Origin of the sequence: Paraburkholderia sp. 40 (genome assembly GCF_050434105.1) — a bacterium.
Lineage (GTDB): Bacteria > Pseudomonadota > Gammaproteobacteria > Burkholderiales > Burkholderiaceae > Paraburkholderia > Paraburkholderia tuberum.
On the sequence record NZ_JBNPVY010000003.1, the window covers coordinates 1093636 to 1150930 of the forward strand.

Sequence of the window (57295 nt, forward strand, 5' to 3'; positions counted from 1 at the left end):
GGCTGGCAGAACGAGCAGCGTAGTTTCATGGGGATGGCGCCGATCGCCTGGTTCGACGCCGTGCTGGTGATCGTCGTGTCGCCGTTCAGCGCGGTGTTGCTGGTAGTCATCGGGCGATTGACGGCGCGCGGTGTCGCCGCAGTCAAGCGGGTCATCGAGGGCCACGTGCCCCCGATCGTTTCGGTGCCGGCAACATCGCTGCTCATCATCGTGATTGGCATGGCGCTCGGTCGCGGAGTGGCCTTTCCCGTCCTCACCACGGTCTCCAACTTCGTCCACGGGCGGGTGAACGAGAACACGACCGAGGGAATCGTGGCCCCCACGTCGCCGGCGGTGTCCGGCAGCAGCACGTCGTTCGTCGCATGGGACACCTTGGGCCGCATGGGGCGCGGCTTCGTGGCGACAGCGACAAACAAGCAAGAGCTCGCGAAGTTCCACGGGACTGATGCGAGACTGGTCGATCCGGTGAGGGTCTACGTGGGAGTGCGTTCCGCGGACTCCCTCGAGCAGCGTGCGCAGATTGCGGTCCGCGAGCTCGAGCGCGCCGGCGGGTTCGAGCGGAAAGTGCTGGTCGTGTGGATACCCACCGGCACGGGCTGGATAGTCCCCAAAGCCGCGGCTTCGCTGGAGCAACTGCACCGTGGCGACACGGCGATCGTGGCGATCCAATACTCTTTCCTGCCTAGCCGACTCGCCATTTTCATGGATGCTGGTCTCGCGAACGAGGCGGGTATCGCGCTCTTCAACGCGGTTCGCGCCCGATGGTCGATGCTCCCGCCGAAACGACGGCCAAAGCTCGTTCTGTTCGGCAAAAGTCTCGGCGCCGCAGGGGTGGAAGCGCCTTTCGTCGGGAAAGACGCCTCTGCCTCGGTGGCCAACATGATGGCCCGAACGGATGGCGTGCTGATCGTCGGCGCCAAACAAAGCAACCCGATCCATTCGCAACTCACTCACGAGCGCGATAGCGGGTCGCCCTTCTGGCAGCCGATCTTCAATGGGGGGCGTTCGGTACGGTTCTTGAACCGCGATCCGCATCAGGTGGCATTGCACGCCGACTGGCCGACCCCGCGAATCGTGTACCTTCAGCATCCGGCCGATCCGGCCGTGTTCTGGAGTGCCAGTGCGTTCTGGTGGCCGCCAGAATGGATGGCTCCGCCTCGCGGCTTCGACATGCCCCGCGCCATGCATTGGTTTCCCATCGTCTCGGGCGTGCAGGCGGTGGGCGATCTGATTCACCAGCTCGGCGTGCCGGCGGGTTTTGGTCACAACTACTCGTCGGAGGACTACGTCAACGGCTGGGCCAGCGTGGTGCCTCCCGAGGGCTGGACGCACGCCGATACCGAACGACTGGCCCGGTTCCTCGACCAGACTGCCGGCGATGAATCAGAGCCGTGACCGAGCTGAAGGCGAACGGATCGGGGCAGTGCCGTTGCAGCTTGCGGCGCGCACCGCAGAACATGGTCCCAGCTAACGCCAGGCTCGTGTGAACTCGCCGACCACGCGCGCCAGATGCGCCTGCATCGCCGTGCGCGCGGCGGTCGCATCTCGCGCCATGATGGCCGCAAAGATGCGCTGATGGTCATCCTGTGACGCCGCCCGCAATGCGGGAGTATGAAAGTGCTCCTCGATCTTTTTCCACAACGGGTCGGCACGGGAGTTGTCCCACATCGCTGTCACCACGAGCCGGAGCATTTCGTTTCCCGTCGCCCGCGCGATCGCCAGATGGAAATCACGGTCAGCGGCCTCGTTCGCAGCCTTGTCGTCCATGTTTTCGCGCATCGCGCGCAACGCGGCGAAGAGCCGGTCGAGGTCTGAATCTTTGCGCTCGGTAGCGGCTAAGGCCGCGATCCCGCTTTCGATCACCGCCCGCGCGCGCAGCGTCTCGATCGGGCCCAGTCCGCGCGGCAGTTTAAACATGGCGGAGCGCGCCTCCGGCGCTTCTGCCACATAGATGCCCGAGCCGACACGGACCTCGACCACGCCCTGCACTTCCAGCGCGATGATCGCTTCCCTCACCTGCGTGCGGCTCACGCCAAAACGCTCGGCCAGCGTGCGCTCGGAAGGCAGGCGCTCACGCGGCCCGACGTCGCCGGCGACGATCAGATCGTAGATCTGCTTCGCGAGCCCGACATAGGAACGGTCGGTCGCGTCCTCATCGGCGGCGCGGCCGGTTGGCGTGTGCGAAAGTTCGGCCATTCAGGATTCCAGAAAGCTTCGAAGCCGCCCAAGGATTGGCTCGAGTTCGCCAAAATGGTACACCAATTGCCGGCGTCAGCCTGCATCGGCCTGACGCCGCGCTTGCCGCCCATCGAACCAGTACAGCAGCAGTTTCAGACTACTCGAATCCGCCCGCGGCGCCGTGGTAAACCACTATCGCGCGCGGATTGGTATGCCAGTACTGTCAGACGTGACCGCGTTCGCGCCGGCCCTTCGTTTTGCTTCGAGGCGGCGCCGTTGAAGAGGTCATCGCGCTGCTTCGGCGAGTCCGAGTCAGCCCCGCTGCAGCATATTCCGCAAGATTCCCTGCTTCTCGCACAGAATTCGGCGGCGATCCATGGCCGCCATGTTCGCCGGCAATCGGCAAGTTCAATCCAACAAAAAGGAGACGACATGCTTTCAGGAATCCAGGTGCTTCGAGCGGCGGCGACCGCGGCATTCACGCTGTGTGCAAGCGCGGCTTTCGCGCAGGCATCGATCGTTTCAGGACCGTCCAGTGATCCAACCTGCATGGTCCCCTGGAAGAGCGACACGAAGTTCATCAAGTATCCGAAGAAGAACGGGCCCTACCGGATCGCACTCGTGAACGGCTATATCGCGAACACCTGGCGTATCCAGATGATCAAGACAGCCAAGGCCTACACGGCGCAGCCTGCCGTCGCCGCCAAGCTCAAGGAATTCAAGGTCGTCTCGACCGGCGAGGACGTGCCGGCGCAAATCTCGGCCGTCAACAACTTCATCGATGCCGGCTATGACGCGGTCATCGTGGACGCGCAAAATCCCGCCTCATTCGGCCCCGCGATCCGCCGCGCGAAGAAAGCCGGCGTCGTGCTGATCGCGTTCGACAACATCCTCGACAGCGAAGACGCGATCAACGTCAACGTCGACCAGTACGGGCTCGGCGTGCTGTGGGCCAAGTGGCTCGCGAGCCACCTGTCGAACGGAGGCAAGGTGCTCGAGGTTCGCGGGGTGGCGGGCACGTCGGTCGACACGGACCGGCACAATGGTTTCCTGAAAACGTTGGACGACACCGGCAAGAAGTGGAACGTCGTCCAGGTCTACGGCAAGTGGGACGACGGGGTCGCGCAAAAGGCCACCGCCGACGCGATTGCCGTGCAGGGCCATTTCGATGGAATTTCGGCGCAAGGCGGCGACACGGGAGTCGTGCGCGCGATGATCGATGCGAAACATCCGTTCGTGCCTTTCGGCGGCGAGACCGAGAACGGCTTTCGCAAATTCTGCGCGCAGTATGGGAGCGAGGGCCTGAAGTGTACGTCGGCTGGCACCGGTCCCGCGCAGGTGGCCGTGGCGATCAAGACGGCGCTCGCCGCGCTGGACGGCCAGACGATCCCGGTCTCGATCAAGCTGCCTCTCGACGTCACCGACGATTCGAAGCTGAAGGCGGGCGTCAACTATTTCCCGAACGACTCCGACAACTTTTTCGTCGGCAACTCGTTTCCGACTTGCGGCATCAATTTCTCTGCGCAGGAAATCATGAAGCAGAGCCAGGGCAACCAGTGATCGGATGATGGCCGGGATGTGACGGGAGACGAAGCATGCTGCAGGATGCAGAGCAGCCGTTCTTTCAGATGTCTGGCGTGTCGAAAAGCTACGGCGGCGCCGTCGCGCTGGATCACGCTGAGCTCACGGTGCGCCGGGGCCGCATTCACGCAATCCTCGGCGAGAACGGCGCGGGCAAGTCCACGTTGCTGAAGGTGATGTCCGGCGTCGTACAGCCGGACGAGGGCACGATGCACTTCGATGGCCGGCAGGTCTCGTTCGCGTCGCCGGCCGAGGCGAACGCGGCCGGCATCGTCTGCGTCTATCAGGAGCTGTCGCTAATCCCCGACTTGAGCGTGGCGGACAACATCTTCGCTTCGCACCCGCCGCGACGCTTCGGCATGATCGACCGCCGGGCCCAGCGCCGCCAGGCCGAGGAGGCGCTCGCCCGGGCGGGCGCCGCCGACATCAATCCGCTTGCGAAGGTCCGGGACCTGCCGCTGTCGCGCCAGCAGATGGTCGAGCTCGCGAAGGGGCTGGCACACGCGCCGCGCATTCTGATCCTCGACGAAGCCACCTCGGCGCTGACCGCGGCCGACGTCGCGCGCGTGATCGATGTGCTCAAGCGCCTGCGCGAAGAGGGGCTCGCGCTGCTGTTCATCTCGCACCGGATGCACGAGGTGAAGGCGCTCGCGGACGAATGCACGGTCTACCGGAACGGCCGTCATGTGACGAGCTTCGAGGCAGGCGCGCGCTCCGACAACGAGGTCGTCGAAATGATGATCGGCCGGAAGTACCAGCATGCGTTTCCGGCCAAACCCGCCCGCGACCGCAGTGCCGCTCCGGTTCTCGCCTGCCGGGATCTCGCGTGGAACGACACGCTGCAAGGCATCAGCTTTTCGTTGAAGCCCGGTGAAATTCTCGGACTGGGCGGCCTCGACGGACAAGGCCAGCGCGAACTGCTGCTGGCGCTGTTCGGCGTGTTGCGCGGGTGCGCCGGCAAGATCGAGATCGACGGCAAAGCCGTGTCGATCGGCAGTCCGTTGGCCGCGCGTGCCAACGGCATCGGTATGGCGCTGATACCGGAGGACCGCAAGACCGAAGGCTTGATGCTGCCGATGTCGGTACGCGAGAACCTGTCGTTTGCCGCGCTCGATCGCATGTCCACCGCCGGCGTAATCGATCGCGACCGCCAGCAGTCGCTCGTCGACCGGATGATGGAGCTGCTTGCGATCAAGTCGTTCAGCGTCGACGCGCCCGTGAGCTCGCTGTCGGGCGGCAACCAGCAGAAGGTGGTCATCGCGAAGTGGCTGATCCGGCAGCCGAGGATCCTGCTGCTCAGCGACCCGACGCGCGGTATCGACGTCGGCACCAAGCAGGAGCTCTATCAGTTGCTCAGGCGCCTCGCCGACGAAGGCGCCGCGATCGTGTTCTATTCGACCGACTACGACGAGCTGATCGGCTGCTGTGACCGCGTGCTCGTGCTGTACGAAGGCAGGATCAAGAAGGAACTCATCGGCTCGGCGATCACCGAGCAGAACCTGATTGCCAGTGCACTGGACCTGCCCGTCGGACAGATTTCGCCTTCCACCGGAGTCGCGCTATGAGCGGGCTGCGTTACTGGTATGCGGAGAATCGCGGGGCCGTGTTCGCGTTCGGCCTGTTCGTGCTGATGTTCGCGATCTACCTGGTCAACTATCCGTCGGCGTTGTCGGCCAACGTGTTTCAGACGGCAGCGAACAAGGCGGTGCTGCTCGCGCTCGTCTCGATGGGGCAGGCGCTCGTCGTGCTGACGGCCGGCATCGACCTGTCGATCGGCATGACACTGGTGCTGACCAATTGCATCGGCTCGTGGATCGTCACGGGTGACACGCTGCACAGCGCGCTCGGCATCGCCGGCGTGCTCGCGGCGGGCGCGCTGTGCGGCGCGCTGAATGCCGTGATCATCATTTTCGGCCGGCTGCAGCCGATCGTGACGACGATCGCGACGGGCGCCGTCTACTACGGCCTGGCGCTGCTGCTGCGCCCCGTGCCCGGCGGCTCGATCAACGAGGACCTCGCCGACGCAGTGACCGGCAAGGTCGCCGGCGTCCTGCCGGCGAGCTTGCTGATTCTGCTCGCGGCGACGCTGATCGTCTGGATTCCTTTCAAACGCTCGGCGGTTGGGCGCGCGGCGTACGCGACCGGTTCGTCCGAACCCGCGGCTTTTCTGTCCGGCATGCCGATCCGCCGCGCGAAGTTCGCCAGCTATACGCTGGCCGGCCTGCTCACTGCGATCGGCGGCCTATTCCTGACGTTCTTCACCGACACCGGCGAAGCGAGCCTCGGCAGCGCCAACTCGTACACGCTGTTTTCGATTGCCGCGGTGGTGATAGGCGGCGTGTCGCTGCTCGGCGGCAAGGGCAGCGCGATTGGCGCGATCTTCGGCGCATTCGCGTTCCGCTCGATCGGCGACCTGCTGTTCGTGTTCAACGTCGATGCGCTGTGGCAGCCGCTATTCCAGGGTGTGATTCTTCTGCTCGCTGTCGCGATCGGCGCATGCGGGCTGTTCAGGGTACGCAACCGTCTGGAGTGGTTTCAATGAGCCACGTTTCAGCAAACAGCCGGACCACGTTCGTGTCGAGGCTCGCGCGCGGAATCGACAAACCGATCGTGATCGCGTTCGCGTGCATCGTCGCGCTGCTGCTCGTCGGCGGGATGTATTCGCGCAACTTCACGTCGCCGGAGTACATCCTGCTGCAACTGAAGGTCGGCGCGTTCCTCGGCATCATCGCGACCGGCCTGATGATGGTGATCCTGCTCGGCCACATCGACCTGTCGCTGCCGTGGACCATCACCGTCGGCGCAATGATGGCGTGCGCGGTAGCGGGGCACGGCGAACTCGGACGGATCCTCGCGATACCGGTCGGGATTGCTTGCGGCGTGCTGATTGGCGTCGTCAACGGCATCCTCGTTGCGCTGCTGCGCATTCCGTCGATGATCGCCACGCTCGCGACCAATGCGGTCGCACAGGGCATCATGATCGTCTATACCGGCGGATCGTCGCCGCAGGATTCCGCGCCACAGGTGATGCGATGGCTCGCGGCGGGCTGGCTCGTACCGGGCGTGCCGAATGCCGTCGCGCTATGGCTCGTGATCGGCGGCGCCACGGTGTTCCTGTTGTCGCGTACGACCTTCGGCCGCACGCTGTACGCGATCGGCAATACCGAACGCGCGGCGTATCTGTCCGGCATCAATACGCGGCTCGTGACCGTGGCCGCATTCGCCGTGTGCAGCGCCTTCGCGGCGTTCGGCGGCGTATTGCTCGCCGGTTATGCGTCGAAGGCAGCGCAGTCGATGGGCGATGCCTACCTGTTGCCGGCGATCGCGGCAGTCGTGCTCGGCGGCACATCGATTCTGGGTGGACGAGGTTCATACCTCGGCACCGTGGCTGGCGCGATCCTCATCACGCTGCTGCAGTCGATCCTTTCAGTCGCGCAGATGCCCGAGGCGGGACGTCAGATCATCTACGGCGTGGTGATAGCGGCAATGTTGCTGCTGTATGGGCGCAGCAAGCGGGAAGTGTAGTTTGAGTCGATCCGCTGGCGCGTCCTCCCGGCCCACCAACGGCAACGGCTCCAAGCCTCTCGACTACCCTGCCAAGCGCAAGCTCATCCATGAGCATCCACCCACGCGCGCGCCCAGTCCAGGCCTGCATGGTGGGCTTCCTCCTCGCTATCGAATAGTCCCAGAATGCCTGATGCCTCGATCAGCTTTCCGCCTCGCGTAATGGTTCCGCTCGCCGCATAGCGCTCCGGTTGCAGGATGCCTTCGCCTTCCTGCTGAAGGATGGCATGCCCCCACAACGTGTACCCGTCGTAGTCGATCGTTTCCATTAGCGCACGACCCTGAAGGTTGTGGCGCGAGTCGTCACGCGAGGCATGCTCGCGGGTGCCTCTGGTGGATTCCAGACCTCAGCGTAGCCCGCTGCGTGCGCGCCCGTGCAAGGCGTCATGATCAGAACCGTGAATCCTGTCTTTTTCAAGATTTCTCCTTTCCAGCGGTTTTCTTCAGCGGCGGAAAAGACGCCTGGGCATTGAGACCTCACTTGCGAGGAGCTATCGCGGAGACTGGTCGTTCGCTCGCCGCGGTCGACGAGCGTTTCGCGCTGGCCGGCGCGGGTTGAGGATGTGACATTGTATCGTCAGCCTGAGGGAGTCCTGATAGTCGCCCCCGATAGCGTCACATCCGCTGAATATGTAAGCCGCGAAGCGAGTCGACGAAGGAACGTTTCGTGCGAGCGCTACAGCATCCCTGGTTTCCCGACGGTCAGGCGAATGCACTCTTCCCCCGACAGGGGCACCGCGCCCCGCGCCGCACAAGGTAGTACGCACGCTGCCTCGTCGCAGCCCGCCCGCTCGTGGGCCGCCGATCTCGGGCCGGGGCTGGCAAGTCTCGGCTGCGATAACGATCCCAGCGGTATCGCCACATATTCACTCGCGGGCGCGTGGTATGGCTATGACCTGCTGTGGACCTGCGTGCTGTCGTATCCGTCGATGGTCGCGTTGCAGCTGGTCTCGGCGCGTGTCGCTGCCGTCACTGGACATGGCCTGACCGCGAACATGCGCGCCCACTATTCGCCGGTGTTCTTCTATTTGGCGGTGGCGCGGTTCGTGATTGCGAACACGCTGAATATCGCCGTCAATGTGATGGCGATGGCCGCGGTCGTGCAACGCTTCACTCATGGGCCGCTTTGGTTGCTTGCCCTCGCATGCGGTTGCACGTCGATTGCGTTGCAGTGGTTCATTCCCTATGCGCGCTATGCGCAGGTGCTCAAATGGTTGATGCTGCCGATGCTCGCGTATGCCAGCGTGCTGCTGATCGTCGATGTGCCGTGGCACACGGTCGTGCTGCGCTCGTTCGTGCCGCACGTCGAGTGGAAAGAAGATTTCGTCACGATGCTGATGGCCGTGCTCGGTACGACGATGAGTCCCTATCTGCTTTTTTCGCAGGCCGAGCAGGAAGCACAGGAAGAGCATCGAAAGCACGAACAGCACGCGGCGCGGGGCGATCGACGTTCGTCAGAGCAGCTTCGCCGCTTGCGCATGCAGACCTTGACGCGCACCGCGCTATCGAGCGTGGCCGCATTGTGCATGATGATTGCGGCTGCGGCGACGCTACATGGTGCACAGACGCGGCCCGGCGAGCCCATGGAGCTTTCCAGGGTGCTCGAACCGCTAGTGGATGGCTACGCCGGCACACTGCTTGGGCTTGCACTGATCGGCTCAGCGCTGCTCGCACTACCTTCGCTTGCGGGTTCCGCTGCGCAAGCGGTCGCGAGTTCGTTCGACTGGCCCCACGGCCAACGGCGTGATCGGCGCATTGCTGTTCTGCTCGTTGCGCTCGCGGGGCTCGGGACGCTGCTTGGCGTTGCGCTCTGCCTATGGCACGTCGACCCTGTCAAGGCGCTGTACTGGAGCGCCATCGTCAACGGTATGACGATTACGCCCGTGCTGGTGCTTCTGGTGCTGCTGAGTGCGAAACGAGAAGCGGTCGGCGAAATCGTCGCGCACTGGTCGTTACGCGCGCTCTGCTGGCTCGCGACCCTGATCACCGGTGTGGTCGTGGTCGCGCACTTCGTGCTCGAAGTGGCGGAGCGCGTGTCCTGATGAACCCCTCACGCCCGATTTGCACCGCAGACGCGCAGGCTACCTCACGCTTTTGAGATGTTCAGCGAGGCGAGCGAACATCGCGTCACACCGGTTCAGTTGTTCGATCGTGATGAACTCATCCGGCTTGTGGCCCTGATCCATGCTGCCAGGTCCACAGACCACGGTCGGAATGCCCACCTGCGCGAACAGGCCGCCTTCGGTGCCAAAGGCGACCGTTTCGTATTGCTTCGATCCGCTCAACATCTCGACCAGGCGTGCCGCGTCGCTATCGGGTGAAGTCGCCAGCCCAGGATAGGCATTCAGCATCTGCACACTGACATCGGTATCGGGCTGCACCGCGCGCATCTTCGGCAGCAATTCGGCTGCTGCATAGCTTCGCAGTTGCTCCACCACCCGGTTGGGATCAAAGCCCGGCACGCCGCGCACTTCGAAATCGAACTCGCATTCGGCGGGAACGATATTCAGCGCGCGTCCGCCCTTGATGACGCCTGTCTGCACCGTCGAGAACGGTGGATCGAAACGCGCGTCGTGATGTTCCGGCCGCGCGAGTTCGTCGCCAATCTCTTCCAGTCGGTTGATCAGCCGCGCCGCGTATTGAATCGCATTGACACCGTGCGGCGCGTACGCGGAATGACATGGCGCGCCTTTCACGTGACAGCGCATCGCAAGCTTGCTCTTGTGTCCCAGCACAGGCTTCAACCCGGTCGGTTCGCCAATCAGACACATGCGCGGCTTATGCGCGCGCTTTTCGAGTTCGGCCAGCATCGGCCGCACGCCGAGACAGCCTACCTCCTCGTCATATGAAAACGCGAGATGCACCGGCACTTCGAGCTTCGGCTTCAGGAAAGCCGGCACTGCCGCCAACACGGACGCGATGTAGCCTTTCATATCGGCTGTGCCGCGTCCGTACAGTCGCCCTTCTTTTTCGGTGAGACGAAACGGGTCCACGGTCCAAGCCTGACCGTCGACGGGCACCACATCGGTATGCCCGGACAGCACGATGCCACCACGGTCTCGCGGACCGATCGTGGCGAACAGGTTAGCCTTGGTACGCTCGGCGTTATGGAACAGCTCGCTGTCCACACCGAGATCCGCGAGGTATTGCTGCACGAAGCCGATCAGTTCCAGATTGGAGTCGCGGCTGACAGTCGCAAAACCGATCAGCCGCTCGAGCAGTGCACGGCTCGACAACTCACTCATCGCCGGGCACTCCGTAGCTCGGCGCCGCGGTTGGATTCAACGCGCGTGCGATGTAGTCCCGCATCTGCGGCCGATACGCTTGCCAAAGCGCGGCAAGTTTGCCGATCGGATCGTCGTCGGCCCAATCGACCCGCAGATCGACGATCGGCCAGACGTGTGTATCGACGATCTTCAGAGCAGCCGAATGCACGGGCCCTGCTTCTCCGCCAGCTTCGGCGGCCGCATGCATCGCGTGTAGCAGACGATCGGCGAGCGCGCCTTGTGCACTCTCGAACGCTTTCACCATCGCGTCGATCACCGGCTTGCCGGCGAGCAGATTGCCCGCTGCCACACACTGATTTCCCGCGACGGCGTGATGCACGCCGAGTGCTTCCTTGCCGGTGAACATCGCGGTTCGCCCCTCACTGTCGACCACCGTCACCTGCCGGTATTCGCTCCATTCGCTCGCGCCTAGCGCCCGTTCGAGCGCCGTATCCGCCGCGATACGCCCGCTTTCCAGCAGATCGAGAATCTGCGGCCCGAGCGCGGGCTGCGTCACGTTCTGCGTCGCCACCGCACCGACGCCCGCGCGCGCCCACGTACACCTCGCCCCCACCGCAATGCTCGACGAACTGATCGCGATACCGAGCTGACCGGTCTTGCCACAACGTCCGACGATCGAGAATGTCATGGGTAGCTCCTCACGCCTGAGATGGCTTCCAGTTGTCCGGAATCACGGCGATCACGTCGATTTCCATCAGCCATTGCGGCTGGCCGAGCGCGCTGACGCACAGCCCCGTCGAAATCGGATACACGCCCTTCAGCCACTTGCCGACTTCCTGATACACCGGCTCGCGATAACGAGGATCAGTGATGTAAGTCGTCGTCTTGACGATATGCGACAGGTCGCTGCCCGCTTCCTCGAGAAGTTGCTTGACGTTCTTCAATGCCTGCTCGGCCTGCGCGCCCGGATCGCCGAGACCGACCAGCTTGCCGTCGAAATCCGTACCGACCTGGCCGCGCACATAGACCGTATTGCCCGCGCGAACCGCCTGGCAAAGATCGTTATCGAGCGACTGGTTCGGGTACGTATCCTTCGTATTGAACATGCGAATGCGGGTATGCGTAGGCATCAGTTCACTCCCACTTCTTTGGTCTTCGGCGCGTGCGATTCGTCGCACGCGGTATCGGTTGGATTCGCGCCGTGCACGCCGCGCGCGTCCTGCCGACGCTGCGACGCGTCGCGATACGCGAGGTATTTGCGCTGCGTGACGATGTGATCGGCGATGTGCTTTGCGTCGTGCCAGACGCCCCAGATAAACGACGACGCGCGCCGCGACAACCACGGCAAGCCGAGGAAATACACGCCCGGTTCCTTCGATACACCGCGCTGATGCTGCGGCTTGCCCTTATCGTCGAATGCGTTCACGTGCAGCCAGTTGAAATCGACGGCATAGCCGGTGGCCCAAATGATCGTGCTCACCCCCGCCTTCTTCAGATCCAGTTCCGGGAGCGGATGCGTCACGCACTCCGGGTCTGGTGGAATCAGGCGTGCGTCGGGGTCTTCCGGCAGGTCCACGCCGTTGCGCTCGACGTAGTCGTCGGCCGCGTCCAGTAGCGACATCAGGTTTTCGTCGCCACGCTTCAGATTGGCGGCGAGGTCCTGTTCGAAGGTCGCGACGCCATTCGCGAACGATTTCGTCGTGCCGACCAGCGTCATGCCCTGATGAGCGAGCCTGCGAAAATCGATGGTCTGGCCGCCGTACGCGCCGCTGACGGCAATGGTCACATGCTCGCGTCCCGGCACGGCGACTTCCTTGTCCCATTCGCCGAGTACACCCAGCCACCAGCAGAAATCGCGACCGCGATAGGCGCGCGGCGGACGGTCATGCGCACCGACGGACAGATAAACCTTGCGGCCCGCGCGTTGCAGTTCGTCCGCGATCTGCACGCCGGACGACCCCGCGCCAACCACGAGCACCGCGCCTTCGGGCAGCTGCGCCGGGTTCCGATAGTGGGCCGAATGAAGCTGCGTGAGCTCGACGTCCTGTGGCGCGATGGGGGGAATGACGGGACGCTGGAACGGCCCCGTCGCAACGACCACGCGACGGGCTTCGATCGTGCCATCGGACGTTGCGACCGTAAATCCTGCCCGGCCCTTCAGACGCTCGACGCTCGTGACTTCGACGCCCGTGCGGATCGGCGCATCGAACTTGCGCGCATAGGCCTCGAAGTAATCGGCGACCTGATCCTTGGCGGCGAACCCATCAGGATCGAGTCCTTCGAACTCCATATTGGGGAAGCGGTCGTGCCAGGCGGGACCATTGGCGACCAGTGAATCCCAGCGGCAGGTACGCCAGCGTTCGGCAATGCGGTCGCGCTCCAGCACGAGATGGGGTACGCCGAGTTTGCTCAGGTGTTCGCTCATTGCCACGCCAGCCTGACCCGCGCCTATGACCAGCGTGTCGATCGACAATTTTTCAGCCGACATGGCCTTCTCCTTCTGAAAAGCGCTCTGGATTCAGGTCACTCTCTCTCTTCGGTCGGACAGAATGTACGCCGCGTGGCGGGCAACAAAAACTATATTTTAAAAATGCTTTGCATCGTTTTTCGCTATGCAATCGACAATTGGCGAGCGACAATCGGTTCGACCGAACACGGAGCAACTGATGGACGGCAACTCGATACGCTACTCGTTGCGTCAGCTCAGGTATTTTGTCGTCACGGCCGAGACGCTTTCGTTCACCGCCGCGGCAAAGCGTCTGCACATTTCGCAGCCGTCTATCTCGACGTCGCTCGCGGATCTGGAGGAATCGTTCGGCGTCCAACTGTTCATCCGCCATCACGCCAGCGGGCTGTCGCTCACGCAACCGGGCCGCGATCTGCTCGGCCACGCTCGCAATCTGCTTCAGAACGCCGAAGAATTGCAGCTGACCGCGAAGGAAATCGACGGCGGCATGTCGGGCTCCATCTCGCTGGGCTGCATGGTGTCGCTGGCCCCGCCGCTGATGCCAGGCATCATCAGCCGCTTCGTGCAGGACTATCCGGCGGTCACCTTCCGTACGACGGAAGCGCATCAGGACACGCTTTTGAGCGGCCTGCGCGACGGCTCGCTCGATATCGCGCTGACCTACAGCCTCGATATCACCGATGGAATCGCGTTTACCCCACTGCTTTCGCTGCCACCGTATGTCATCCTGCCTAAAACACACAGGCTTGCACGGGCCCGCAAAGTGTCGCTGGCCGATCTGCTGCCCGAGCCCTATGTGATGCTGGACCTTCCGCATAGCCGCGAGTACTTCTCCGCGCTGTTCGACGCAGTCGGCAGCCGCCCTACCGCGGCTTTCCGGTCGTCACAGCCTGAAGTGGTGCGTGGCATGGTCGCCAACGGCCTAGGTTACAGCATACTCAACTTCCCGCTGAAGTCGACCCGAACAGTGGACGGCGAAGACTTCGTGATTAAACATTTCAAGGAAAGCGTCAATGCGACGACGCTTGGCATCGCACTATCGGGCGCCGTCAAGCCGCGCGAGGTTGTGAAGCGCTTCTCGGCATTCTGTGAAACGTACATTCGGCGCCTCCACATCGGTTAGCGGCCCGGAAAGCCTCTCGGCATAGGCATGAGCTATGCACTGCATGCAAAAACAATATTTTACCTAGCAATTTGGATTGTTAGATTGGTGCTCATCGGATGCACACACTGATGGGGGGCCCCCTATGTCAGCCATTCTTCAGTCGACGGACACTGAGCTCGACATCGTTCGCGCCCTGCGCGAGAACTGCGAGCGTCCGTTCGGGGATGCACACGCAATGCCGCCGGCCGTCTACACGTCGGAGGCGTTTCTCGCGCTCGAACGGCGCGACGTGTTTCGCAACGAGTGGTTGTGCGTGGGCCGCGCGAGCGCGCTCGCACAGAGCGGCGACTATCTGACCGCGCAAATCGACGACCAGCCGGTGTTCGTGCTGCGCGATGCGAGCGGTGCGTTGCGCGCATTCTCGAATGTTTGCCTGCACCGGATGTCGGTATTGCTTGAAGGGCGCGGCAACGTGCGCCGGATCGTGTGCCCCTATCACGCATGGAACTACACGCTCGATGGTTCGCTCGCGGGCGCGCCGTTGATGGATCGGCAGCCGGGCTTTTGCAAGGAACAATACAAGCTGCCTGCCGTGCGCTGCGAGACGTGGCAAGGCTGGATCTACGTAACGCTCAACGCGCACGCGCCTTCGGTGGAATCACATTTGTCCGGGCTGACGAAGCTGATCGAGCCGTACGGCATGAGCAACTACGTCGAGACCTTCCACGAAGAGCACGTGTGGGACACCAACTGGAAGATCCTCGCGGAAAATTTCATGGAGAGCTACCATTTGCCGATGCTGCATCGCGCAACGGTCGGGCCGCACTCGAAGCTCGAAGAAATGGAATGTCCGCCGGGCTGGCCTGCGTTCAACTATCACTGGATCACCAAGGAAGCGTCGCTGCCGATCGGCAACGCGCATCCCAGCAATACACGTCTGCAAGGGCACTGGCGCCGTACCACCGCGCTGCTGGCGATCTACCCGACACACCTGATCACGCTGACGCCCGGCTACTTCTGGTATCTGATCCTGCAGCCGCGGGGCGTCGGCCGCGTGCATATCCGCTTCGGCGGCGGCCTCGCACCGGATTTCGTCGACGATCCGCGAGCCGCCGATTACATGGCTACGCTGAAGACGCTGCTCGACGAAGTCAACGCCGAGGACCGGCGCGGCGTCGAGGCCGTGTTTCGCGGCGTGCACGCGCCACTCGCGAAGCCTGGCCATCTGAGCCCTCTGGAACGGCCGAATTACGACTTCGCCCGCTATCTGGCGGGACGCCTGGGCGCGAAGTGATTTGCCGCCCCACGTGGACCGCCAACACTCTGCCGAGTTACCCATGTCAAGCCAACCATTTATTTCGTTCGACGGCGTCAGCAAGTCATACGACGGCGTGCATAGCGTCGTCGAGGGACTCGATCTCGATGTCGCGCACGGTGAATTCGTTTCGCTGCTCGGTCCGTCCGGTTCCGGCAAGACCACGACACTGATGATGCTCGCGGGATTCGAAGCGCCGACGCGCGGCGAGATCCGCCTCGCCGGCAAGCGTCTGGACGACAAGCCGCCGCATCGGCGCGATATCGGCATGGTGTTTCAGAACTATGCGCTGTTCCCGCACATGACGATTGCCGAAAACGTCGCGTTTCCGCTGTCGGTGCGCAAGATAAGCCGTAGCGAACAGAAAACGCGCGTGACGCGCGTGCTGGACATGGTGGAGTTATCGCATCTGGCGGCACGGCGTCCGTCGCAACTGTCCGGTGGCCAGCAGCAGCGCGTTGCGCTTGCCCGCGCGCTGGTTTTCGAGCCGAGCGTAGTGCTGATGGACGAGCCGCTTGGCGCGCTCGACAAACGCCTGCGTGAAACCATGCAATACGAAATCATGCGGCTGCATCGCGAACTGTCGCTGACGATCGTCTACGTGACCCACGACCAGAACGAAGCGTTGACGATGTCGGACCGCGTCGCCGTGTTTTCCGATGGACGCATCCAGCAGGCCGCCGCACCGACCGAACTCTACGAAAACGCGGCGAATGCGTTCGTTGCCAATTTCGTCGGCGAGAACAATGGACTGACCGGTCGCGTCAATTCCGACGGCGGAGAATGGGCTGCGATGCAGCTGGCCGATGGCAGCACTGTGCGCGGACGCCCAGGCGCGGGGCTCGCGTCGGGCGACACGGCGGTGCTGGCGCTGCGTCCCGAGCGCGCGCACATCGCGGCGACGCCGGACGCCGTGCAGGAAGCGACACGGCAGAACATGAACGTCGTGCACGCGCTCGTCGAGGAACTCGTCTACTGCGGCGATCATCATCGCGTGCATTTGAAGCTCGGTCATGGCGAAAGCATGGTGGTCAAGGTGCCGAACACACAGCACCATGATCTGCCCGCACTGGGCCGTCAGACCGCCGTGACCTGGCGGCGTGACGACTGCAAGGTGCTGCCCGTCATGGCGCCCGCGCCGCATTCCGCCGCCGCGTCCGGCGGCGCCGACTATTCCACTGTTGCCGTTCCCTCGTCCGCCTCGCCACTTATCGCAGGAGCCAACTAGAAATGAAGACCAAGTTCTCGTCATTCCGGACCACCCTCACGGCTTGCGCACTCGGGGTGTTTGCCACCGCCACGGTTCACGCGGCCGATACGATTTCCGTCGTCACCTTTGGCGGTGCGTACGAAGCCGCCGCCAAAAAAGCATGGTTCGAACCGTTCACCGCGAAAACCGGCGACCAGTTCTCCACCGAGTCCTACGATGGCGGCCTTGCCAAGCTGCAAGCGATGGAACAGTCGAAGAACCCGACCTGGGATCTGATCGACCTCGAAACCAACGACGCGATCACCGCATGCGACGAAGGCCTCATCGCCAAGTTCGACAAAAAGGCGCTCGGCAACACCAGCGATTTCCTGCCCGGGTCGATCAGTGACTGCGCCGTCAGCGCGATGGTGTGGTCCACCGTCTATGCGTATGACACCAGCAAACTGAAATCCGCGCCTACTACCATCAACGACTTCTTCGACCTCAACAAGTACCCGGGCAAGCGCGGCATGCGCAAATCGCCGAAGGTCGCGATGGAATGGGCGTTGATAGCCGATGGCGTGGCGCCCAAGGACGTCTACAAGACGCTCTCCACGCCGGCTGGCGTCGATCGCGCGTTCAAGAAGCTCGACACCATCAAGCCGAGCATCGTGTGGTGGGAGGCGGGTGCGCAGGCGCCGCAACTGCTCGCCGACGGCGCGGTCGTGATGACGCAGGCGTACAACGGCCGCATCGACGACGCCGTGCACAAGGACAAGAAGCCCTTCAAGATCGTCTGGGATGCACAGGTGTACGACTACGAATGGTGGGCCGTGGTCAACGGCGCGAAGCATGCCGACGCGGCACGGAAGTTCATCGTCGCATCCTCGACACCGCAGGCCTATGCGGACCTGTCGAAGTACATCGCGTACGCGCCGCCGCGCAAGGACGCCATTCCGCTGATCGACAAGGCGCGTCTGAACGATCTGCCGACAGCGCCGGAGAACTTCAAACGCCCGCTGCAAATCAACGCGACGTTCTGGGCCGACAACGCGGATGCGATCAACAAGCGGTTCCAGAACTGGCTGACGCAGTAGCGCCAGATCGAACGAACGTCACCCGAGAGATCGAGCACGATGAACACGCAGCTGCCATCCACCGCCCCTTTTGGCCGCGGCCCGCAGGCCGCGAACCGCGAGTCGTTTCGCGCCGCGCGCCGCAAGGCCGCGATGCGCGCGTTGCTGCTGGCTTTGCCGTTGCTCATCTTTCTGCTGGTGACGTTCGTCGCGCCGATCGCGAGCCTGCTCGCGCGCAGCGTGCGAAACCCTGAAGTGCGCGCCGGCATGCCGCAATTGAGCACGGCGCTGGCCGGATGGGACGGTGCGGGCGTACCCGGCGAACCGGCCTTTGCCGCACTCGCGCACGACCTGAAGGACGCCAGCGAATCCGGCCAGCTCGGCAATATCGCGCGACGCATGAACTTCTATCGACCAGAGTTCCGCAGCCTGCTGTTCAAGACGGCGCGTGCCACACGTTCGCAAACGCCCGCGCAATGGAAGCCCGCCCTGATCGATCTGGATGAACGCTGGAACACACCGGAAACCTGGCGGCTCCTCAAGCGTGCGTCGATCTCGCCCACGCCCGACTATTTGCTGAACGCCGTCGACGCGCAAGTCGCGCCCGATGGCTCGGTGACGTCCGTCGCGGCGGACAGCGCCATCTTCCGCGCGGCCTTCGGACGCACGGTCACGATCAGTGCGACGGTCACGCTGCTGTGCCTGGTGCTGGGTTATCCCGTGGCGTATCTGCTCGCGACATTGCCGGAGAACCAGAGCAACCGGCTGATCCTCTTCGTGATCGTACCGTTCTGGACATCGCTGCTGGTGCGGACCACCGCGTGGTATGTGCTGCTGCAACCGGGTGGTGTGATCAACAGCGCGTTGCTCCGCTTTGGGCTCATCAATCATCCGTTGCCGCTGATTTTCAATCGCACGGGTGTGTTGATCGGCATGACGCACATCCTGCTGCCATACATGATCCTCGCGATCTTTTCGGTGATGAAAGGTGTCCCGCCCGTGTACATGCGCGCGGCGAAATCCCTCGGCGCGCATCCGGCTGTGGCCTTCGTGCGAGTGTATATTCCGCAAACGCTGCCGGGTGTCGGCGCGGGATGTTTTCTCGTGTTCGTGCTCGCGCTCGGTTATTACATCACCCCCGCCCTGCTAGGCGGCGCCGGCGACGAAATGATCAGCCAGCTGATCGCGTCGCAGACCAACGATCGGCTCAACTGGGGACTCGCGGGTGCGTTGTCGTGCTATCTGATCGCATTCACGGCGGTGTTCTATTTCATCTTCAACCGGCTGGTCGGTATCGACCGCTTGCGCTTCGGCTAACGCGCCGCGCAATCGACGCTAATGGGTTGTCGCTCCTTCGTATGGTTGATCAACAGGCAGACTCAGATGAAAGACGGACGAACCCGGCTACTCTCGGAACGCATCGCGGGCGCGGGACTACGTGTGCATTGCGCGCTCATTTTCTTTTTCCTCGTCGCGCCGATCCTCGCGATCGTGCCGCTGTCGTTCAACTCCGGCTCATTCTTCTCGTACCCGATGCAGGGCTTCTCGCTGCGCTGGTACGCGCAGGCGCTGAGTTCGCCGGACTGGCAACGCGCGTTGGCGAACAGCATCGGCATCGGCGCGGCGTCGACGCTGATCGCGACGGTGCTCGGCACGCTCGCCGCGCTCGGCTTGAGCCGCACGCAGTTTCCTTACCGCTCGATCATCATGCCGATCATCGTGTCGCCGATGATCGTGCCTATCGTTGTCGTCGCGGCAGGGTTTTATCTGGTCTTTTCGCCGCTCGGCCTGGTCAATTCGTATATCGGCGTCGTGCTTGCGCATGCCGCGCTCGGTACGCCCTTCGTGGTGATCACCGTGACGGCTTCGCTGCTGTCGTTCGATCAAAGCCTGCTTCGCGCTGCGTCGGGGCTGGGCGCGCAGCCGTGGGTCGCGTTTCGTCGCGTCACGCTCCCGCTGATCACGCCCGCCGTCGCAACGGGCAGTGTGTTCGCATTCGCGACGTCGTTCGACGAAGTGATCGTCATTCTGTTCATTGGCGGCCCCGAGCAGCGCACCGTGCCGCGGCAGATGTGGAGTGGCATCCGTGACCAGATCGACCCGTCGATCCTTGCCGTGGCCACACTGCTGATGGCGTTCGCCATCGCCCTGTTCGCCTGCATGAACTGGTTGCGCAAGCGCGCAGCGGCGGCCAGCCGCTCGTTTGCCTGAGCCGACTGTTGTGCCAGCGTGATGCCGTGGACATGCGACTTGATAGCCTCCCTGTAATGGTCGACCGTTGCCAGCCTCGTTGCGGCAAAGCCGGAACCCTTGGCGCGGCCCGTCCTTGGCTGTTAGTTGCGCTTTTAAAAAGAAAAATATTGAGCACCTGAGTGTGTGGCGATATGCTTCGCATCGCCGCTAAACCACATGCAACGACCGAGGGTCGCGAAGGAAACGACAAAATGCGATTGCGACGCATCACCGCACGACGCTCACCAGTGCATGGCATGGGACTGTTCGCCCTGCAGCCGATCGCCCCGGGCGAACGGGTGATCGAGTACAAGGGGGAAGTGACCAGTTGGCGGCGCGCCGCCGCCCGTCAGCGAGCCGACGCGGGCCACACGTTCGTGTTTGGGCTGTCCAGCGGACGAGTGATCGACGGCAGCCGCGGCGGCAACAGCGCCGCGCTTTCTGAACCATGCGTGCGCCCCCAACTGCGAGGCCATCGAGACCGGCGACCGGGTGTTCATTCATGCGCTCGCCACGATCGCACCCGGGGAGGAGCTTTTCATCAATTACGGTCTGTCAGTGGACGGCCCGGTCACCGACGACATTCGCGCCCAGTACACGTGTCATTGCGGCGCGCCGGCATGTCGTCGAACCATGCTGGGAAATGACGGACAGTTGTCGTAGTCCTGCCGCCGCGCAGACGCTTCGATGAGCGATTCCTGCGGCGGTTCATCCGACGCGCCTGCCGCGTCTGTGGTGCGCGTCGATGTCTGGAACATGGCCTCGGCGTCGATCGCCGCATGGTCGCCCCGACGCGCTGCGTCGCGTTTCAAGGTACAACGTCACAGCGCAAACAGCCGCCCAAGATGAGCCTCGCAATCTCCCACGCCGGCGAGCCGCAACGCGTGCCACGCCATCGCGTAGTTGCTCGATATCACCGGCTTACCGATCGCCGCCTCTAGCTCCGGAATCAAGCCGGCGATGCGCAAGCTCGTGCACGATACGAAAATCGCCTCCACGTCACGATTGCGCGCAAGTCGCTCAACACCAGTTCGCAACGACGCCGCATCGATCCGCGCCACTTCGTTATCGTTCGCATGCTCGAACGACGCCATGCGCGTAATGCCGTGACCACGCGACTCGATATAGTCGCGCATGTATTCGTTGATCGAACGCACATAGGGAGTAAGCAGGGCCGTACGTTGGACGCCTAGTGCGTGAAGCGCCGCCAGCGCCGCGGTGATCGGCGTAGTGCACGCGGCGTCCGCACGCGCTTCGCGAATCCGCGCGAACACCTTTTCCTCCCCAATCACCATCGACGCGGACGTGCAGCCAAACGCCACCACATCGATACGCTCTGCCGGACGGATCAGCGCGACCGCCGGTGCAATACGGTCCTCCATTTCCGCTAGCCGTTCGGGCGTGATGTCCGCCGAGTTATACACACGGCTTTCGTAGAACGCCACGCCGTCCTGCGTCAGCAAGCCCCGCCACTCATGCTCGATCGTATGATCGGTGGCGAGCACCACGAGCCCAATCGCGGCACGACGGCCGATGCCGTCGTCCAGCGTGAAATCGAGCTTCGTGTACACGTCGTCATGCTGTGCAATCGCACTCATTTCGGAGTCGTCCTGTCATGTCGCGTTCGGGCTCGCGAGTCTCTGTCGTCACTGCCTCTTAAAGGTAGAGGATTGCCGGCGCCTTTGTGTAATGGTTTATACGCAAATACCCTATACCGTCCCAACGCACACCGGCTTCTATCATGAAAGAAGCGCTTTAGTGTCAGCGCTCCGGTGAAACCAGCAGTCACGCCGTTGACCTGGTGGGTATGAATCACACGCAATCGCCCCATTTCCTTCCGCTTTCCGATGTCACAGGTATACCCGTGTGGCGGATCGTCCGATCCCTCTCACAATAAGGAGCCGCTAACATGTTTGCTCAGACGATTGGCTGGTCCGGTGCGAAGCGGGGCTCGCGGCAAACGGCCTTTGCGGGCATGGCGGCCGCCGTGGCCCTGCTTGTCGGCATGGCTCCCGGTTCGGCGCTAAGCCAGGGCGCCACCATCAAGATCGGCGTGCCCGTTCCGCTGTCGGGCAGCAGTGCCAATGCCGGCACGGATATTGTCAATGGCGCGAAGCTCGCCGCCGCCAGAGTCAACGCGGCCGGTGGCGTGCTCGGCAAGCAGATCGAGCTGGTGCCCGAGGACGACGCCTGTGATGCGCAGACCGCGGTGCAGGCGGCACAGAAACTCGTCGATGCGGGCGTTGTCGCGGTAGCGGGCGGATATTGCTCAAGCGCGGCGCTGCCGGAATCGACAACCTTTCATCGCGCCGGGATTCCCTACGTGCTGGATGCGTCGACGAATCCGCAACTGACCGAGATGGGGTACGACAACGTGTTCCGCACGATCGGCCGTGACGACCAGCAGGGCCCATTCGCGGCAAACTTCATGAAAGACGTTCTGCACGCGAAGCACGTGGCGGTGATCGACGACAACACGACCTACTCCAAGGGCCTCGCCCAGAACACCGTGCAAGCCCTGAAGAAGGACGGTGTCGATGTCGTGTACGCCAATTCGATCACGCCCGGACAGATGGACTATTCACCGACGCTCACGCGGGTCTCCTCACTGAAGCCTGACGTGATCTACTACACAGGCTATTTCTCCGAAGCCGGCCTGCTGGTCAAGGAGGCGCGGCAACTGGGTCTGAAAATGACCTTCATGGGCGGCGACGCCACCAATGACCCCACCCTGATGAAGACGGCCGGTCCCGCCGCCGACGGCATGATCATCACGACGGCACCGCTCGCGCAGTTCCTGAGCGGCGCGCACGCCTACGTCGATGACTATACGAAGGCTTACGGGCAAGGGCCGGGACCGTACTCGGTCTATGAATACGATGCTGTGGGGGTCACGGCGAAAGCCATCGCGGACGCGAAATCGGCACAGCCTGCCGCGATCACGGCTGCTCTGCACAAGATCTCGAACTACCCGGGCGCGACCGGAACGATTGCCTTCAATCCGAAGGGGGACCGCAGCAAAGCCGTGTACATCACCATCATCGTGCACAACGACAACTTCGAGCCCTACCAGAGGCAGGATGCGAGCGGACATTGGGCGGCGATGAAGTAGGCGCAATTGCGCGCCCCGCGCCGTCATGAGCGACTTCTTCCAGTTCGTCATCGAAGGGCTGACGACCGGCTCGTTCTACGCGCTCGTCGCCCTCGGCTACACGATGGTCTACGGAATCATCCGGCTGATCAACTTCGCTCATGGCGACCTGTTCATGGTCGGCGCGTTCATCGGCTGGACCGGTCTGATGGTTCTTGCATCCGCGCATCTGCCGCTCGCCCTGGCGCTGCTGATCGCCCTTGTGGCCGCCATGACGGTCACAGGCGCGCTCGGCCTGCTGATCGAGCGGCTCGCGTATCAGCCGTTGCTGCGCGCGCCGCGGCTGTCGATTCTGATTACGGCGCTGGGCGTCTCGCTGGCGCTGCAAAATGGGGTGCTGCTGATCTACGGCGCGGGCTTTCGCACCTATCCGCACGTGCTGAGCCAGGCCGGCTTCGAACTCCACGGCGTGCAGATCACCTTCGCGCAGATCGGCATCATCGTGACGAGCCTGGCCCTGATGCTGGCACTGTATTTCTTCGTTCACCACACTTTCCTTGGCACCGCGATGCGCGCGCTGGCAATCGATCAGGACGCCGCGCGTCTGATGGGCATCGACGTCGAACGCCTGATCCAGCTCACCTTTCTGCTGGGGTCGGTGCTGGCCGCCGTGGCGGGCGTCATGGAGGGTCTTTACTACACGCAGATCAATTTCTTCATGGGCTTCGTGCTAGGCCTGCGCGCGTTCACCGCCGCCGTGCTCGGCGGCATCGGCAACATCCCGGGCGCGATGGCGGGCGGCATCCTGATTGGCCTGCTCGAAGCCTTCGGCGCGGGCTATGTCTCTTCGCAATGGACCGACGTGTTCGTCTTCGGCGTGCTGATCGCCGTGCTCGTGATCAAGCCGACCGGGCTGTTCGGCGAACGCGTTGTCGAGAGAATGTAGTCCATGAGCGCCAGTCAGGCTTCCGCGCGTTGGGCCAGGCCTGTCGGCGGTGCGCTGCTGGCCGCCGCCGTGGCGCTGCCCGCTTTCGTCAGCAACTATGTCGTCGATGTCGGCCTGACCATCGTCACCTATTCGATCCTGGGTCTTGGGCTGAACATCGTAGTCGGTTATGCCGGATTGCTCGATCTGGGCTACGCGGCCTTCTTCGCGATCGGCGCGTACACGACGGCGTTGCTGGAAACCCTGCTGCACTTCTCGTTCTGGGAGACGCTGCCGTTCAGTCTGGCGTTCGCCGGGGTATCGGGCATAGTCATCGGCTATCCCACCCTGCGCCTGCGCAGCGACTATCTGGCGATCGTCACGCTGGGCTTCGGCGAAATCACGCGTATCGTCGCCACCAATCTCGACATCACGGGCGGCCCGAACGGCATCTTCGGCATCGCGAGCCCGAGCCTGTTCGGTTTCGAGATCAGTTCGCCGCTAGCGCTCTACGAACTGGGCATGGCGTTCCTCGTGCTGGTGCTGGTGTTCGCCATCCGGCTCGGCCAGTCGCGGCTGGGCCGCGCCTGGACCAGCATCCGCGAGGACGAGGCAGCTGCCGAGGCCGTCGGCGTGCCGACGCTGCGCGTCAAGCTGCTCGCCTATGTGATGGGCGCGCTGATCGGTGGGCTGGGCGGCAGCCTGTTCGCCGCCCGCTTCGGCACCATCGATCCGACCGGCTTCACCTATCTGCAGTCCGTCACGATCCTGATTGTCGTCGTGCTCGGCGGCCGGGGCAGCATTCCCGGTGTGCTCCTCGGCGCCATCATCGTCGCCGGCCTGCCGGAGATTCTGCGTTTTCTCAACCTCTGGCGCATCTTCGCTTTCGCGATCGGGCTCGTGATCCTGATGCTGTTAAGGCCGCAGGGGTTGTGGCCAGCGCCGTTGCGCCGCGTCGCGCCGGCGCGCAAGGGCGCTGACGCCGATCGCGTCGCTGTGCCCGATCACGCCGTCACCGATGAGATCCTGCTGGAGGTGCGCGACATGCAGCGCCGCTTCGGTGGCGTGCTGGCGGTCGGCGGTGTCAGCTTCATGGTGCGAAGCGGGGAGATCGTGAGCCTGATCGGTCCGAACGGCGCCGGCAAGACCACCGTGTTCAACTGCCTGACCGGCGTCATCCGCCCGACTGGCGGCCAGATCGTCTGGTGCGGGGAACGGCTTGCCGGCGGCGCGCCTCATCGCATCGTCCATCAAGGCATGGCGCGCACCTTCCAGGGCATCCGCCTGTTCGGCCACATGACGGCCTTCGAAAACGTCCTGACCGGCATGGACCATCGGCTTCGGACACCGCTCGCAGCCGAGCTTCTGGCGTTGCCGTCCGCGCGCGCCGAGGCGGCGGACCATTCCACCGAAGGCCTGCGCTGGCTCGCCTTCGTCGGACTTGCCGGCAGGGCGGGCGAGCGCGCCGCCGATCTGCCCTACGGCGACCAACGCAGGCTGGAGATCGCCCGTGCGCTCGCCAGCAGCCCTCGCCTGCTGCTGCTCGATGAGCCGGCTGCAGGCATGAACCCGACCGAGAAACGCGCGCTGATGGAACTGATCCGGCGCATCCGGGATCATGGCGTGACGGTGCTGCTGATCGAGCACGACATGATGCTGGTGATGGGCGTGTCGGACCGGATCATCGTGATGGACCACGGCGTCATCATCGCCGAGGGCCAGCCCGCCGCGATCCAGGCGGACCCGCGGGTGATCGATGCCTATCTCGGCACAGCCGAAAAGGACGAGGCGAGCGACGATACTGCCGGGGAGAAATCGCTGTGGGACTCCTAGAAATCCGCGATCTGCGCGTGAGCTATGGGACTGTCGAAGTGCTGCACGGCATCTCGCTGGACGTCGCGGAAGGCGAGATCGTCGCGTTGCTCGGCAGCAATGGCGCGGGAAAAACGACCACGCTGCGGGCGATTTCCGGATTGATCCGGCCGCGCGCGGGCGACATTGCGATGGCTGGCCAGCGCCTGACGGGCTTGCGCGCACATCAGATCGTGGCGCTGGGTCTGGGTCACGTGCCAGAGGGGCGGCGCATTTTCGGCGCGCTGACGGTGGAGGAAAATCTGCATCTCGGCGGCTATCTGATCCGGCGCGACAGTGCGGCATTGCAACAGCGAAGGGATCAGCTCTATGCGACTTTCCCCCGGCTCAGCGAGCGACGCAGCCAGCTGGCTGGCACGCTCAGCGGTGGCGAACAGCAGATGCTGGCGATTGCCCGAGCCCTGATGCTGCGCCCGCGTATCGTGGTGCTGGACGAACCGTCGATGGGACTCGCGCCGAAGCTGGTCCGCGCGATCTTCGGCATGATCGCCGACATCTGCCGCGAAGGCACCTCGATTCTCCTCGTCGAGCAGAACGCCCGCCAGGCGCTGCGGATCGCTCATCGGGCTTACGTGCTGGAAAGTGGGCACATTGCGCTCGCGGGGTCCGCCCGCGAGCTGGCTCAGGATAGCCGGGTCCGCGCTGCCTATCTGGGCGGCAGTGCCATCTCGGCAGAGTAACCCGCCAACCGGGCAATCGACCTTGGCTGAAACGGGTCAGACGTAATGGACGCAAAACATGTCAGAGATCGATCAGGAAAAAGTCGTTGCGGTGCTGCGTCGCCCGAGCGATGACGACGCCGCCTCGTCGCGGCATGGCGCCGGCCTGAGTTCGACGGAGGATGCATCATGCTGAATTATCCTGCTGCCTATCAGTCCACCAAAGGCTCAGCGCTCGACGTCGACAAGACGTTCTATCAGCGCATCGCCTCACAGCACGACACCCGCACGCTGGTCGAATCGATCGTCGTGCCGATCCGCTCGGGGCAAGCGTGGACCGTGCCGGCCGGCCACGTGTTTCGCATTGTCACGATCGAAGGCCCGCAGGTTGCCGACCTGAACATGTGGAACCGGCACAACCCGCGCGAGCGCATGTGGGCATCGCGCACGCGCCAGTTGCAGCAGGCGCACGTGAGCACGTTCGACCGTCTGTGGTCGACGCTGCCATTCCTGCGTCCGATGGTGACCATCACGGACGACAGTCTCGCAGGCTACGGTGTCGACGAGCACGGCGGGCGTGTCCACGATTTGCTCGGCACGCGCTGCGACCCCTACGTGAACCGCATGCTGACCGGCGAGGATTTTCATTTTCACTGCCACTCCAACCTGACGCGTGCCATCGCCCCGTATGGATTGACTGAGTACGACGTCCACGACGTGCTCAACGTGTTCCAGTGCACCGGCCTGAATCTCGAAGACAAATACTTCATGAAGGCGTGTCCGGCAAAGAAAGGCGATTACCTCGAATTCTTCGCGGAGATCGACTTGCTGTGCGCGCTGTCGACCTGTCCGGGCGGCGATCTGTCAGTGCCGATGTGGGGACCCGACGCGCGCGATCCACTGGAAGTCTGCCGGCCGCTTGGCATCGAGGTCTGGCAACTCGCGCCACAGATGCTGGATGGGTGGACGCCGCCGGCTGTGGCTGCCTACAAAGGGCAGCACGGAATGGTGCTGAATCAGCCGCAATGGAAGTGAGACTGGTGCCTCCTGTCCAGCAGGAATCGATGGTGGCGCAGCACAAAAGCCGGAGCGAGACCGCGCTGCCTTGAATGCCCGCCGGCCCCCTTGTATCTGAGGACATCATGAAAGTTGTCGTGCTCGGTGGCGGGGTAGTCGGTGTGACAACCGCGTACCAGTTGCAGAAGGATGGCCATGAGGTCGTGATCGTCGAGCGGCAGCCTTTAGTCGCATCGGAAACCAGTTGGGGTAACGCGGGCATGATCGCGCCCGGGCATTCCTTTGTCTGGTCCTCGCCCAAAGCGCCGATGATTCTGCTCAAATCGCTGGTGCTGAAAGATCAGGCGTTGCGCTTCAAGTTCTCGGCGGATCCCAGGCTTTACAGCTGGTCGTGGCGTTTCCTGATGGAATGCACATCAGAGAAGGCACGCCGCAATACCCTGCTCAAGCATCGGCTTGCCGCGTACTCGCAACGCGTACTACAGAATGTGATCGCTGAGGACGCCATTGAATACGATCGAAATGACCGCGGAATTCTGTATTTTCATCGGACGCAGGAAGCGCAGGATCGCGGAGTCGAACACATGAAGCTGCTGGAATCCGATGGGCAGGTCATCATGGTTCTCAGCCGCGATCAGGTCGTCGCACTCGACCCGTCGCTGGCTTCGGCAAAAGACAGGATAGCGGGTGCCATTTACTGCCCGACCGATGAGACCGGAGACCCTGCGAAGTTCACCCGCGCCCTTGCGGAAAAGATTGTCGCGCGTGGCGGTATGCTTCTGACGGACACCACCATCGACGGCTTCGAAACCGCTGGGCAGGACGTGGTGGGCATAAGAACGAGTCGCGGCCTTGTAAAAGCCGACGCGTATGTGCTCGCCCTTGGTCCCTATAGTCCGGTTCTTGGCCGACAGATCGGCATCGATCTTCCCATCTATCCGATCAAGGGATACTCCCTCACGATTCCGATCGATGGCCGGCCCTTGCCACCCTCGGTCGCAGTGGTCGACGAGCACAACCTGGTCGCAATCTCGCGCTTCGGCGACCGGATCCGGGTCACCGCGACGGCGGAGTTTGCTGGCTACGACACGAGCCATAAGCCTTCTGATTTTGCGTTTATGAAGAGCGTGACACAAGAACTCTACCCGGCCGGCGCCAACTACGATCGCGCCGAAATGTGGGCCGGTCTCAGGCCGATGACGCCGACGAACTTGCCGTTTCTTGGGCGCAAGAAGTATCGCAATCTTTATCTGAATACCGGTCACGGTCATATCGGCTGGACCATGTCGCACGGATCGGCTCGAATCACGGCCGACCTGATCGCGGGACGAACCCCGGCGATTCCGATGGTGGGGCTGCTTTGCGACTGATGGCGACGCGTTTTGCAGCCAAAACATGGGGCCCCAGCCGAACGATGCCAGCAAACTATTGCATCGACCGGTCGAATCCGCCGCGCATGGCCCGTCGGTACACGTCGCGCTCAAAGAATTGCGACTTCGAGACGCGCTATCGCGCGTCACGCGCAGCTTTTCGCCGTCAGATCCACTGGAACACTGGCGACGGTTGCGCGGCTTGTGTCAGGGTTGCTACGATCCACGCCCAGCGCAGAGCTTCCTCAAGCGCATCTGCAATTGCTCGGCGCTTTCTCGATATCAACCGGAAGCGTGGAGTCGATTGCTTCCAGCATGCAGCCGGCAAAGGTGTTGTTTGCGGCCGAGTTGAGCGCCGCGTCAAGAGAATCGGCTCTCCGGCTTGACCTCACGGGTCTATTTTCGCCGCGAACGTCCTTCATCAAGACCTTTTTAATCTGATCGGGCGCCATGGGTTGCCGGGCAGTCTGTCAGGATCGCACTCCCCCTACGTAAGCTCATATTACAATGCCGGGCTCAAACGCTGCCCCGTACGGCGGCACACAGACCCAAAGGTTCAATGTCGACCCAGCTTTCGAATCCCACGTCGCTCGCCTCAGCCTCCGACAAACCTGCCGCCGCGCGCATCGCATCACTCGCCTGGCTGCTCCCCTTCCACGCGCTGGTCTGGACGCTGGCCGCCTGGCTCGCGCGCGGCAATCTCGACATCCAGGGCGACATGGTCGAGACCTATGTCTGGGGCCTCGAGTGGCAGGCCGGTTACGCGAAGCACCCGCCGCTTTCGTCGTGGGTCGCAGCGGCCTGGTTCAGCGTGTTCCCGCACACCGATCTTGCGTATTTCGCGCTGTCGGCGGTAAACGTGCTGGTCGGCCTGGCCGGGATCGTCGCGCTCGCCGGGCGCTTCGTGCCGCGCCAGATCGCGATCATCGCCGGGCTTGCGATGGCGGTCTCGCCGCTTTACTCGAATCTCGCCATCAAATTCAATCCGAACTCGATCCTGCTGTCGGTCTGGCCGTGGACCGCCTACTTTTTCGTCCGCTACGTGCAGCCGGGCAGCCGCCTTGCGCGCAGCGGCGCGGCGCTCGGTCTCGGGGCGTGCGCGGCGCTTGCCGTGCTGGGCAAGTACTTCACGATCGTGCTGCTGCTCGGGCTGTTGCTGGCATTGCTCGCGCGGCCCGCATGGCGTGCGCGCCTCGTCAGCGTCGATTCGCTGCTCGCGGTGGCGGCGGGTGTCGCCGTGCTGGCCCCGCACGTGCACTGGATGATGGTTAATCATTTCCCGACGCTCGAGTATGCCGCGCAACGCACCGGCGGCACGCTTCTCGCCGCGGTCGGGCGCTTTGGCATCTACACGCTCGCGCAGATCGGCTATCTCGCGCTCAGTTTCGTTTTCGTGCTGTTGATGGTGCGCACGCGCGGGGCTGCGCGGCTCATGGCGCTGAGCGTTGTTCGGAGCGCGGCGTACCCGGATCTCTGGTGGCTCGCGCTGGGGCCACTGTTCGCGGTGGGCGTGCTGTCCGTGATCGGCAAGACGCAGATGGCCTCGGTCTGGGGCATGGCGCAGTGGTTCGCAATGGTGCCGCTCTGGCTTGCCGTGCTCGTCCAGGCCCGCTTCGAGTTCGCGCCGCAGCGTGCCATACGCGTCATGGCGGTGTACTGGGCGCTGGTGCTCGCGGTATCGGCAGTGGTCGGCTACACGGGGGCGCGGCACAATTCCGACGATGCGGCCGAGCCGCGCGCGGAACTCGCGGCAGCCGCGCAGGCGGTGTGGCACGAACGCACCAGCCAGCCGCTGTCGATCGTGGCGGGCTCGACGCATGAGGCCGCTTCGATGGTGTTCTATGACGGCGGCCGCGCCCGCTTCTGGGATCTCGACTGGCCGGCGGCAACGCCCTGGCTCACATCCGCCGATTTCGCGCGTCAGGGCTCGCTGATTGTGTGCCGTGGCGACGACTCGGGCTGCATCGCGACGGCATCGTCGCTAAGCCATGCAGCGCCGATTGCGCTCGAGGTGAGCAAGACCGCATGGGGACGGGAGTTGCCTGCGCGCCCCTACCAACTGTTCGTGATTGTGCCGCAGTCGTGAGCCACGCGACCATCACGCCGTATCGCGGCCGGCCGCTCGTCGTCGATCTCGACGGCACGCTGTTGCGCTCCGACGTTCTGATCGAGTGCGTGTGGGCCTTTCTGAAAGCCTCGCCGCTGCGCTGCTGGCAACTGCTGGTCTGGCTGCTGCATGGTGGCAAAGCGGGCCTGAAGGCGCGGCTCGCGGCCGGCCGTGCGCTCGTGCTTGCAACCGCCACGCACCAGCGTTATGCGCAGGCCATCGCGGATCATCCGGGCTGCTTCGACGAGGTCCATGCGACCGAGGGTGAGGTCAACCTGTCGGCAGGGCGCAAGCGTGATGGCCTCGACTGCCTCTCAGGGGAAGATCGGCTCGTAACCTAACCGAGCGAGTGGAAAGAGGTACCATGAAGTACGCCGTCGAACGCCAGGCTCATCCGTGCCTGAGCGTATAACGTCTCTCTGGTCAGGGGTCCTGCCATGATCCTGTATCACACCGTCCCCGATTCGTCGGTCATCGAAATATCCGTCGAAGGCAAAATCACCGACCAAGAACTGCGCGAAGCCATCGAGCGCATGCGTGGTGATCTTGAACTGAACGGTAAGACCCGCGTGCTCGAACGCATCGAGCATTTCAGCGGCATCGAGCCGAAGGCGCTATGGACCGACCTGACGCTCGGCGTCTCCGTCGCCCGCAAGGTCACGCGCGCCGCCGTGGTGGCCGACGCGGGCTGGATTCGCGCCTCGATGCATTTGGCCCGGTTCTTTATGAAGGCTGAAATCAAGGCGTTCCACGTCAACGAGCTGGAACAGGCGCGAGCCTGGATCAACGCCTGAACGTCGTCTCCGGCCGGCCGCATCGGACGGAGACCGGCCAGTTGGAGCCGCACGACTCAACATCAGAACTGTTACTGCCGAATCAAGGACACGGAGCGCAACGATCCTATGATGGAATAAGGCCGCGCGACACGCGCGGAAAAGCGCTAAAACATGTAGGAAAACAGGAGAAGAGGAGCACATGACGAAGCGAGTGATCGTGACCGGCGGCAGCGGCCTGGCCGGAAAATGGGTGGTCGAGAACCTGGTCGAGCACGGCTACGAGGTGATGAATCTTGATCGCGTGCCGATGGCGGCGCGCACGGCGCGCACGTTGATTACGGACATCACCGATGCGGGCCAGGTATTCAATGCGCTGGCATCGAGCACCGCGCCGGGAGAATTCGCCAACGACCTCGAACCAAAGCCGATCGACGCGATTGTGCATTTTGCGGCGATCCCTCGCATCATGATCACGCCCGACAACGAGGTCTACCGGATCAACGTGATGGGCACGTACAACATCCTCGACGCAGCGTCGAAGCTTGGCATCCGCAAGGTGATCGTGGCATCGAGCGAAACCACATACGGTATGGTGTTCGCGCACCGGGATCGCAGTCCAGAGTACTTCCCGCTCGACGAGGAATACCCGGTGAACCCGATGGACAGCTACGCGACGTCGAAGGTTATCAACGAAGTGACAGCGAAGGCGTTCCACGCGCGCACGGGCTCTGACATTTACTGCTTTCGTATTGGCAACGTGCTCGAACCCAACGACTACGCGAAGTTTCCGGCGTGGCTCAAGGATCCAGCACTGCGCAAGAGGATTGCGTGGAGCTATATCGACGGCCGCGATCTCGCGAGCGCGTGCCGGCTTGCCATCGAAAAGGACGGCCTCGGCTTTCAGGTGATGAACGTCGCGGCCGACGACGTGTCGTCCGACGTACCTACCGCGGAACTGCTCCGACGCTACTACCCCGGCGTGCCGCTCAAAAAGCAACTCGGCGAGTTCGAGACCCTGCTCAGCAACGAGAAGCTCAAGCGCCTTCTTGGGTGGAACCAGCAACACTACTGGCGCGACGAAGCGAAAAAGATCGTCCAGTAAGCATGGCGGGCCGGCCCCCCGGGCCGGCCAATCACGCCGTGCGAGTCTTCATGGACTGCCTTGCAACGACGCAGACCGGCGCAATGGCGTCGTTCCCGCAGTCGGGTGGTGGGTCTTGGGAAAAATTTTCGAACAAGCCCGCAGCGAAAATTCTCCCTGCGATGCACTGCATTGCAGGCGTGCCGCCACCTCGAACGCGGACCGACAATGAAGCCAATGGCTCGCCTTCACGGCTGTCAGCGCTGGCGCCTCCGTCGCTTATCCGCCGTCGGTATTGCTACGTTCAGCCGCCGGTCAGCGAGTAGTCGTTTGCAGCAGGTCCCGCGCGGTGCTTAGCATGCCGTCGGCGATCTTTCCGGAATCGACCTTGTAGCTGCCGTCACGCAGGGCGGCCTTGATCGACTCGACCTTCGCCGTGTCGCTATCCGAATCGCTGGACGTGTGCATTGCGGACACTGATGAGAGATTAACCGTCGAATTCTGCGCGGCGGCAGCGCTGACTTGGTGCGCGGACTCGACGGCATCCTTCGCATCGCTGTTGATCGTTGCGCGTTGCGGACCGTTCTGCGAAGCCGCGAGCGGAAAATTGCTGGATTCAATCTTCATGGTGTGTGTTCCCCACTGGTTGAGTCCTTTAACGGATCAGCGTTTGAAATCTTCACCCTGCTGTGGGAAGCGAAACCGTGTCCACGTTTCGCCGTGAGCCGCTAAGCCTTGCCGGGCGGGCACTCTAGCCGCCTGCAGCAAATTGCAACAAAGTGTGAGCAGTACCACACAACGGCTATGAGCTGATCGAAGTGTTGACCCGCTCCGAACCAAAGGCGCAGGTATGCTTGAGAACACGACGCCGCACCCCATTTTGCTTGCTGTGAACAAACGTACCCGCCGCCCCTTGCAGCCTCAATGGCCCTTTCCGCCAAGTCGCGATGTCGCTGGTCGCGCCTTTGGCGATCTCGTCGCGCTTCAATATTGCGGCGCGGACGTGTGGCTCTGGCGATGCCGATGCGGCGGTCATGTGACTTCCGCCCTGAAGACGGTAGAGAGCGGTGCAGTGCGTGATTGCGGCTGCCGTGAGCAGCGTCGCGTGTGGCGGTCGCGACCGGGCTCACCTGCGCTGAAGAGCGGCGAGGTTTTCGGCCAGCTGACGACCGAGCGGTACGCTGGCGATGGATTGTGGGTTTGCCGGTGTGACTGCGGTGGTGAGGCGACAGTTAGCGCCGGACGGTTGCGAATGGGCAAGGCGCGCTCGTGCGGCAGGTGCCTCGTCGCTTCGACTCACCGAGTGGCGTAGCGCCGGAACGGAAAATGTTCGTTCGACTCAGGTCAAGCGATCTACACTGCAATTCAACGAATAAGAAAAGATCGCCAGCCTTGGCGGGGTCTGGACGACCGTATTCCGATTTCGCTTTGATCAAGCGTAGTCCGTACATGCTCCCCTTTCTGTCTGGAGGCGGTCATGAAAAAGGAGAGGAAGACAGCACGGCAAATTCTGTCCGGGAACCCTCGGGAGGTTATCTCAGTGGGCCCCGACGACACGGTGCTGAACGCGTTGCAGTTGATGGCCGACAAGGACGTAACGACGGTGCTGGTGCTGCAGGGCGGCAATCTGGTTGGCGTGCTGTCTCAGCGCGACTACGCCCGCAAGGTCGAGGTGCTTGGCCGCAACGCCGCGAACACGAGGGTTGGCGACATCATGACTACCCAGGTGCTTTATGTGACGCCCGAGCATACCTGCGATCAATGCCTCGCGTCGATGCATACCCGGCGGATCCGGCACCTGCCTGTGATCGAATCCGGGCGCGTCATCGGCGTGCTTTCCGACAGTGACGTGCTGGAGGAACTCCTGCAGGAGGACGAGCATTTCATCAGGATTCTCGAGGACGACATGCTCCATCTGACCATTGATACCGGTGGCGCCTATTAGCCAGTCGCGCTCGAATCAGGCGAGGTGAAACGTGAGCACGCAATCAACCGCGGGGGCCCTTTCACCGGCCATCCTTTCCCGCTCGTCCGGCAAAGTGACGTCGGCGCGCGATGCCGTGCGCCTGATCCGCGACGGCGATACGGTCGCGACGGGCGGCTTCGTCGGCATCGGCTTCGCCGAAGACATCGCCATTGCCATCGAGGAACTCTGTACGGCGCATGACGAGGATACGTTGGTCACCCTCCCAAAGCCCGCCAACCTCACGCTAGTCTATGCGGCCGGCCAGGGAGACGGCAAGGAACGCGGACTGAACCACCTGGCGACGCCGGGACTCGTCAAGCGCGTCATCGGCGGACACTGGGGCCTCGTGCCGAAGCTACAGCAGCTTGCGGTGGATAACCAGATCGAAGCGTATAACCTGCCGCAGGGCGTGATCAGCCACCTGTTTCGTGACATTGCGGCCGGAAAGCCAGGCCATCTCTCCCGGGTCGGCCTCGGCACCTTCGTCGATCCGCGCTTCGGTGGTGGCAAACTGAACGAGCGCACCACCGAGAATCTGGTCGAGTTGATGCGGATAGGCGACGAGGAATATCTGTTCTACAAGGCCTTCCCGATCAACGTCGCGATCGTGCGCGGCACCACTGCCGACCCGGAAGGCAATGTAACGATGGAGCGCGAAGCCCTGACACTGGAGGCTCTCGCGATCGCCATGGCCGCGCACAACTGCCACGGCCTCGTGATCGTCCAGGTTGAGCGCATCGCCGAAAGCGGCTCGCTCAATCCGCGACAGGTCAAGATCCCCGGCGTGCTGGTCGATTGCGTCGTGCTGGCGCCGCCCGAGAACCACCAGCAGACCTTTGCCACACCATACAGTCCGGCGTACGCCGGCGAAATTCGGGTCCCCGCGAGCAGTGTGGCGCCGATGCCGATGAGTGAGCGCAAGGTGGTCGCGCGACGCGCGGCAATGGAACTCCAGCCGAACAGCGTGGTGAATCTCGGGATCGGCATGCCCGAAGGCATCGCCAGCGTCGCCAACGAGGAAAGGATCCTCGACCTGATGACGCTGACCACCGAGCCCGGCGTCATCGGCGGCATTCCTGCGGGAGGCTTGAACTTCGGCGCGGCGACCAATGCGCAGGCGATCATCGATCAGCCCGCCCAGTTCGATTTCTATGACGGCGGCGGGCTCGACGTCGCCTTTCTTGGCCTCGCCCAGGCCGATCGCATGGGAAACCTCAATGTGTCGAGATTCGGGCCGCGCCTGGCCGGCGCCGGAGGCTTCATCAACATCAGCCAGAATGCCAGGAAAGTCGTGTTCGTCGGCACTTTCATGGCGGGCCACAGCCAGATTTCAGTCGTCGACGGCAAGCTGCGTATCCACCGTGACGGCACGGCCAGGAAATTCATCGAGGAAGTCGAGCATCGCACGTTCTCTGGCCCGTATGCGGCGGCAATGGGCAAGCCGGTCCTCTACATCACCGAGCGTTGCGTGTTCGAGCTGGGCGCCGAGGGCATGGAACTCATCGAGATTGCACCGGGCGTCGATCTGGAGCGCGATATTCTGGCCAGGATGGACTTCGCACCGATCCTGCGTTCGCCGACGCAGATGGACGAGCGGATTTTCCTGCCTGAACCGATGGGCCTGCGCTCGAATGTTTTGCGACTGCCGCTGGAAGCGCGCTTCATTTACGACGACGACAAGAACATCATGTTTCTCAATTTCGCGCGCCTCGAGGTGAAGCGTCCCGACGACATCGCGGCGATCCGGACTCAGGTATGCCGCGTCTGCGAACCACTGGACCACAAGGTCTATGCAGTGGTGAACTACGAGGGTTTCGTGTTGGACCCCGCGCTGGAGGACGCGTACGTCGAAATGGTCGAGGATATGGTGCAGCGCTACTATTTCGGCGTAACGCGCTTCACTACCAGCGCTTTCATGCGCGCCAAGCTGGGTGGCGCCCTTACGCGGCGCGGGCTGTCACCTTATGTCTATGAGACGGAGGCGGAAGCGCAGACCTACCTGCGCGAACAGTCGTCAAACCGCTGAATCCGGCTTGCATCGTGATCGCGGCACCGAAGGCCGAGTGCGCCCGCGCCGGGTTCTGTCGGACCCTCGATGTCAGTGCCCTACCAGCCAGCGCAACTGAGGCCCCGGATATCCCGCGACCCACGTGCCGTTCGCGCTGAAATCCCACGTCGGACCGAAGCTCGCCGGCTCGAGCAACTGGGTGTCCGTGAGTCCGCTCGAACTGGCCACCGCCGTGCCCGAACCGACACCCGCCGCCGCCCCCGACGATTGGCTGTTCCAGAACACGTTCGTCGCGATCCGGCCGCTGTTCGTGCCCGCGATACCGCCCTCCGTCGAGTTCACGCCCGCCGTGAGTCTGGACGCGGCATACGACTCGCGGATGAAGCCCGTATTGATGCCGACAAGTCCGCCGACAGTCGCGCCGCCGTTCAGGAATTCGTAGGCATACGATCGGCCGATGACGCCATGGTTCGTGCCGACGAGTCCGCCGACCGTGCTTTGCGCACCGGCCGATGCGCGGCCGATCGCGAAAGACTGATCGACGCGACCGTCGTTCAGCCCGACCAGCCCACCGATCTGGCCCACGCCGATGATGTTCACGCCCGCCCACGAGCGCTCGATGCGCCCAAAGTTCTCGCCGACCAGACCGCCGGCCACTGTGCTCGTGTTGCCCGGGGCACCAATGGCGCCCGTTGCGCCGACGTTCACCATGTATCCGTAGTTGATGCCGGCCAGCAAGCCGACCGTTTCTCCCGAGGACGTCGCGGTGCCGTCCGCGAGCGTGAAATTGCGCACGACGCCGCTCTTGCCGATCACGCCGAAGAGTCCGGTATCGGCCGCGCTTGAGAGACGCAGATCGGCGGGGAGATGCCCCATGCCGTCGAACTGACCGGTGAACGGATTCGCGGCGGTGCCGATGCCTCCGAACTCCGGCGCACCCGCGAATTCCAGCCCCCTTCTGCCCAACGCATAGTTGCCGGAGAGGTTGTTATTCACCGCGCTCAGGTCCGTCATGGAGTTGACGAGCTGATAGGCCGTGAACTGCGTGACGAGCCCAGTAAACGGCGCGGGGTGCCACGATACGTTGGCGTACACCGTGCCGGGTGTATAGCTGCCGTTCATGTCGTACAGGCCGCTGACAATGCCCATGCTTCGCGACCAGTCGATCGTGCCCTGGTTGGTCAGACTGCCGCCGTTGTCGAAACCATAGGTGTCGGCGGACAGCGTGAGCGAGCCTGTGCCCCTATTGGCGATGGTCGCCTGCGGTGCGATCGTCAGCGAGTGCGCCGCGTCGAGCGTCAGGGAGGAGGCTCCGTGCCAGCGCACGCTCGCTTCGATCGCGATGTCTCCCTCGCCGGTCGCCCCGAGCTTGCCGTCCGCGCCGTTCGCGAGCACGGAGATGGACGCGCCGTTGCTCAGACTTGCGCCGAGCGTGTTGGCGGTCGGGACGTCCGCGGTGAAGTCCCCAGTGGTGATGTTCCATGCTTTCGCCCGCACATCCGCGCCGCCGACCTTGACGTCCTTGCCGGACATGTCGAGCGTGCCGCCGCTGCCGTCGGCGTTACGCGCGCTGATCTGCGCCCCGCGCGCATCGACGTTGCCGGAGTTGACGACGACCCCGTTGACGGTGGTGTTCGCGACGAGCCAGACGTGGCCGTCGCGCGTCGCGGTGCCGGTGGCGCGCAGGGCGCCCGAATGACCCGCGAGCGCGAAGATATTGCCGTCGGCCGCTTGCACGTTGATGATCGCCGCCTGTACCGTGCCTGAGTTCGTCACCGTGCCGCCGCTTCCCACCTCCACGAAAACTTGTTGAAAGTTGCCGTCGAAGAGCCGGACCTGACGGCCTGCGACGAGTTCGGCATTGCCGTTCGGCGCATCGATCGTCCCTGCGTTCGTGACCTTGCTGGCCGATATCAGGAACACGTCCCCACCCGACGAACTGATCTTGCCGAGATTGACTACATCCGCCGTGGAATTGCCTGTGTAAGCCGAGCCACCGAACGCGGGCGGGTTGAGAAAGACATCGTTGGGGACGTCGAGCGTCGACGCGACGAAACGCCCTCCCGTCGACACCACGCCGCCTGGCCCGATGAGCACGCCATGCGGATTGACGAGGTAGATGCTGCCGGTGCCCTTCAGCGTGCCGTAGATCGCCGACACATCGTTACCCGTCACGCGATTGAGTGTCGCGCCCGTGCCGTTGTTGATCGACACCGTGCGGCACGATCCGATCGAAAAACTGTTCCATTCGATGATGCCGCGCGAGCCCGCTTGCGTGATGCTCAGGCCGGCATCGTTCTGAGTGATGCTTCCCGAGCCGGCGACGAAATGCCCGCCTTGCGGCAGGGTACCCGCCGCGTACGCGACGTGCGTCGTGCAAAGTCCGGTCAGCGAAATGGCGATGGCAAATGAAATTCGCACGCTTGCATGACGGCGTTGCGATGGACGTTGCCGCAGCAGAGATGGCCTTCGAGTGCTCATACATCCCCCTTCCACGCTCGCGCGAAACGGCTGCCAACGACCCGTGGAGCCGACCGGAAACGCGTGAGTCGCCGCGTATGAAGATTAGCAGTTCGCTTCGTCGGCACTTAACGACAATCTCAACGTTTTGCGCCTTCGGGTTGAGACTTTCGTACGGGTCGTGCCGCATGACGGCGGTCTGGTGTGTGAGCGCCAACCAGTCAGCGTCGTGAAGCGATGTGTTTTTGAAAATCGTGGCTGATTTGGTCGATATTTCGGCCCGAAACGTTGTTGCGCGACCGGCACGGCGCATCCTTGACTGCATGGCGAACCACCCAGCAGGCCGGATTACCGTCGCCTTCCATCTTGATAACGATCTCAATGCAAGTTTGAAATACCGTTATTACGGGAGGTTATTAAGTCACTGGTTTCAAGCGCGGTCGACCTCCGCCAAGCCCCCGTGCGGCGGGCGTTGCAGCCTGGCGGCACCGTGCGCGCCCGGATTTGCCATCGAGCAGGGCGAACCTTGCCGGGCAACAGCCGCAACGCGACATTTCGGTATACTTGCGAGCTTTCCCAAAACGATTATTCGCGGCCCTCGTCCCGCGCCATCGACCGCCGTTTCATAGGCGTGCCACCCTCGCGCGACAAGCGCGTCCGCCCCGCTCATCATGTCCGATCTCTCCACGCCGTTCGGCGCGCCCCGCCGTCTCGTCAACATCAATCCGAAGCCGCTCGCCGTCGCGCTCGCGCTGGTCGTGCTCGGCGCGATCTATCTCGCGCAGACCGTCAGCGTGAAACAGGCCGCGCTGTACGTCCTCGGCGCGCTGCTCGGCGTCACGCTCTATCACGCCGCGTTCGGCTTCACGTCCGCATGGCGCGTGTTCATCGCCGACGGCCGCGGCGCCGGCCTGCGCGCGCAGATGCTGATGCTCGCGATCGGCGTGCTGCTGTTCTTCCCGGCGCTTTCCGCCGGCACGCTATTCGGTCATCCGGTCGTCGGCGAAGTGTCGCCCGTCGGCACGTCGGTCCTGATCGGCGCGTTCTTGTTCGGCATCGGCATGCAGCTCGGCGGCGGCTGCGCCTCCGGCACGCTGTATACGGTCGGCGGCGGCAGCACACGGATGGTGGTCACGCTGATCGCGTTCATCATCGGCTCGGTGATCGGCACCGCGCACATGCCGTTCTGGTCCGCGCTGCCGCATCTCCCGCCGATCTCGCTCGTGCAGACGCTCGGCGTCGGCCCGGCGATCGCGCTGAACCTCGTGGTGTTCGCGGCCATCGCCGCGCTGACCGTGCTGATCGAAAAGCGCCGTCACGGCCGTCTCGTCAGCGACGTGGATCGCGCCCCGAACGCATCGCCGTGGCTGCACGGCCCGTGGCCGCTCCTCACCGGCGGCGTCGTGCTCGCGATCCTCAACTTCGTGACGCTCGCGCTGTCGGGCCATCCGTGGGGCATCACGTCGGCGTTCGCGCTGTGGGGCGCGAAGGCGTTCTCCGCGATGGGCGTCGACGTCGCGAGCTGGCATGTGTGGAGCACCGGCCCGAACGCGGCCGCCCTTGCCGCACCGATCAGCCACGACGTGAAGTCGGTAATGGACATCGGCATCGTGATCGGCGCGATGGTTGCCGCTTCGCTGGCCGGCCGCTATGCGCCGGTGTGGCGTCTGCCGCTGCGCTCGCTGATCGCGGCAATCATCGGCGGACTGATTCTCGGCTACGGCGCGCGCCTCGCGTACGGCTGCAATATCGGCGCGTACTTCAGCGGCATCGTGTCGGGCAGCCTGCACGGCTGGCTGTGGCTCGTCTCGGCATTTTTCGGCAACGTGGTCGGCACGAAGCTGCGTCCGGTGTTCGGCCTCGCGGTCGAGCGCGTCAAGCGGACGGGCTGCTGAGCGGGCGGCTTCGGCCGCCTATCGGGCGGGGGCTGCGCTGCCGGCCTCCCTTGCACCCGTCTGAAGCCGTCGCGCGAGTTCGTCAGCGATCTGCTCCGCGCTTTTCCTGACCGCCGTCTTTTCATCGCGGCCGGACAGAACGACCTTCGCGGCGATCACGTACGGGTTGAGCTTGATCACGGCGCCCGGCATATCCCTGCTCGCCCCCTCTTCAACAGTTTCATAGAGCGGCGGTAACTCCGGTGTAGCCAGGTTATCGCAGGAAACCGCGACCTGAAACTGGCTTTGAGATCGCCCAGGATGCCTCGCGCGCGGTGGCCTGGCCCGCTGTCAGGGGCGATGTTCGCGGCGTCGAGATCGAAATCGGAGACATAGACGACCGGCGGCGCGACAGGAGCCGCGAGCGCTGCCGACGAATCCGCGGCCAGACATCCTTGTGCGCTGGCACACAGGTACGTCGCCAGACATACCATTCGCACCCATCGCAACACCATTGCGCACCTCCACGCAGATCGCCTGGTACTAGTTGCATGACAGCGACGAAATACGGCATTCATATCGCGGCCGTTCATCCAGCTTAGGTCTTTCAGAAGCGCACCCATGGCTCGATCGTCTGCATCGCGATCTGAAAATCCTATACTGGGTCGGTGCGGTTGCTGCCTTCGCGCGTTGTCTGCGCATCCGTTTGCGCGAGTCCAATCGTCCGACATGACGCCGCTGAAATGCGGTGGACCGCGCGTTGCGTCATCTGCCTGACAGAACGGAAAACCAAGCCATGCTGACGATCGACGACATCCGCGCCGTCCCGCTGTTCTCGACCCTCCCCGACAGCGAACTGGAAATCCTCGTGCACGCGTGCGCCGACCTGCATCTATGCGCGGGCGAGTTCGCGGTCCATGAAGGCGGCGAGCGCGCGTTATACGCCGTGCTGTCGGGCAAGATGGAAGTCATCAAGACGTTCGACGGCATCGAGCGAACCTTGGGCTGGCGTCTGCCCGGCACGATTTTCGGCGAAGTGCCGCTCGCGCTGAGCTCACCGTTTCCGGGCGCGTATCGAGCGGCCGAGCCTTCGCGCGTGATGCGGGTCGACGCGCCGCAATACTATGCGCTCGCGGCGGCGCCCGACGTGGCGTTCAAGATGGGCGCGCTCGCGCGCGAACGCATCGGCGGGCTGCAAAGCCTTTCCGCCGAGCCGCCAAAGGCGCGTGTGACGATCGTCGGCGAGGGCAGCATGGCGATTGCTTTCGCGCACAGGTATTTGCAGTCGGACGGAGCTTGAGTTCGTCGCGTGAGTCTGCTGCGCGGTCGGGTTGCACGGCCGCTATGTATTCGCAGGCAGCGCGACGCGTTCCAATACCGTCATCGGGCCGAGGCTTTCGATCACATCCAGTTGAGCCGCATCGCGCACGAACAGCGAACCCGCAAAGCCGAGTGCGTTGACCGACACGCCTTCGACGCGCTCTTGCGATCTCGGCACGAGCAACATCCAGCGCCGCGTGACCAGGAGGTTGTAGGGCGTCGCATGACAGCAGGCACGGCCGATTTCGAGCGCGCCGATATCCGCCGCGTCGAGCAGCGTGCGATAGCGGGAAAGCGCCAGCTTCGGCGCATCCGCGCGAGCCAGATCATCGGCGTGAAAGCGTGCGAACGCATGCCGAAACGGCAGATCCGGCATGCCGTTCTCCGCACCGAGCAAGGGCTCGACAGGCACGGACGGATCGGCTTCCCCGAGCGGCAGCGGCACGATCTGCAGGTGCTTGTGCGGCTGGCTCGCGCCCGCCTGCGTGCCGGCGTTGTAAAAGCCGATGCCGTCGAATTCGGCCATGCACGCGAGCAGCGCTTCGAAATCGGCAAGATCGAGCAGCGCTTCCTGCGGTTCGAATTCGCGCGTGACGATCAGCAGATGATGATCGATCACGTTGAACTTGTTCAGCAACGCGAGGTGAGTATCGGAGATGTCGGCGACGAACAGATCCGGCTCATAGGGAAGAAATGGGTTCGCCTGAGGGTGTTTTGCCGTCTGCAGCTTTCGCGCTTGCTCGCGTTGCTGTTCCTTGCGCGTCAGGCTCGACACCTGACGCACGAGAAAGCGGATGCCGCCGCTGTCGATCACGGACTGTTGCGTGTCGATCGGTCGCAGCGCGCCGCAGCTCAGCGCATGTCCGGTCTGTCGCACAATGGCGGGCCACAGCGTGCCCGGAATCAGGCGTCGTTGTCGTTCCATAGGAGGTCGGCAGGCATCGCGGCGCGCGTAAAGCGGGTGAACGCGCAGCCGCTACAGCTTGTAGCCTATCGTGCGCAAAAGATCCTTGCGCCATTGAATGTCCTCCGCGCTTTCCGTGCCGACAGGCGAAAAACCATCGACCACGCCGACGATGCCTCGCCCCTGATCTGTTTCAGCGATCAGCACTTCGACGGGATTCGCCGTTGCGCAGAAGATGCGGCAGACCTCCGGCACGGCCTTGATCGTGTTCAGCACGTTGACGGGGAAAAAGCCGTCGCCCAGAAACACGAAGAAACTATGGCCCGCGCCGACGTTGGTTGCGTTCTGGCATGCCATCTCGACGAGGCTTTCGTCGGTGCCGGAGCGCCGCACGAGGCGCTTGCCGGAAGCCTCGCAAAACGCGAGACCGAACTTGATACCGGGCACCGTGCCGACCATCGCTTCGTGAATATCCTCGACAGATTTGATGAAGTGGCTTTGCCCGAGAATGAAGTTGGTCGCTTCGGGCTTGACGACCTTGACGGCGGACAATTGCATGGTGGACCTCGCTCCATTGCGGCAACACGCCGATGAAAACACGTCGAACACGGGCCAACGCGACCGTGGATGGTTCGCGTGTCAGCCGGTCTTCGTCGATCCGGCTTCTAGCCTAGTACTAACCGCGCGTGAGCGAAACCTCGACCGACCACGAGCCGCGGGATTCGAATGCGCCCGGACACCGCTTCCGAGTCGCGCCAGTCCAGGATCGAGCAGGCCGAGAAAGCCTGACTTATGGCGACACTGATCGACCAAGAGCCGATCCATCCTCATAGCGTTTTGACCCGCTTTAAACCCCATCGCACCGCGGCAACCTCTCCGGGTCAACAAGGTCAACCGCCGGTTTACGCCCCCGACCGAGTGTGCAAGTATCTTCACCAAGCCGCATCCCGCACACTCTTGCGAGGTTCACGATGGCCTGGAAACTTTGGAAGACCGAGAAGCGGTACGACGAGACGCGAAGCTGGCCGAGCGGCACGCATGAGTCGTTGAAGCAGCTTCTGGATATGTACCTGGGCGGCGACTCGCCACCGTTTGCGAACTGGGCCGCGCCTGGAATTACTTTTGCGCCCGAAGTCGAAACGCTCGCGCGAGACGGGGTCCGGGGGTATCAGCTTGCCCTCTGGTTGTGGCTTTTCGCCGAGAAGCACGGCACGATCGCGGCAAAAATGGTGCGTGAGTCTTTGTGCCTGCTCGCCGACGCGATGCAACCGTCGTCCGGCGACAAGATCGACTCGCTCCTCGACCTCGAAAACCGCCTCGCGCATTCTGTCGAGGACCTTTCCGCTCAACAGCGCACCTTCCGACTGGAGGGTCTGTCCGTCGAGCTACCCATGGAGTTTTTCCTCGCTACTGCCTTCCTCCGGCTCGCACCGGACTCGCCTTATGCCGGGAACGAAGGCACCTACCTGCAAGGCAACGACTTCAAACTGGCCGACTGTTTTCACCATGCAACCGAAGAGGGGCTGGCGGTATTCCGGCCCATGATAGACGCGGTCGACTTCGACGCGAAATCGCTGCCCAACTGGAGATGGAGTGCTCATCCCGGCGCCGCCGAGCGACACCTGCAACGCCGCCACAAGAATCCCCTTTTCGCCCTTCATCGCCAGATGGTGACGGCTCATGAGGTCTATGAGGCACGGCTTGCCGACGCTCGGGCCATCGAGGACATCAGGACCGAGCTCAATGAGACTAGCCGGTCGTTCTCCGAGACGACCGAATTGCCCTTGAACTGGCAGCCTTCCTCGAAGGATACCGGGACCACGTCGACAGGCTTGACGAACGCCGGCTCGTCGTTGGCGGACAGAGCACGTCGCTCGGCAATGCAATTGCAGCGTTGCGCGCCGACATACTTGCGACCTGGCGCGCTTCGATTCACAAGAACCGGCACAGTCTCGCGACTCTGGAGCAGGAAGAAGCGAAACGGGCTGAGCGACGGACGTTGCTGTATGGATGCGAGTGGACGGCCCAGCTTTTGAGCCACGGGTCGCTGATCCCGCCGGAAGAGGTGGTTCCCGCCCTGCTAAGCGAGCCCCCCTCCGAGCTGGAAAAGGTGGTGACCGGTCTGCGGGGCGAACCGCGACTGCATGAGACGCTTGCGCAGTGTTGTGCAACTGCGCATCGGCTTGTGAACGAGCTTCGCGCGGCTGGTCATCAGCTTCCCGACATCGACGACAAGCTTCGCATTCTGGATGGTGCGCCCGGCCAGTTGCCGGTCTGATCGTCTTCCAGGTGTGCCATGTCGTGTTACCTATCTGGATGCCACGCCCGACCCACAAAGGCCACTTATGACCTCTTCCTCTCGTGACCCGCTCGATGTAGCGACCGAGGCGGTATCTACGCTTTCAGGGTACCTGGAGCTTTCGCTAGACAAAGGAAAGAGCCTGATTTTTGTGCTCTCTCAAGGCGAAAATTGCGAAGTCTATCTTGGTGATCCTGGCGAGCCAGACGCGGACTGGATAAGCTGCGCGGCCATTCCGAACAAGCTGGTCCACGCGCTTCTGGAGACCACACGGTCAGGATTCAACCAGTTGGTCATTGAAGGACAGGCCTACCGCTTCGCTCGGACCTTCGCGCAAGTTGCCGAGCAGGGCGCTGTCGTCTTCACACCTGCGTAGACGTTGTAGCCAATCACGTTGATGCATTTGATCATGGATGATCGTGACGATTTCATTGTGCGCAACATGTCGTTCCGCGAGGTCGATCTGGCGGTCGAATGGGCTGCGGCAGAGGGGTGGAATCCGGGCCTCGACGACGCGAGGTGCTTCTGGAATGCAGACCCCAATGGCTTTTTCGTCGGTACCTGGCGTGGGGAGCCGGTGGCATGTATCTCGGCAGTCGCCTACGATGAGCGTTTCGGTTTCATTGGCCTCTACATCGTCAAGCCGGCGTTTCGCGCCAGGGGTTTCGGTCTGCGCACCTGGCAGCACGCGATGCGCTATCTGGGAGATCGTACGATCGGCCTCGATGGTGTCGTTGCCCAGCAGCAGAACTATGAAAAATCCGGCTTCCATCTCGCCTATCGCAACATCCGCTTCCAGAGCGTCGTGCAAGCGGCGTCGACGCCAAACCTGACGAACGCGCGGGAGGTACCCTTCGCGCAACTGGTTGCCTACGACAGCGCATGTTTTTCGACCGCCCGTCCCCGCTTCCTGGCGGACTGGATCGCGCAACCGCAGGCGCTGGCCCTGGCGGATGTGCGCAACGCTCAGATAAGGGGGTACGGCGTGCTGCGCCGTTGCAGGACCGGCTACAAGATCGGTCCGCTCTTTGCGGACGACTCACGGATTGCCAACGATCTGTTCGACGGACTGGTCGCGAGCGTCGAAGGCGAAGTCATCGCGTTCGACGTCCCGGAGGTCAACGCGGCCGCCGTAGCGCTCGCTGAACGCTACGGCATGGTTAGCGCGTTCGAAACGGCGCGAATGTACACTCGCGCCCCGCCGGCCGTTCCCGTGCAACGCGTGTTCGGGGTGAGTTCGTTCGAACTAGGTTGACTGCAAAGATCGAGCCGCTGGAAAAAACCGGCGGTGATGCGCTAAACCTCCACTACGATCCGAGCGGTCCGCCCCGAATGGGAGCGATCATCGAGCGACCGTAAGCGACGACTCACGCTGACCGGCGATAGTAAAAAGGCGCACGGTCTCATCGAGCACATGAGCGGAGTCGATCAGCCGTTGCGCGGTGGCCGTCGCTTGCATTGGAGACATCGTCGATGATGGTCAGTACGCGTCTGACCGTCTCGTCGATCACTTTCATCTGCGACGCGGTGCGGTCGATCAGTTCCGTTCCTTGCGAGACTTCCGCGACGGTCAGATCCACCACGGACTTGATTTGCCGGGCAGACTCCGCGCAACGTTGCGCCAGCATGCGCACTTCGGTGGCGACGACCGCGAACGAACGGCCGGCGTCGCCAGCACGGGCGGCTTCGACCGCCGCGTTCAATGCATGAATTATTGATGGTTATCTGACTAGCTTAGTCGGGTATTCGAAAGCTTGTTCCCATCAAATACGATCCACCTGTGATTGAGTCGCAGCGACGCCTCGCGACATCAACGTCACTTTCGCGAGACCCACTTCTTCCTTTCCGGAACTTCGACGATGGCGTCGACCGGTGTGAACGGTGCGTGAAAATGATCGACGAGGAAGTCAATGAAGGCGCGCGCCCGCGCGGTCTGATTGCGCTGCCTGGGGTAATAGACGAACAGGTCCGCAGACGGCAGCACGGTATTCGGCAGCACGAGCTTAAGACGCCCGCTCTGTACATACTTGGCCAGATCCCATTCAGAGCGAATCAGAATCCCATGACCGTCGAGCGCCCACCGAAGGGCAATGTCGCCGTCATTGCTCGATAGCGCGCCTTTGACCTTGATCGCCTCGATGTGGTCGTTCACGATGTAGCGCCACACGCCATAAGCGTCATCGTTCTGCCGATGAATGATGCAGCGATGCTGGTGCAGGTCCTCCACCCGCTCGGGCGTTCCAAAACGTTCCAGATATTTCGGGGACGCGCAAAGAAAACGGCGATTGCTCATGATGCGCCTCGCGCTCAGGCGACTGTCGGGTAGCTCGCCGAACCGTATCGCCATGTCGAAGGCCCCTTCGACGAGATCGACCGGCCGGTCTGTCACCTCGAACTGAACTTCGACATTCGGAAAGCGCTTTGCGAAGTCGGAGACGAGCGGCGCGATGGTCGTCCTGCCAAAACCGAGCGTCGCGTTGATGCGCAACGGCCCATGCGGATCGCGTCTGGCGCCGGTTATGGCCTCCTCCATCTCGCGGACCTGCCCGACGATCTGGGACGCGTAGCGCAGATAGGTCTCGCCCTCGGGCGTCAGGCTGACGCTGCGCGTGGTCCGGTTGACCAGACGCGCGCCGAGTCGCTGCTCGATGATCCCCAGCCGCTTGGTCGCCGCTGGCGGACTCAGATCGAGCGCCCGGGCGGCGCCGGACATGCTCCTGAGTTTCGCCAGGAGAATGAAGAACTCAAAGTCGGATGCGGGGGCAGTACTCACTTTTGGTGAAATATGTAGTGAACGTAAGTGAATTCTAGCAAGCTCTTTCGCGGCTAAGCTATGCACCACATTGAAGCCGGGGTGGCTCAATAACTGTTCAAATCTCTGGAGACAGTGGCGTGAGAATCGTTGAAATCCGCGAAAAAACCGTTCCGATCAGTTCCCCGATCCGGAACGCCTACATCGACTTCAGCAAAATGACCTTGAGTCTCGTCGCGGTCGTCACGGACGTCATTCGCGACGGCAAGCCGGTGATCGGCTACGGCTTCAACTCGAACGGCCGTTACGGCCAGGGCAAGCTGATGCGCGAGCGCTTCATTCCGCGCCTGCTCGAGGCCGCCCCTGCCTCGCTGGTCGACGACTCCGGCGACAACCTCGATCCCCACAAGATCTGGGCGACGATGTTCATCAACGAGAAGCCCGGTGGCCACGGTGAGCGGTCCGTCGCCATCGGCACGATCGACATGGCCGTCTGGGACGCGGTGGCGAAAATCGCGGGCAAACCGCTGTTTCAGCTCCTCGCGGAACGACACGGCAATGGCGAGGCCAACCGCAAGATCTTCGTCTACGCGGCGGGCGGCTACTACTATCCGGGCCAGGACCACGAAAAGCTCAAGGATGAGATGCGCAGCTACATCGACCGGGGCTACACGGTCGTGAAGAAGAAAATCGGCGGTGCCTCGCTCGACGAAGACCTGCGACGCATCGACTCGATCCTCAGCGTGCTGCAGGACGGCCAGAAGCTCGCGGTCGATGCCAATGGCCGCTTCGACCTCGATACGGCGATCAGGTATGCGAAGGCCCTGTCGCAGTACGACCTGTTCTGGTACGAAGAGGCGGGCGACCCGCTCGACTTCGAGTTGCAGGCGACACTGCGCAACTACTATGACAAGCCGATGGCAACTGGCGAAAACCTGTTCTCGATGCAGGATGCTCGCAACCTGATCCGCTACGGCGGCATGCGCCCCGATCGCGACTGGCTGCAATTCGATTGCGCGTTGAGCTACGGCCTCGTTGAATATCTGCGAACGCTCGACATGCTGCATCAGCATGGCTGGTCGCGCAGCCGTTGTATTCCCCACGGCGGGCACCAGATGTCGCTGAACATCGCGGCGGGCCTCGGACTTGGCGGCAACGAATCGTACCCGGACCTGTTCCAGCCATACGGCGGCTTCCCTGACGGCGTTCGCGTCGAGAACGGATATATCACGATGCCGGAGCTGCCCGGCATCGGCTTCGAAGGCAAATCCGACCTCATCGCCGAGATGCGCAAGTTGGCTGAATAACGCGTGCTCGCAACGGCACCGACCAATATTCCCGGTTGAATGGCTCATATAAAGACGGAACGAAGCCGGCTCAATGCGGCCCTCCCACGCTGCTGCGTGGGAGGGCCGCATTTTCCCTTTGAAGACGCCACGCACAGGAGACAGACATGCCAGTATCGAAAGTAAGAAGAGCACTTTCCAAGCTGTACGTTCAGGTCCTCATCGGGATCGTGGCCGGGGTCCTACTCGGCCACTTCTACCCCGAGCTCGCCTCGCAGATGAAACCGCTGGGCGACCTGTTCATCAAGCTGATCCGGATGCTGCTTGCACCGATCATCTTTGCGTCGGTCGTGGTCGGGATTGCGCGCATGAACGACCTTCATCAAGCCGGCCGGGTTGGCGTGAAAGCCCTCCTGTATTTCGAACTGGCGTCGACCATTGCGCTGATAGCGGGAATGGTAGTGGTCAATGTCATCAAACCCGGCAGCGGAATGAACATCGATCCCTCGCAGATCGATGCCGCTGCGATTTCGACCTACACGCACGCGGCGCAGCAACACGGCATGCTCGACTTCTTCATGAGCATCGTTCCGAATAGCATCGTCGGGGCATTCGCCAATGGCGAGATGCTTCCCATCATTTTCTTTTCAGTCCTGCTCGCCATCTCGCTGGCAAAGCTCGGACCTCGTGCCGCGCCATTCGTCGACATGCTCGACATGTTCCTTCAAGGAATGTTCGGCGTCGTGCGAATCGTCATGTACGTTGCTCCGATCGGCGCGTTCGGGGGCATGGCCTTCACTATCGGCAAATACGGCATCGGCACGTTGGCATCGTTCGGCGAATTGATGCTTTGTCTGTATCTGACTTCGTTTTTCTTCGTGTTCTTCGTGCTCGGCCTCGTCATGAAAATGTGCGGGCTATCGCTGTGGAAGTTTCTCCGCTACATCAGGGACGAGATTCTGATTACGCTCGGCACGGCGTCGACTGAAGCGGTGTTGCCGCAGATGCTGATCAAGATGGAGGCGATGGGCTGCGCTCGCCCGGTGGTCGGCATGGTCTTGCCCACCGGCTACACGTTCAATGCCGACGGAACGGCGATTTATCTGACGATGGCGGCCTTGTTCATCGCCCAGGCGATGAACGTCCACCTGAGCATCTGGGACCAGTTGCTCGTGCTCGGCGTACTGCTGCTCACGTCGAAGGGTTCTGCGGGTGTGGCCGGGGCGGGATTCGTCGCACTGGCCGCGACGCTCGCCTCGATGCACAAGATTCCCGTGGAAGGCCTCGTGCTGCTGCTCGGCGTGGACCGCTTTCTCAACGAGGCGCGCGCAGTCACGAACCTGATCGGCAATGGCGTTGCCACCGTCGTCGTCGCTCGCTGGGAGGGGCAACTCGACAGGAACCTGGCGCGCGCGGTGCTGGATCGCGACAATACGCCTCACTTCCACACACCTGTTCCTGCCGCGCAACCGGCGATCCCGCCGGCACCGACGACCGAAGCCGCCGCGGTTCTCGACGGCTCGCCGAATCATCGCTAGAACTGAACTTTTCCGGGTGGGTGCCGTTAATGCAGAGACATCTCACTCCACCGAATTCAGCATGAAACTGACCATCAAGTTCCGTCTTCTCGCCACACTCGCCTTGCTCGGGTTCCTGCTGACGGTGACCGGCGTGCTGGGGATCGCCGGCATGCGTGGTTCAAACCATGCCGTTGCGCAGGCGTACACGAACGACGTGGCTGCCGCAACCGCGCTCGGCAAGTCCAACCTGAACCTGACGGTAGTGCGTACCACGCTCGACCGCGTGCTGCTGCACCCGGAAGCAGCGGACAGAGCCGCGCTCATCGATAAGGCGCGCAACTATCTTGCGGTCTCCGACAAGGCCTGGAAAGAGTACCGCGCACTGCCCGTTTCCGAGGCCGAGGCGGCCTTGTCGAAGGCCGTGGCCGACGCCCGTGAAGCGATGCTGCATGGCGCACTCGAGCCGATGATGGACGCGATGAGCCGTGGCGATCATGAAGCCGCCGACCATGATGCGATGGTCTTGATGCCACCGCTGTCGGCGGCTCTCACGCAGAAAACCGCGGATCTGGACAAGTTTCGCAACGAGCAGGGCAATGTGCGTTACAAGACGGCACAGGACCGGTATGACACCCTCGTGACAATTACCGGAATCGCGATCGCCGTCGGTCTTCTGACCTGCGTCACCTGCGGTTTCACGCTGCTTCGCGCAATCGCGCGCCCGATCGATATGACGGTGCGCCATGTCGAGCGACTCGCTCAGGGTGACATGTCGCAGCAATTGCGCTTCGACAGTGATGACGAAATGGGTCGCCTCGTCAGAAGCGTCGGGCAGATGCAGATGGACATCGGCACGATGATCGAACAGATCGCGCGCGGCAGCGAGTCGATCGCATCCGCGACCCAGCAGATCTCGGCCGGCAACGCGGACCTGTCGGCGCGCACCGAGACGCAGGCGGCGTCCATCGAGGAAACGGCGGCGAGCATGGAGCAACTCACCAATGCCGTCACGGAGAACGCCGCGCACGCGCGTGAAGCGCGCGAGCTGGCCGACGCGACGAAGACCACGGCTGGTGCGGGTGCGGACGTGGTGCGTCAGGTCATCGCCGCGATGAGCGACATTCACGACGGTGCGAAGAGGATGGGCGAGATCATTGGCGTGATCGAAGGCATCGCCTTTCAAACCAACATCCTTGCGTTGAATGCGGCTGTCGAGGCTGCTCGCGCCGGAGAGGAAGGACGTGGCTTTGCCGTCGTCGCTGGCGAGGTGCGCAATCTCGCCCAGCGCTCAGCGACAGCGGCGAAGGAAATCAAGGAGCTTATCGACGCCTCGACAGCCCGCGTCGCGGACGGTTCGCGCCTGGTCGGTCGGGCCGGTGAGACCATGGGCGAAGTACAGACGGCCGTCAGCCGCGTCACGTCGATCATGAGCGACATCGCGACGGCCTCGGCCGAACAGAGCGATGGCATCGAGGAAGTCAATCGGGCGATTACGCAGATGGACCAGATGTCGCAGCAAAATGCCGCGCTGGTCGAGCAGGCAGCCGCCGCGGCCGCGTCGCTGACCGAGCAGACCGGTCTGTTGACGAAGGCGGCGGGTCGATTTCGCTTTGCGTCCCTGTCCTGATGCCGCGCTACGGGCTCGCCTGCCGCTGCGGGCCTTAGCTGCGCGCGTCGCCGGAGGTCGTGGCGTCGGGCTCACCGGTAGGCGCCGCCTCGAGAAAGCCGCGCCCCATCTCAGCCTCGAAGCGCGAAGCGCTGCCCTCCCAGATGATGCGTGCATGTTCGAGCACGTAGACACGGTCCGCATGCGGCAGCGCAAACCTGACGTTCTGCTCGCCCAGCAGTACGGTAATGGGCGTGGACTTTTGCAGCGAATCCAGCGCTTTCGACAATTGCTCGAGAATCACGGGGGCGAGCCCCAGTGTCGGTTCGTCGAGAATCAGCAGCTTCGGCTGGGTCATCAGCGCGCGCGCGATCGCGAGCATTTGCTGCTCGCCGCCGGAAAGCGTGCGCGCGGTTTGGCCCTGGCGCGATTTGAGGATCGGAAAGAGATCGAACAGCCACGACAGCTGTTTGGCGCGCACCGTATCGGCGAGATGATATCCGCCGAGTTCGAGATTCTCGCGTACCGTCATGTCGCCGAATAGCTCGCGCGTTTCCGGGCATTGCACGAGGCCGGCGCGCGAGATCGCGGCACCGCTGCTACCGCGCAGATCGCGCCCGTCGAAGCGAATCGTCCCCTTGTACGGCACGAGGCCCGAGAGCGCGTTGAAAAGCGTCGTCTTGCCCGCACCGTTCAGACCGACAACCGATACGAACTCGCCCTCGCGCACCTGCAGACTGACGTCGTCGAGTGCGCACGCCTTGTCGTAAAGCACACGCACACCGGTCACCTCGAGGATCGTGGGCCTGGCAATGCCCGCGGCTCCGGTGCGCTGGCGCAACTCCAGCTTGCTGCCCAGATAGACCCGGCGCACTGTCTCGTTCTGCATCACTTGTTCGGCGGTGCCCTCGGCGACGTGCTCGCCAAGGTACATCGCGAGCACGCGGTCGGCGAGCGCGGACAGACTTTTGACGTTGTGATCGACCAGCAGCACCGCGCGGCCTTCGGCGCGAAAGCCGCGAATCAGCTCGGAAAACGCCTCCGATTCCGCCACCGTCAGTCCCGCGAACGGCTCGTCCACCAGCACGACCTGCGGGTCGCGCGCAATCGCTTTGGCCATCTCCATGCGGCGCAGATCCGCAAATGGCAGTGTCGCGGGATGCCGATGCATGACGGCGGCAAGGCCCACACGCGAGGCAATTTCCTGCGCGCGCTGGTGCACGTGCGGTTCGGCGGCCAGCTTGACGAGCGAATCAGGAAGCAGCGCGAGCTTGATGTGTTCCAGCACCGTCTGCCGATGGAGCGGCCGCGAATGCTGAAACACGATGCCCACGCCCGCGCGCGCGATCCGGTGCGGCGCCCAGCCGGCCATCTCCACGCCATTCACCTTGACCGACCCCGCGTTGGGCCGCTCGATTCCCATGATCAGCTTCATGACGGTGGACTTGCCCGAGCCGTTTGGTCCGATCAGGCCAAGAATCTCGCCGGGCCGGATGTCGAAGCCGATATCCCTGACGGCGACGAGACCGCCGAAGCGCTTGGTCAGTCCGCGTACGGAAAGCAGCGGCGTGTCGTTCATTGGCGCTCCCTCGCACGCAGCAGATTGCCGAGCAGACCGTCTGGAAAGAACAGCAGCGCCGCCAGTGCGACCGCCGCGACGACGAATGTGTTGAGCTGGCCGAGCGGGCGCAGAAACTCGCCGGCGACGATCAGGAAGATCGAGCCGAGCACAGCGCCGAGTATCGTGCGGCGTCCGCCGAGCACGGCCGCGATGATGATCTGTACTCCCACGCTGAGATCCACCACCGTGCTCACGGAGGCCGTGCCCTGGTAGAACACCAGCATCGCGCCGGCCACGCCGGAGAAAACGGCGCTGATGCAAAAGGCCACGAGCTTGTGTCGCGTGACATTGAAACCCAGCGCCTGCGCGCCGGTCGCGTCCTGGCCGCTTGCCTGCAGGATCAGACCGACTGCCGAACGCGACAGGCCGAACAGCAGGACAGCGCAAACGATCAGGAACGCGAGCGCGATCCAGTAGTTATGGTTCGCATCGACCGACATCACGTCCGGCACCATCATGCCGATCTCGCCGCCAGTTATGCCCGCAAAGATCACGATGGCGTTCTGCAGCAGCAGCACGGCCACGAGCGTAACCAGCCCGAAGTAAGGACCGCGCAACCGCAGCGCGGGCACCGCCAGCAGCAGGCCGCCCACCAGCGCGACGCCACCGCCAGCGAGCACGCAAACGGGTATGGGCAGACCCCATCTGGCGTCGAGGATCGCGGCCGAATAGGCGCCGAGTCCGATCAGGAACGTCGGCCCGAAGTTGACCTCGCCGGCAAAGCCGAACAACAGGTCCCACGACATGGCGAACACGCCGAAGTAATACGCAACCGTGAGCACGCCGAGGATGTAGCCCGAAAACCACCACGGCAACGTCGCCGCCATCGCGGCGAGCGCAACGGCGATCCATGCGCCACGCGAACGGAGAAGAACGGACATGGGGGTACGCTCCATTCGCACTGTTAGCGGCGTCCCAGGAAGCCCTGGGGTCTTACATACACCACGAGCACCAGCAGCAGCAACGCGGGCAGCGGCCGCAGGGTCGGCGCGATCAGATAGGCCGTCATGGTTTCCAGATAACCGACGACATACGCGGCCATCAGCGAACCGGACACGCTGCCGAGCCCGCCCAGCACCACAATGGAGAATGCGCTGGCCGTGAGCTGCCCCGCATTGTTGGTGCTCACGCCGAGGAACGAAGCGAGCAGCACGCCCGCGATACCGGCCAGCACCCCATAGATGCTCCACGCGAGAAGATAGATTCGGGAGAGTTCGAAACCGAGCAGCGTGAGACCACGAGGGTTCATCGAAGCCGCGAGCAGCGCCTTGCCTGCGCGCGTGCGGTTCACGAACAGCCACAACATGGCGATCACGGCCCAGCAGACCACCGCGATCATGATTTCGTTGAGCGGCACGCGCACGCTGCCGATCATCGCCACACCGCTGATCAGCGGGCGCATCGTCACCGGGTTGTCGGTGAAGAGCCACGCCATGCCCTGCTGGATCATGATGCCCCACAGCAGCGTGCCGGTGAGCACGAAGATTTCCTTCTCTTCGCCGGGAATCGCGGCCGAGCGTTGAATGGGCCGCACCACCATCAGGTAGGTGACGAAGGCCGTCACGAGGCCCGCCAACACGCCGAGCAGCGTGCCGAGATAGGTGCCAAGTCCCGCCTCGCCCGCGAGCATCCAGCCCATCAGCGCCGCGACCAGCATCACGCCGCCGTGCGCGAGATTCAAGATGCCGGAGACGCCGAAGATCAACGTGAAACCGATCGCGCCCAGCGCGTAAAGCGAACTGATTGCAAAGCCGTCGACGAGAATCTGCAGTAGCAACATGCCCGGCCTTTCATGTTGGTTAAGGTGTCGATGCGTGCGCTGTCCGGGCCTTCGCTATGCGCGGGTCCGGACAGTCGCGATCGTCGCGCTGCTAGTTCGCGCTTGCCTGCTGCACCTTGATGAAGGTCGGGAATTTGACCACGCCGTTGGCAATCGACTTGGGCCAGATCGCAACCTGCTTGCCGTTTTGCCATTGCAGGTCGATGCCCGTGATATAGCCGGGCCCGTACTTCAGCGCGTGCGTGAACTGATCGCTCTTGCCGTAGAACTGCCAGCGTCCGATCGTGCCCACGTAGTCGGTTTTCTCGAGTGCGTCGACCATCTGGTCCGGATCGGTCGAGCCCTTGTTGCGCTTGATCGCGTCCGCGACGATGTAGACGAGGTCGTAGCTCGTGAAGCCGCAATACGCCGGAGAGACGCCGAACTTCTTCTGATACTCATCCGTAAAAGGTACCGTTTTCGACGTGATCGCCACGCCCGGCGCCGCGGCCGAGGCCGTGATCACGCCTTCCGTCGCGCCGTTCGTGTCCTTCCAGAAGCTCGTCGTCGTGGCCTGCGAGCTTTGGCCCGACATCGGGATCGGCACCTGCTGGTCGTGCCATTGCACGGTCGGCTGCACGCCAACGTGGCTGATGCCGGTGGTGATCGTGTCGGGGTGCTTCGCCTCGATCTGGTTGAAGATCGGCGTGAAGTCGGAAGTGTCAGGATTGAAGCGGATGTGATCGAGCACCTGAAGTCCCGCTTTGGGCAGGCATTCGAGGTAGCGTTCGTCGAGCGGCTTGGTCCACGCCGCGTCCTCGCTCATGACGACCGTCGTTTTCATCTTGAACTGGCCGACCAGAACGTCGTGTGAGAAGTCGCAGATGGACTGTGCGATGAACGCCGAGGTCATCCAGCCGTGGAACGTGTACTTGTAGTGATCGTAGTCGTCGTGAACGTGCTTCGAAATGTCGTTGCTAGCCGCGCCGGGAGTGATGAAAGGCACCTTCAGGCGTCCCGACCACGGTTCCATCGCGAGCGCCACTTCGCTGATGTAGCTGCCGATCACAGCGACCACCTTGTCCTGA

General features: G+C 63.0%; 50 protein-coding genes and 3 pseudogenes (2 of these 53 running past the window's edge). 34 read left to right on the plus strand and 19 right to left on the minus strand.

Translation table 11 applies throughout. The annotated features are described in order from the left end of the window. Window positions 1-1395, plus strand: partial view of an alpha/beta-hydrolase family protein gene (locus OKW28_RS20525; protein ID WP_429448379.1) — the 3' portion only. It extends 324 nt beyond the left edge of the window; only the last 1395 of its 1719 coding nucleotides appear in the window; its start codon lies off the left edge, out of view; it ends in the stop codon at window positions 1393-1395. Window positions 1396-1467: 72 nt separating this feature from the next. Here the strand turns inward: OKW28_RS20525 and OKW28_RS20530 are convergent, their stop codons facing one another. Further along, window positions 1468-2196, minus strand: coding sequence for a FadR/GntR family transcriptional regulator (locus OKW28_RS20530; protein ID WP_429448381.1), 729 nt, complete (start codon window positions 2194-2196; stop codon window positions 1468-1470). Window positions 2197-2610: 414 nt separating this feature from the next. Between OKW28_RS20530 and OKW28_RS20535 the strand changes: the two genes are divergently transcribed. Genes OKW28_RS20535 through OKW28_RS20550 form a run of 4 tightly spaced genes read left to right on the plus strand, consistent with a single transcriptional unit; the run spans window position 2611 to window position 7284 of the window. Further along, on the plus strand, window positions 2611-3738 hold the full coding sequence (locus OKW28_RS20535; RefSeq protein ID WP_429448383.1) for a sugar ABC transporter substrate-binding protein: 1128 nt from the start codon (window positions 2611-2613) through the stop codon (window positions 3736-3738). A 35-nt stretch (window positions 3739-3773) separates the two neighbouring features. Beyond that, complete coding sequence (locus OKW28_RS20540; RefSeq protein WP_429448384.1) at window positions 3774-5324, plus strand: sugar ABC transporter ATP-binding protein; 1551 nt, start codon at window positions 3774-3776, stop codon at window positions 5322-5324. After that, a complete protein-coding gene (locus tag OKW28_RS20545) occupies window positions 5321-6301 on the plus strand; it encodes an ABC transporter permease (protein ID WP_429448386.1) in 981 nt (326 codons plus the stop codon). Before OKW28_RS20540 ends, OKW28_RS20545 begins: the two co-directional genes overlap by 4 nt. Then, a complete protein-coding gene (locus OKW28_RS20550; RefSeq protein ID WP_429448388.1) occupies window positions 6298-7284 on the plus strand; it encodes an ABC transporter permease in 987 nt (328 codons plus the stop codon). Before OKW28_RS20545 ends, OKW28_RS20550 begins: the two co-directional genes overlap by 4 nt. Before the next feature lie 83 nt (window positions 7285-7367). Here the strand turns inward: OKW28_RS20550 and OKW28_RS20555 are convergent, their stop codons facing one another. Then, complete coding sequence (locus tag OKW28_RS20555) at window positions 7368-7592, minus strand: hypothetical protein (RefSeq protein WP_018422453.1); 225 nt, start codon at window positions 7590-7592, stop codon at window positions 7368-7370. Window positions 7593-8033: 441 nt separating this feature from the next. Between OKW28_RS20555 and OKW28_RS20560 the strand changes: the two genes are divergently transcribed. Next, window positions 8034-9365, plus strand: coding sequence for an NRAMP family divalent metal transporter (locus tag OKW28_RS20560; protein WP_429448390.1), 1332 nt, complete (start codon window positions 8034-8036; stop codon window positions 9363-9365). Between the two features lie 39 nt (window positions 9366-9404). Here OKW28_RS20560 and argE read toward each other — a convergent pair whose 3' ends face one another. Genes argE through OKW28_RS20580 form a run of 4 tightly spaced genes read right to left on the minus strand, consistent with a single transcriptional unit; the run spans window position 9405 to window position 13038 of the window. Further along, complete coding sequence (gene argE, locus OKW28_RS20565) at window positions 9405-10568, minus strand: acetylornithine deacetylase (protein ID WP_429448391.1); 1164 nt, start codon at window positions 10566-10568, stop codon at window positions 9405-9407. After that, the gene (locus tag OKW28_RS20570) at window positions 10561-11238 is read right to left on the minus strand and encodes a DUF1028 domain-containing protein (protein ID WP_429448392.1); all 678 of its coding nucleotides are present in this window, start codon (window positions 11236-11238) and stop codon (window positions 10561-10563) included. Before OKW28_RS20570 ends, argE begins: the two co-directional genes overlap by 8 nt. A gap of 10 nt (window positions 11239-11248) precedes the next feature. After that, complete coding sequence (locus OKW28_RS20575; protein WP_429448393.1) at window positions 11249-11680, minus strand: RidA family protein; 432 nt, start codon at window positions 11678-11680, stop codon at window positions 11249-11251. Next, on the minus strand, window positions 11680-13038 hold the full coding sequence (locus tag OKW28_RS20580; protein WP_429448395.1) for a flavin-containing monooxygenase: 1359 nt from the start codon (window positions 13036-13038) through the stop codon (window positions 11680-11682). Before OKW28_RS20580 ends, OKW28_RS20575 begins: the two co-directional genes overlap by 1 nt. A gap of 178 nt (window positions 13039-13216) precedes the next feature. On the opposite strand from OKW28_RS20580, the gene OKW28_RS20585 reads away from it, so the two are divergent. The 7 genes and pseudogenes from OKW28_RS20585 (at window position 13217) to OKW28_RS20615 (ending at window position 20597) form a co-directional block, all read left to right on the plus strand. Further along, the gene (locus tag OKW28_RS20585; protein WP_184005689.1) at window positions 13217-14140 is read left to right on the plus strand and encodes a LysR family transcriptional regulator; all 924 of its coding nucleotides are present in this window, start codon (window positions 13217-13219) and stop codon (window positions 14138-14140) included. 124 nt (window positions 14141-14264) lie between these two features. Beyond that, window positions 14265-15416: an SRPBCC family protein gene (locus OKW28_RS20590; protein ID WP_429448398.1), complete on the plus strand. Its 1152-nt coding sequence runs from the start codon at window positions 14265-14267 to the stop codon at window positions 15414-15416. A gap of 43 nt (window positions 15417-15459) precedes the next feature. Continuing rightward, the gene (locus OKW28_RS20595; RefSeq protein ID WP_429448400.1) at window positions 15460-16665 is read left to right on the plus strand and encodes an ABC transporter ATP-binding protein; all 1206 of its coding nucleotides are present in this window, start codon (window positions 15460-15462) and stop codon (window positions 16663-16665) included. A gap of 2 nt (window positions 16666-16667) precedes the next feature. Next, the gene (locus OKW28_RS20600) at window positions 16668-17723 is read left to right on the plus strand and encodes an ABC transporter substrate-binding protein (RefSeq protein ID WP_429448402.1); all 1056 of its coding nucleotides are present in this window, start codon (window positions 16668-16670) and stop codon (window positions 17721-17723) included. A gap of 39 nt (window positions 17724-17762) precedes the next feature. Further along, on the plus strand, window positions 17763-19019 hold the full coding sequence (locus OKW28_RS20605; RefSeq protein WP_429448404.1) for an ABC transporter permease: 1257 nt from the start codon (window positions 17763-17765) through the stop codon (window positions 19017-19019). 66 nt (window positions 19020-19085) lie between these two features. Continuing rightward, complete coding sequence (locus OKW28_RS20610; protein ID WP_429448406.1) at window positions 19086-19913, plus strand: ABC transporter permease; 828 nt, start codon at window positions 19086-19088, stop codon at window positions 19911-19913. Window positions 19914-20146: 233 nt separating this feature from the next. Continuing rightward, window positions 20147-20597 (plus strand): annotated as a pseudogene (locus tag OKW28_RS20615) (SET domain-containing protein). Between the two features lie 158 nt (window positions 20598-20755). On the opposite strand, the gene OKW28_RS20620 reads toward OKW28_RS20615, so the two are convergent. After that, window positions 20756-21532 (minus strand): maleate cis-trans isomerase family protein, encoded by a 777-nt coding sequence (locus tag OKW28_RS20620; RefSeq protein WP_429448408.1) that lies wholly within the window; start codon window positions 21530-21532, stop codon window positions 20756-20758. Between the two features lie 311 nt (window positions 21533-21843). Here OKW28_RS20620 and OKW28_RS20625 point away from each other — a divergent pair, with 311 nt between their 5' ends. The 10 genes and pseudogenes from OKW28_RS20625 (at window position 21844) to OKW28_RS20670 (ending at window position 32853) form a co-directional block, all read left to right on the plus strand. After that, window positions 21844-23046, plus strand: a complete 1203-nt coding sequence (locus OKW28_RS20625; protein ID WP_429448410.1) for a branched-chain amino acid ABC transporter substrate-binding protein — start codon at window positions 21844-21846, stop codon at window positions 23044-23046. Between the two features lie 25 nt (window positions 23047-23071). Then, a complete protein-coding gene (locus OKW28_RS20630) occupies window positions 23072-23971 on the plus strand; it encodes a branched-chain amino acid ABC transporter permease (RefSeq protein ID WP_018422469.1) in 900 nt (299 codons plus the stop codon). A gap of 3 nt (window positions 23972-23974) precedes the next feature. Next, window positions 23975-25783 (plus strand): ABC transporter permease subunit, encoded by a 1809-nt coding sequence (locus OKW28_RS20635; RefSeq protein WP_429448412.1) that lies wholly within the window; start codon window positions 23975-23977, stop codon window positions 25781-25783. Beyond that, on the plus strand, window positions 25771-26502 hold the full coding sequence (locus tag OKW28_RS20640) for an ABC transporter ATP-binding protein (RefSeq protein ID WP_429448414.1): 732 nt from the start codon (window positions 25771-25773) through the stop codon (window positions 26500-26502). The genes OKW28_RS20635 and OKW28_RS20640 overlap by 13 nt, the downstream gene beginning before the upstream one ends. Before the next feature lie 168 nt (window positions 26503-26670). Continuing rightward, window positions 26671-27516 carry an urea carboxylase-associated family protein gene (locus OKW28_RS20645; RefSeq protein ID WP_184068510.1) on the plus strand — a complete coding sequence of 282 codons (846 nt, stop codon included), beginning with the start codon at window positions 26671-26673 and terminating at the stop codon, window positions 27514-27516. Between the two features lie 107 nt (window positions 27517-27623). After that, a complete protein-coding gene (locus OKW28_RS20650) occupies window positions 27624-28868 on the plus strand; it encodes a D-amino acid dehydrogenase (protein ID WP_429448415.1) in 1245 nt (414 codons plus the stop codon). 559 nt (window positions 28869-29427) lie between these two features. Then, window positions 29428-30954 (plus strand): glycosyltransferase family 39 protein, encoded by a 1527-nt coding sequence (locus OKW28_RS20655; RefSeq protein ID WP_429448416.1) that lies wholly within the window; start codon window positions 29428-29430, stop codon window positions 30952-30954. Then, window positions 30951-31298, plus strand: a pseudogene (locus OKW28_RS20660) (UbiA family prenyltransferase); the annotation flags it as partial. The gene OKW28_RS20655 and the pseudogene OKW28_RS20660, both read left to right, overlap by 4 nt. Window positions 31299-31412: 114 nt before the next feature. After that, complete coding sequence (locus OKW28_RS20665; RefSeq protein ID WP_429448418.1) at window positions 31413-31769, plus strand: STAS/SEC14 domain-containing protein; 357 nt, start codon at window positions 31413-31415, stop codon at window positions 31767-31769. 181 nt (window positions 31770-31950) lie between these two features. Then, entirely contained in the window at window positions 31951-32853 is a 903-nt protein-coding gene (locus OKW28_RS20670; protein WP_429448420.1) for an NAD-dependent epimerase/dehydratase family protein, read from the plus strand. A 294-nt stretch (window positions 32854-33147) separates the two neighbouring features. Here OKW28_RS20670 and flgM read toward each other — a convergent pair whose 3' ends face one another. Further along, window positions 33148-33459: a flagellar biosynthesis anti-sigma factor FlgM gene (gene flgM / locus OKW28_RS20675; protein ID WP_429448421.1), complete on the minus strand. Its 312-nt coding sequence runs from the start codon at window positions 33457-33459 to the stop codon at window positions 33148-33150. A gap of 175 nt (window positions 33460-33634) precedes the next feature. Then, the gene (locus OKW28_RS20680; protein ID WP_429448423.1) at window positions 33635-33868 is read right to left on the minus strand and encodes a hypothetical protein; all 234 of its coding nucleotides are present in this window, start codon (window positions 33866-33868) and stop codon (window positions 33635-33637) included. A gap of 441 nt (window positions 33869-34309) precedes the next feature. Here OKW28_RS20680 and OKW28_RS20685 point away from each other — a divergent pair, with 441 nt between their 5' ends. Both OKW28_RS20685 and OKW28_RS20690 read left to right on the plus strand, forming a co-directional pair. Further along, a complete protein-coding gene (locus OKW28_RS20685; RefSeq protein WP_429448424.1) occupies window positions 34310-34777 on the plus strand; it encodes a CBS domain-containing protein in 468 nt (155 codons plus the stop codon). A gap of 31 nt (window positions 34778-34808) precedes the next feature. Next, complete coding sequence (locus OKW28_RS20690) at window positions 34809-36824, plus strand: acyl CoA:acetate/3-ketoacid CoA transferase (protein ID WP_429448426.1); 2016 nt, start codon at window positions 34809-34811, stop codon at window positions 36822-36824. A gap of 72 nt (window positions 36825-36896) precedes the next feature. On the opposite strand, the gene OKW28_RS20695 is transcribed toward OKW28_RS20690, so the two are convergent. Next, window positions 36897-39227 carry a filamentous hemagglutinin N-terminal domain-containing protein gene (locus OKW28_RS20695; protein WP_429448428.1) on the minus strand — a complete coding sequence of 777 codons (2331 nt, stop codon included), beginning with the start codon at window positions 39225-39227 and terminating at the stop codon, window positions 36897-36899. 710 nt (window positions 39228-39937) lie between these two features. Here OKW28_RS20695 and OKW28_RS20700 point away from each other — a divergent pair. Next, window positions 39938-41161, plus strand: coding sequence for a YeeE/YedE family protein (locus OKW28_RS20700; RefSeq protein WP_429448430.1), 1224 nt, complete (start codon window positions 39938-39940; stop codon window positions 41159-41161). 18 nt (window positions 41162-41179) lie between these two features. Here the strand turns inward: OKW28_RS20700 and OKW28_RS20705 are convergent, their stop codons facing one another. Beyond that, entirely contained in the window at window positions 41180-41353 is a 174-nt protein-coding gene (locus tag OKW28_RS20705; protein ID WP_429448431.1) for a hypothetical protein, read from the minus strand. A gap of 583 nt (window positions 41354-41936) precedes the next feature. On the opposite strand from OKW28_RS20705, the gene OKW28_RS20710 reads away from it, so the two are divergent. Continuing rightward, the gene (locus OKW28_RS20710) at window positions 41937-42440 is read left to right on the plus strand and encodes a Crp/Fnr family transcriptional regulator (protein WP_429448433.1); all 504 of its coding nucleotides are present in this window, start codon (window positions 41937-41939) and stop codon (window positions 42438-42440) included. A gap of 42 nt (window positions 42441-42482) precedes the next feature. On the opposite strand, the gene OKW28_RS20715 is transcribed toward OKW28_RS20710, so the two are convergent. Both OKW28_RS20715 and OKW28_RS20720 read right to left on the minus strand, forming a co-directional pair. Then, window positions 42483-43385, minus strand: coding sequence for an ATP adenylyltransferase family protein (locus OKW28_RS20715; protein ID WP_429448435.1), 903 nt, complete (start codon window positions 43383-43385; stop codon window positions 42483-42485). Window positions 43386-43436: 51 nt separating this feature from the next. Then, a complete protein-coding gene (locus OKW28_RS20720; protein ID WP_018422486.1) occupies window positions 43437-43922 on the minus strand; it encodes an adenosine-specific kinase in 486 nt (161 codons plus the stop codon). 413 nt (window positions 43923-44335) lie between these two features. Here OKW28_RS20720 and OKW28_RS20725 point away from each other — a divergent pair, with 413 nt between their 5' ends. The 4 genes from OKW28_RS20725 (at window position 44336) to OKW28_RS20740 (ending at window position 46918) form a co-directional block, all read left to right on the plus strand. After that, the gene (locus tag OKW28_RS20725) at window positions 44336-45400 is read left to right on the plus strand and encodes a hypothetical protein (protein WP_429448437.1); all 1065 of its coding nucleotides are present in this window, start codon (window positions 44336-44338) and stop codon (window positions 45398-45400) included. Next, window positions 45397-45642: a hypothetical protein gene (locus OKW28_RS20730; protein ID WP_429448438.1), complete on the plus strand. Its 246-nt coding sequence runs from the start codon at window positions 45397-45399 to the stop codon at window positions 45640-45642. Before OKW28_RS20725 ends, OKW28_RS20730 begins: the two co-directional genes overlap by 4 nt. 67 nt (window positions 45643-45709) lie before the next feature. Continuing rightward, on the plus strand, window positions 45710-46039 hold the full coding sequence (locus OKW28_RS20735) for a hypothetical protein (protein ID WP_429448440.1): 330 nt from the start codon (window positions 45710-45712) through the stop codon (window positions 46037-46039). Window positions 46040-46072: 33 nt separating this feature from the next. Beyond that, entirely contained in the window at window positions 46073-46918 is an 846-nt protein-coding gene (locus OKW28_RS20740) for a GNAT family N-acetyltransferase (RefSeq protein WP_429448441.1), read from the plus strand. 87 nt (window positions 46919-47005) lie between these two features. Here the strand turns inward: OKW28_RS20740 and OKW28_RS20745 are convergent. Together OKW28_RS20745 and OKW28_RS20750 are read right to left on the minus strand one after the other, a co-directional pair. Continuing rightward, window positions 47006-47375: pseudogene (locus OKW28_RS20745) on the minus strand (methyl-accepting chemotaxis protein); the annotation flags it as partial. Between the two features lie 104 nt (window positions 47376-47479). Further along, window positions 47480-48376: a LysR substrate-binding domain-containing protein gene (locus tag OKW28_RS20750; protein WP_429448821.1), complete on the minus strand. Its 897-nt coding sequence runs from the start codon at window positions 48374-48376 to the stop codon at window positions 47480-47482. Between the two features lie 179 nt (window positions 48377-48555). Here OKW28_RS20750 and OKW28_RS20755 point away from each other — a divergent pair, with 179 nt between their 5' ends. The 3 genes from OKW28_RS20755 to OKW28_RS20765 all read left to right on the plus strand — a co-directional run bounded on the left by OKW28_RS20755 (window position 48556) and on the right by OKW28_RS20765 (window position 52848). Further along, on the plus strand, window positions 48556-49722 hold the full coding sequence (locus OKW28_RS20755) for a mandelate racemase/muconate lactonizing enzyme family protein (protein ID WP_429448442.1): 1167 nt from the start codon (window positions 48556-48558) through the stop codon (window positions 49720-49722). A gap of 146 nt (window positions 49723-49868) precedes the next feature. Further along, window positions 49869-51239 (plus strand): C4-dicarboxylate transporter DctA, encoded by a 1371-nt coding sequence (gene dctA / locus OKW28_RS20760; RefSeq protein ID WP_429448444.1) that lies wholly within the window; start codon window positions 49869-49871, stop codon window positions 51237-51239. Window positions 51240-51300: 61 nt separating this feature from the next. Next, entirely contained in the window at window positions 51301-52848 is a 1548-nt protein-coding gene (locus tag OKW28_RS20765; protein WP_429448446.1) for a methyl-accepting chemotaxis protein, read from the plus strand. Window positions 52849-52882: 34 nt separating this feature from the next. Here the strand turns inward: OKW28_RS20765 and OKW28_RS20770 are convergent, their stop codons facing one another. From OKW28_RS20770 to OKW28_RS20785, 4 genes are all read right to left on the minus strand, one after another. After that, complete coding sequence (locus OKW28_RS20770; RefSeq protein WP_429448448.1) at window positions 52883-54406, minus strand: ATP-binding cassette domain-containing protein; 1524 nt, start codon at window positions 54404-54406, stop codon at window positions 52883-52885. Next, window positions 54403-55329 carry a branched-chain amino acid ABC transporter permease gene (locus OKW28_RS20775; protein WP_429448449.1) on the minus strand — a complete coding sequence of 309 codons (927 nt, stop codon included), beginning with the start codon at window positions 55327-55329 and terminating at the stop codon, window positions 54403-54405. Before OKW28_RS20775 ends, OKW28_RS20770 begins: the two co-directional genes overlap by 4 nt. A gap of 23 nt (window positions 55330-55352) precedes the next feature. Further along, window positions 55353-56228 carry a branched-chain amino acid ABC transporter permease gene (locus tag OKW28_RS20780; protein WP_429448451.1) on the minus strand — a complete coding sequence of 292 codons (876 nt, stop codon included), beginning with the start codon at window positions 56226-56228 and terminating at the stop codon, window positions 55353-55355. 91 nt (window positions 56229-56319) lie between these two features. Further along, window positions 56320-57295, minus strand: partial view of an ABC transporter substrate-binding protein gene (locus OKW28_RS20785; protein ID WP_429448453.1) — the 3' portion only. Its footprint extends 290 nt past the window's final position; the window shows 976 of its 1266 coding nt (coding positions 291-1266); its start codon lies beyond the right edge, outside the window; it ends in the stop codon at window positions 56320-56322.

Excerpts from the sequence above, each read along its gene's own strand:
- OKW28_RS20530 (WP_429448381.1), bottom strand. The coding sequence starts at position 2,196 with ATGGCCGAACTTTCGCACACGCCAACCGGCCGCGCCGCCGATGAGGAC.
- OKW28_RS20535 (WP_429448383.1), top strand. The coding sequence starts at position 2,611 with ATGCTTTCAGGAATCCAGGTGCTTCGAGCGGCGGCGACCGCGGCATTC.
- OKW28_RS20540 (WP_429448384.1), top strand. The coding sequence starts at position 3,774 with ATGCTGCAGGATGCAGAGCAGCCGTTCTTTCAGATGTCTGGCGTGTCG.
- OKW28_RS20545 (WP_429448386.1), top strand. The coding sequence starts at position 5,321 with ATGAGCGGGCTGCGTTACTGGTATGCGGAGAATCGCGGGGCCGTGTTC.
- OKW28_RS20550 (WP_429448388.1), top strand. The coding sequence starts at position 6,298 with ATGAGCCACGTTTCAGCAAACAGCCGGACCACGTTCGTGTCGAGGCTC.
- OKW28_RS20555 (WP_018422453.1), bottom strand. The coding sequence starts at position 7,592 with ATGGAAACGATCGACTACGACGGGTACACGTTGTGGGGGCATGCCATC.
- OKW28_RS20560 (WP_429448390.1), top strand. The coding sequence starts at position 8,034 with ATGCACTCTTCCCCCGACAGGGGCACCGCGCCCCGCGCCGCACAAGGT.
- argE (WP_429448391.1), bottom strand. The coding sequence starts at position 10,568 with ATGAGTGAGTTGTCGAGCCGTGCACTGCTCGAGCGGCTGATCGGTTTT.
- OKW28_RS20570 (WP_429448392.1), bottom strand. The coding sequence starts at position 11,238 with ATGACATTCTCGATCGTCGGACGTTGTGGCAAGACCGGTCAGCTCGGT.
- OKW28_RS20575 (WP_429448393.1), bottom strand. The coding sequence starts at position 11,680 with ATGCCTACGCATACCCGCATTCGCATGTTCAATACGAAGGATACGTAC.
- OKW28_RS20580 (WP_429448395.1), bottom strand. The coding sequence starts at position 13,038 with ATGTCGGCTGAAAAATTGTCGATCGACACGCTGGTCATAGGCGCGGGT.
- OKW28_RS20585 (WP_184005689.1), top strand. The coding sequence starts at position 13,217 with ATGGACGGCAACTCGATACGCTACTCGTTGCGTCAGCTCAGGTATTTT.
- OKW28_RS20590 (WP_429448398.1), top strand. The coding sequence starts at position 14,265 with ATGTCAGCCATTCTTCAGTCGACGGACACTGAGCTCGACATCGTTCGC.
- OKW28_RS20595 (WP_429448400.1), top strand. The coding sequence starts at position 15,460 with ATGTCAAGCCAACCATTTATTTCGTTCGACGGCGTCAGCAAGTCATAC.
- OKW28_RS20600 (WP_429448402.1), top strand. The coding sequence starts at position 16,668 with ATGAAGACCAAGTTCTCGTCATTCCGGACCACCCTCACGGCTTGCGCA.
- OKW28_RS20605 (WP_429448404.1), top strand. The coding sequence starts at position 17,763 with ATGAACACGCAGCTGCCATCCACCGCCCCTTTTGGCCGCGGCCCGCAG.
- OKW28_RS20610 (WP_429448406.1), top strand. The coding sequence starts at position 19,086 with ATGAAAGACGGACGAACCCGGCTACTCTCGGAACGCATCGCGGGCGCG.
- OKW28_RS20620 (WP_429448408.1), bottom strand. The coding sequence starts at position 21,532 with ATGAGTGCGATTGCACAGCATGACGACGTGTACACGAAGCTCGATTTC.
- OKW28_RS20625 (WP_429448410.1), top strand. The coding sequence starts at position 21,844 with ATGTTTGCTCAGACGATTGGCTGGTCCGGTGCGAAGCGGGGCTCGCGG.
- OKW28_RS20630 (WP_018422469.1), top strand. The coding sequence starts at position 23,072 with ATGAGCGACTTCTTCCAGTTCGTCATCGAAGGGCTGACGACCGGCTCG.
- OKW28_RS20635 (WP_429448412.1), top strand. The coding sequence starts at position 23,975 with ATGAGCGCCAGTCAGGCTTCCGCGCGTTGGGCCAGGCCTGTCGGCGGT.
- OKW28_RS20645 (WP_184068510.1), top strand. The coding sequence starts at position 26,671 with ATGCTGAATTATCCTGCTGCCTATCAGTCCACCAAAGGCTCAGCGCTC.
- OKW28_RS20650 (WP_429448415.1), top strand. The coding sequence starts at position 27,624 with ATGAAAGTTGTCGTGCTCGGTGGCGGGGTAGTCGGTGTGACAACCGCG.
- OKW28_RS20655 (WP_429448416.1), top strand. The coding sequence starts at position 29,428 with ATGTCGACCCAGCTTTCGAATCCCACGTCGCTCGCCTCAGCCTCCGAC.
- OKW28_RS20665 (WP_429448418.1), top strand. The coding sequence starts at position 31,413 with ATGATCCTGTATCACACCGTCCCCGATTCGTCGGTCATCGAAATATCC.
- OKW28_RS20670 (WP_429448420.1), top strand. The coding sequence starts at position 31,951 with ATGACGAAGCGAGTGATCGTGACCGGCGGCAGCGGCCTGGCCGGAAAA.
- flgM (WP_429448421.1), bottom strand. The coding sequence starts at position 33,459 with ATGAAGATTGAATCCAGCAATTTTCCGCTCGCGGCTTCGCAGAACGGT.
- OKW28_RS20680 (WP_429448423.1), bottom strand. The coding sequence starts at position 33,868 with ATGACCGCCGCATCGGCATCGCCAGAGCCACACGTCCGCGCCGCAATA.
- OKW28_RS20685 (WP_429448424.1), top strand. The coding sequence starts at position 34,310 with ATGAAAAAGGAGAGGAAGACAGCACGGCAAATTCTGTCCGGGAACCCT.
- OKW28_RS20700 (WP_429448430.1), top strand. The coding sequence starts at position 39,938 with ATGTCCGATCTCTCCACGCCGTTCGGCGCGCCCCGCCGTCTCGTCAAC.
- OKW28_RS20705 (WP_429448431.1), bottom strand. The coding sequence starts at position 41,353 with ATGCCGGGCGCCGTGATCAAGCTCAACCCGTACGTGATCGCCGCGAAG.
- OKW28_RS20710 (WP_429448433.1), top strand. The coding sequence starts at position 41,937 with ATGCTGACGATCGACGACATCCGCGCCGTCCCGCTGTTCTCGACCCTC.
- OKW28_RS20715 (WP_429448435.1), bottom strand. The coding sequence starts at position 43,385 with ATGGAACGACAACGACGCCTGATTCCGGGCACGCTGTGGCCCGCCATT.
- OKW28_RS20720 (WP_018422486.1), bottom strand. The coding sequence starts at position 43,922 with ATGCAATTGTCCGCCGTCAAGGTCGTCAAGCCCGAAGCGACCAACTTC.
- OKW28_RS20725 (WP_429448437.1), top strand. The coding sequence starts at position 44,336 with ATGGCCTGGAAACTTTGGAAGACCGAGAAGCGGTACGACGAGACGCGA.
- OKW28_RS20735 (WP_429448440.1), top strand. The coding sequence starts at position 45,710 with ATGACCTCTTCCTCTCGTGACCCGCTCGATGTAGCGACCGAGGCGGTA.
- OKW28_RS20740 (WP_429448441.1), top strand. The coding sequence starts at position 46,073 with ATGGATGATCGTGACGATTTCATTGTGCGCAACATGTCGTTCCGCGAG.
- OKW28_RS20750 (WP_429448821.1), bottom strand. The coding sequence starts at position 48,376 with ATGTCCGGCGCCGCCCGGGCGCTCGATCTGAGTCCGCCAGCGGCGACC.
- dctA (WP_429448444.1), top strand. The coding sequence starts at position 49,869 with ATGCCAGTATCGAAAGTAAGAAGAGCACTTTCCAAGCTGTACGTTCAG.
- OKW28_RS20765 (WP_429448446.1), top strand. The coding sequence starts at position 51,301 with ATGAAACTGACCATCAAGTTCCGTCTTCTCGCCACACTCGCCTTGCTC.
- OKW28_RS20770 (WP_429448448.1), bottom strand. The coding sequence starts at position 54,406 with ATGAACGACACGCCGCTGCTTTCCGTACGCGGACTGACCAAGCGCTTC.
- OKW28_RS20775 (WP_429448449.1), bottom strand. The coding sequence starts at position 55,329 with ATGTCCGTTCTTCTCCGTTCGCGTGGCGCATGGATCGCCGTTGCGCTC.
- OKW28_RS20780 (WP_429448451.1), bottom strand. The coding sequence starts at position 56,228 with ATGTTGCTACTGCAGATTCTCGTCGACGGCTTTGCAATCAGTTCGCTT.